Source organism: Catenulispora pinistramenti (assembly GCF_018274385.1).
In the GTDB taxonomy this organism is placed as follows: Bacteria; Actinomycetota; Actinomycetes; order Streptomycetales; family Catenulisporaceae; genus Catenulispora; species Catenulispora pinistramenti.
The window spans coordinates 1-50,207 of the sequence record NZ_JAAFYZ010000059.1; the positions used below are offsets into that span (position 1 = coordinate 1).

General features: G+C 69.3%; 33 protein-coding genes and 2 pseudogenes. 15 read left to right on the forward strand and 20 right to left on the reverse strand.

What is annotated here, in order from left to right:
* Window positions 1–392: 392 nt before the first annotated feature.
* Entirely contained in the window at window positions 393–1,481 is a 1,089-nt protein-coding gene (locus tag KGQ19_RS18790; protein ID WP_212010493.1) for a LacI family DNA-binding transcriptional regulator, read from the reverse strand.
* Between the two features lie 199 nt (window positions 1,482–1,680).
* Between KGQ19_RS18790 and KGQ19_RS18795 the strand changes: the two genes are divergently transcribed.
* Genes KGQ19_RS18795 through KGQ19_RS18815 form a run of 5 tightly spaced genes read left to right on the forward strand, consistent with a single transcriptional unit; the run spans window position 1,681 to window position 7,216 of the window.
* The gene (locus KGQ19_RS18795) at window positions 1,681–2,943 is read left to right on the forward strand and encodes an ABC transporter substrate-binding protein (RefSeq protein ID WP_212010494.1); all 1,263 of its coding nucleotides are present in this window, start codon (window positions 1,681–1,683) and stop codon (window positions 2,941–2,943) included.
* Window positions 2,944–2,986: 43 nt separating this feature from the next.
* Window positions 2,987–3,931 carry a carbohydrate ABC transporter permease gene (locus KGQ19_RS18800; protein ID WP_212010495.1) on the forward strand — a complete coding sequence of 315 codons (945 nt, stop codon included), beginning with the start codon at window positions 2,987–2,989 and terminating at the stop codon, window positions 3,929–3,931.
* Complete coding sequence (locus KGQ19_RS18805) at window positions 3,921–4,805, forward strand: carbohydrate ABC transporter permease (protein ID WP_212010496.1); 885 nt, start codon at window positions 3,921–3,923, stop codon at window positions 4,803–4,805. Before KGQ19_RS18800 ends, KGQ19_RS18805 begins: the two co-directional genes overlap by 11 nt.
* Window positions 4,806–4,817: 12 nt before the next feature.
* Complete coding sequence (gene arfA, locus KGQ19_RS18810; RefSeq protein ID WP_212010497.1) at window positions 4,818–6,329, forward strand: arabinosylfuranosidase ArfA; 1,512 nt, start codon at window positions 4,818–4,820, stop codon at window positions 6,327–6,329.
* 23 nt (window positions 6,330–6,352) lie between these two features.
* Window positions 6,353–7,216, forward strand: a complete 864-nt coding sequence (locus tag KGQ19_RS18815) for an arabinofuranosidase catalytic domain-containing protein (protein ID WP_212010498.1) — start codon at window positions 6,353–6,355, stop codon at window positions 7,214–7,216.
* On the opposite strand, the gene KGQ19_RS18820 is transcribed toward KGQ19_RS18815, so the two are convergent.
* Window positions 7,186–7,782: a GrpB family protein gene (locus KGQ19_RS18820; protein WP_368862122.1), complete on the reverse strand. Its 597-nt coding sequence runs from the start codon at window positions 7,780–7,782 to the stop codon at window positions 7,186–7,188. The two genes, KGQ19_RS18815 and KGQ19_RS18820, sit on opposite strands and share 31 nt — an antisense overlap.
* Window positions 7,783–7,941: 159 nt before the next feature.
* On the opposite strand from KGQ19_RS18820, the gene KGQ19_RS18825 reads away from it, so the two are divergent.
* On the forward strand, window positions 7,942–8,583 hold the full coding sequence (locus tag KGQ19_RS18825) for a hypothetical protein (RefSeq protein ID WP_212010500.1): 642 nt from the start codon (window positions 7,942–7,944) through the stop codon (window positions 8,581–8,583).
* A gap of 55 nt (window positions 8,584–8,638) precedes the next feature.
* Here the strand turns inward: KGQ19_RS18825 and meaB are convergent, their stop codons facing one another.
* Genes meaB through KGQ19_RS18840 form a run of 3 tightly spaced genes read right to left on the reverse strand, consistent with a single transcriptional unit; the run spans window position 8,639 to window position 13,847 of the window.
* Window positions 8,639–9,628: a methylmalonyl Co-A mutase-associated GTPase MeaB gene (meaB, locus tag KGQ19_RS18830; protein WP_212010501.1), complete on the reverse strand. Its 990-nt coding sequence runs from the start codon at window positions 9,626–9,628 to the stop codon at window positions 8,639–8,641.
* Window positions 9,625–11,874: a methylmalonyl-CoA mutase gene (gene scpA / locus KGQ19_RS18835; RefSeq protein WP_212010502.1), complete on the reverse strand. Its 2,250-nt coding sequence runs from the start codon at window positions 11,872–11,874 to the stop codon at window positions 9,625–9,627. Before scpA ends, meaB begins: the two co-directional genes overlap by 4 nt.
* Window positions 11,874–13,847 carry a methylmalonyl-CoA mutase subunit beta gene (locus tag KGQ19_RS18840; RefSeq protein WP_212010503.1) on the reverse strand — a complete coding sequence of 658 codons (1,974 nt, stop codon included), beginning with the start codon at window positions 13,845–13,847 and terminating at the stop codon, window positions 11,874–11,876. Before KGQ19_RS18840 ends, scpA begins: the two co-directional genes overlap by 1 nt.
* A 257-nt stretch (window positions 13,848–14,104) precedes the next feature.
* Here KGQ19_RS18840 and KGQ19_RS18845 point away from each other — a divergent pair, with 257 nt between their 5' ends.
* Window positions 14,105–15,607: a glycosyl hydrolase family 79 C-terminal domain-containing protein gene (locus tag KGQ19_RS18845; protein ID WP_212010504.1), complete on the forward strand. Its 1,503-nt coding sequence runs from the start codon at window positions 14,105–14,107 to the stop codon at window positions 15,605–15,607.
* A 23-nt stretch (window positions 15,608–15,630) separates the two neighbouring features.
* Here the strand turns inward: KGQ19_RS18845 and KGQ19_RS18850 are convergent, their stop codons facing one another.
* Window positions 15,631–16,128 carry a hypothetical protein gene (locus tag KGQ19_RS18850; RefSeq protein WP_212010505.1) on the reverse strand — a complete coding sequence of 166 codons (498 nt, stop codon included), beginning with the start codon at window positions 16,126–16,128 and terminating at the stop codon, window positions 15,631–15,633.
* The gene (locus KGQ19_RS18855) at window positions 16,125–16,721 is read right to left on the reverse strand and encodes a SigE family RNA polymerase sigma factor (protein WP_212010506.1); all 597 of its coding nucleotides are present in this window, start codon (window positions 16,719–16,721) and stop codon (window positions 16,125–16,127) included. The genes KGQ19_RS18850 and KGQ19_RS18855 overlap by 4 nt, the downstream gene beginning before the upstream one ends.
* A gap of 3 nt (window positions 16,722–16,724) precedes the next feature.
* Between KGQ19_RS18855 and KGQ19_RS18860 the strand changes: the two genes are divergently transcribed.
* Together KGQ19_RS18860 and KGQ19_RS18865 are read left to right on the forward strand one after the other, a co-directional pair.
* Window positions 16,725–17,261: a hypothetical protein gene (locus KGQ19_RS18860; protein WP_212010507.1), complete on the forward strand. Its 537-nt coding sequence runs from the start codon at window positions 16,725–16,727 to the stop codon at window positions 17,259–17,261.
* 130 nt (window positions 17,262–17,391) lie between these two features.
* Window positions 17,392–18,132, forward strand: a complete 741-nt coding sequence (locus KGQ19_RS18865) for an RICIN domain-containing protein (RefSeq protein WP_212010508.1) — start codon at window positions 17,392–17,394, stop codon at window positions 18,130–18,132.
* Window positions 18,133–18,762: 630 nt separating this feature from the next.
* Here the strand turns inward: KGQ19_RS18865 and KGQ19_RS18870 are convergent.
* Complete coding sequence (locus tag KGQ19_RS18870; RefSeq protein WP_212010509.1) at window positions 18,763–20,517, reverse strand: discoidin domain-containing protein; 1,755 nt, start codon at window positions 20,515–20,517, stop codon at window positions 18,763–18,765.
* Between the two features lie 13 nt (window positions 20,518–20,530).
* On the reverse strand, window positions 20,531–23,524 hold the full coding sequence (locus KGQ19_RS18875) for a galactose-binding domain-containing protein (protein WP_212010510.1): 2,994 nt from the start codon (window positions 23,522–23,524) through the stop codon (window positions 20,531–20,533).
* Between the two features lie 244 nt (window positions 23,525–23,768).
* Between KGQ19_RS18875 and KGQ19_RS18880 the strand changes: the two genes are divergently transcribed.
* The 4 genes from KGQ19_RS18880 (at window position 23,769) to KGQ19_RS18895 (ending at window position 28,305) form a co-directional block, all read left to right on the forward strand.
* A complete protein-coding gene (locus tag KGQ19_RS18880; RefSeq protein WP_212010511.1) occupies window positions 23,769–26,033 on the forward strand; it encodes a discoidin domain-containing protein in 2,265 nt (754 codons plus the stop codon).
* Window positions 26,034–26,109: 76 nt separating this feature from the next.
* The gene (locus KGQ19_RS51935; RefSeq protein ID WP_307856452.1) at window positions 26,110–27,102 is read left to right on the forward strand and encodes a Gfo/Idh/MocA family protein; all 993 of its coding nucleotides are present in this window, start codon (window positions 26,110–26,112) and stop codon (window positions 27,100–27,102) included.
* Window positions 27,099–27,722, forward strand: coding sequence for a DUF1684 domain-containing protein (locus tag KGQ19_RS18890; protein WP_212010512.1), 624 nt, complete (start codon window positions 27,099–27,101; stop codon window positions 27,720–27,722). Before KGQ19_RS51935 ends, KGQ19_RS18890 begins: the two co-directional genes overlap by 4 nt.
* Window positions 27,723–27,936: 214 nt before the next feature.
* Window positions 27,937–28,305: a hypothetical protein gene (locus KGQ19_RS18895; RefSeq protein WP_212010513.1), complete on the forward strand. Its 369-nt coding sequence runs from the start codon at window positions 27,937–27,939 to the stop codon at window positions 28,303–28,305.
* An 87-nt stretch (window positions 28,306–28,392) separates the two neighbouring features.
* Here KGQ19_RS18895 and KGQ19_RS18900 read toward each other — a convergent pair whose 3' ends face one another.
* The 4 genes from KGQ19_RS18900 to KGQ19_RS18915 all read right to left on the reverse strand — a co-directional run bounded on the left by KGQ19_RS18900 (window position 28,393) and on the right by KGQ19_RS18915 (window position 38,804).
* Window positions 28,393–32,028: a TIM-barrel domain-containing protein gene (locus KGQ19_RS18900; RefSeq protein ID WP_212010514.1), complete on the reverse strand. Its 3,636-nt coding sequence runs from the start codon at window positions 32,026–32,028 to the stop codon at window positions 28,393–28,395.
* Complete coding sequence (locus KGQ19_RS18905) at window positions 32,025–35,261, reverse strand: ricin-type beta-trefoil lectin domain protein (RefSeq protein WP_212010515.1); 3,237 nt, start codon at window positions 35,259–35,261, stop codon at window positions 32,025–32,027. Before KGQ19_RS18905 ends, KGQ19_RS18900 begins: the two co-directional genes overlap by 4 nt.
* A 207-nt stretch (window positions 35,262–35,468) precedes the next feature.
* Complete coding sequence (locus KGQ19_RS18910; RefSeq protein ID WP_212010516.1) at window positions 35,469–35,801, reverse strand: hypothetical protein; 333 nt, start codon at window positions 35,799–35,801, stop codon at window positions 35,469–35,471.
* 1,734 nt (window positions 35,802–37,535) lie between these two features.
* The gene (locus tag KGQ19_RS18915; RefSeq protein WP_212010517.1) at window positions 37,536–38,804 is read right to left on the reverse strand and encodes an ROK family transcriptional regulator; all 1,269 of its coding nucleotides are present in this window, start codon (window positions 38,802–38,804) and stop codon (window positions 37,536–37,538) included.
* Between the two features lie 346 nt (window positions 38,805–39,150).
* Here KGQ19_RS18915 and KGQ19_RS49720 point away from each other — a divergent pair, with 346 nt between their 5' ends.
* Both KGQ19_RS49720 and KGQ19_RS18925 read left to right on the forward strand, forming a co-directional pair.
* The gene (locus tag KGQ19_RS49720; protein ID WP_307856453.1) at window positions 39,151–42,612 is read left to right on the forward strand and encodes a beta-sandwich domain-containing protein; all 3,462 of its coding nucleotides are present in this window, start codon (window positions 39,151–39,153) and stop codon (window positions 42,610–42,612) included.
* 10 nt (window positions 42,613–42,622) lie between these two features.
* A complete protein-coding gene (locus KGQ19_RS18925) occupies window positions 42,623–44,278 on the forward strand; it encodes a GDSL-type esterase/lipase family protein (RefSeq protein ID WP_212010518.1) in 1,656 nt (551 codons plus the stop codon).
* On the opposite strand, the gene KGQ19_RS18930 is transcribed toward KGQ19_RS18925, so the two are convergent.
* The 7 genes and pseudogenes from KGQ19_RS18930 to KGQ19_RS18955 form a co-directional block, all read right to left on the reverse strand.
* The gene (locus tag KGQ19_RS18930; RefSeq protein WP_212010519.1) at window positions 44,265–44,816 is read right to left on the reverse strand and encodes a GNAT family N-acetyltransferase; all 552 of its coding nucleotides are present in this window, start codon (window positions 44,814–44,816) and stop codon (window positions 44,265–44,267) included. The genes KGQ19_RS18925 and KGQ19_RS18930 overlap by 14 nt on opposite strands.
* Window positions 44,817–44,997: 181 nt before the next feature.
* A complete protein-coding gene (gene gad, locus KGQ19_RS18935) occupies window positions 44,998–46,371 on the reverse strand; it encodes a glutamate decarboxylase (RefSeq protein ID WP_413563194.1) in 1,374 nt (457 codons plus the stop codon).
* A gap of 84 nt (window positions 46,372–46,455) precedes the next feature.
* Window positions 46,456–47,913: a benzaldehyde dehydrogenase gene (locus tag KGQ19_RS18940; RefSeq protein WP_212010521.1), complete on the reverse strand. Its 1,458-nt coding sequence runs from the start codon at window positions 47,911–47,913 to the stop codon at window positions 46,456–46,458.
* A 102-nt stretch (window positions 47,914–48,015) separates the two neighbouring features.
* Window positions 48,016–48,195: pseudogene (locus tag KGQ19_RS18945) on the reverse strand (response regulator transcription factor); the annotation flags it as partial.
* On the reverse strand, window positions 48,153–48,431 hold the full coding sequence (locus tag KGQ19_RS49725; protein WP_230418923.1) for a hypothetical protein: 279 nt from the start codon (window positions 48,429–48,431) through the stop codon (window positions 48,153–48,155). The pseudogene KGQ19_RS18945 and the gene KGQ19_RS49725, both read right to left, overlap by 43 nt.
* 232 nt (window positions 48,432–48,663) lie before the next feature.
* Window positions 48,664–49,251 (reverse strand): LOG family protein, encoded by a 588-nt coding sequence (locus tag KGQ19_RS18950; protein WP_212010523.1) that lies wholly within the window; start codon window positions 49,249–49,251, stop codon window positions 48,664–48,666.
* Between the two features lie 117 nt (window positions 49,252–49,368).
* Window positions 49,369–50,207 (reverse strand): annotated as a pseudogene (locus tag KGQ19_RS18955) (hypothetical protein); the annotation flags it as partial.

The following is a 50,207-nucleotide window of genomic DNA, read 5'->3' on the forward strand; positions in this document are numbered from 1 at the left end:
GTTTCCCTGAGGTTGCCGAGGCCCGCCGGAGGCCCCTGCCGTTGACTTCAGGCGCCCACCACACGCGACGATTGCCGCCAGCCCAACGCGTGCGCAGTGACTCGGACCCGCGCGAAACCACCACCACAACCGCCGCCCGCCAACGCAAACCGCGTGGCACAGCGAACTGCGTCTCGATCCGTGATTAGTCAATACTAGGTAGTTCCGTAAAGAAATGCCTTTAACCAACACACCAACTGCAAGCCACAAGCCAAAACCCTGCCACTCGTACCCGCCACTGGCGCCTGCCACCTAGACCCGCTCACCCATCCGCCGAATCTGATACACCCACCCCGTCCAGGGCAGACGTTGCCGCCCGATACGACGCCAGTGAACCGTCATCCCCAAGTAAATCAGCGCCCTGTGCCAGCCATGCCAGCCATGCCAGCCGCGCCATCCGCGCCATCCCTACCAGCCCTACCAGCCGTACTCTCCCGCACCTTCAACGCATACGGCGCCTCCACGTCCTCCGACTCAGCGCTCTTCGCCCCACGCCCGCCCCGAATCGGATCCACCCTCTTGTCCGCCAGATTCACAGCCGCTTCGGCGATCGCCTCCTTGTCCGGGGCGATGGTCGTCAGCGTCGGCGAGCTGTAGCCGCCCTCGGCGATGTCGTCGAACCCTGCGATCGCCACGTTCCCCGGGATGGAGATCCCGCGATCGGTGGCGGTGCGCATGGCGCCGATGGCGAGCAGGTCGTTGCAGCAGAAGACCGCGTCCGGCGGTTCGGGGAGGTCGAGTAGGCGGGCCATCGCCGCGGCCCCGTCGGCCCGTTGGTAGTTCTCGACCGGTAGGACCATCGCCGGGTCGTGCGGCAGGCCGGCGGCGTCCAGGGCCTGGCGGTGGCCGGCGATGCGCAGGGCTCCGGTGCCGCCGTTCTTGCCGGGTTGGTCGCCGATGACGGCGATGCGGCGGCGGCCGATGCTGATCAGGTGCTCCACGACGGTGCGGGCGGCGGCGACGTTGTCGATCGCGACGTGGTCGGCCGGGCCGGGGATGTCGCGCTCGCCGAGCAGTACCAGCGGGGTTGCGGGGTCAGCGCGTTCCAGGTCGGAGGGCTCCATTGCCAGTGGGCTCAGGATTGCCGCGTCTATCCGCTGCGGCCCCATCGAGGTGATGACCGCCTGCTCGCGCTCGCGGGAGCCCTGGGTCTGCTCGACCAGCACGGTCCACTGGCGGCGGTGCGCGGCGGTGATGACCAGCCCGGTGAGCTCGGCGAAGTATGGATTGTCCAGCTCCGGGACGGCCAGCACGATGAAGCCGGTCCGGCCCTTGCGCAGGTTCCGTGCGCCCAGGTTGGGGCGGTAGCCGGTCTCGGCGATCGCGCGCTCCACCCGTTCGCGGGTGGCCGGCGTGATGAAGGCGTAGCCGTTCACCACGTTCGAGACCGTCTTGATCGAGACGCCGGCCCGTTCGGCCACGTCCTTCAGTGTTGGGGGCACCTGTCGGGACCGCCCTTCCCGTGAGTTCCGTTCGGGTCATGCTACGCCTTTACAACGTTGTAGACAACGATGTAGAACTGACCACACCCCGGATTTCCGCCGCGTGACCGGAGTCACACGGCCGGGTGGTATCGGCGTATCACCGACAAGCCGTAGACAAGATCCATATCAGGGCATTCGACACAGACATCGAGGAGCCATGAAATCGCATGTGAAAGTCGCCGCCGCGGCCGTCGCCGCCGCCGGTCTGCTCGCGGCCGCGGGCTGTAGCAGCAGCTCCAGCGGCTCCGGGTCGAGTGGCGGTGTGGTGAAGCTGTCCATGCTGACCGGGTTCACCGGTCCGGACGGACCCTCCTACCAGGCGCTGGTCTCGGAGTTCAACGCCTCCCACCCGAACATCAAGGTCACCATGGACATCCAGCCGTGGGACGCGATCGGGCAGAAGCTGCCCGCCGAGTGGGCCACCGGGCAGGGCCCGGATCTGGCCACGCCGAACTTCGACCCCGGCGTGATCTTCAACTACATCAAGACCAACTCGGTGCTCCCGCTGGATCCCTCGATCGGCACCGGTGACACGCAGATCAACTCCTCCGCATTCCCGTCCTCGGTGACCAAGGCGTTCACCGTCAACGGGAAGCTGTACGCGGTCCCGGCGAACCTCGCCACGGTCGCGCTCTACTACAACAAGACGATGTTCACCGCGGCCGGGATCACCGATCCGCCGAAGACCTCGGACGAGTTCGTCGCGGACGTCAAGAAGCTGACGCTGGGCGGGGCGAACCCGACCCAGTACGGCATCTCGCTGGCCGACCACCAGACCATCGAGATGTGGCCGATCCTGCAGTGGATGAACGGCGGCGACATCGTCGGCCCGGACGGCTGCGCGACGGTCAACTCCGCGGCCAGCGTGCAGGCCCTGTCGACCTGGGCCAACCTGGTGCAGAACCAGCACGTCAGCCCGGTCGGCCAGACCGGCGCCGACGCCGACACGCTGTTCTCGGCGAAGAAGGCGGCGATGGAGCTGAACGGCCCCTGGGCCGCCGACGGCTTCCGCAAGGCCGGGATCGACCTGGGCATCGCCCCGGTGCCGGTGGGTTCGGCGGGCCCGGTGACCCTGGCCTCGACCGTGCCGCTGATGATCGCCAAGAACACCAAGCACAAGGACCAGGCGCTGGAGTTCCTGAGCTGGTGGACCGGCAAGACCGCGCAGGCCTCGTTCTCGAAGAGCTCCGGCTACCCGCCGGCGCGCAGCGACGTCACCGTCTCGGACCCGAACACCGCGGTGTTCGCCCAGGCGCTGCCGACCGCCCGGCTCTACCTGGCCGGGCTGCCCACCTCCTCGCAGATCGACACCGACGTCTACACGCCGCTGCTGGGCCAGCTGACCCGGGGCGCGGACCCGCAGAAGTCCGCCGACTCCGCGGCCAAGGCGATCGACCAGCTCACCGGCTGCAAGAGCTGACGGCGGCCGGCGCGGCGGAGACGGACGAAGAAGAGGGCGATCGATGGCACATCTGGCAGACCAAGCGACCGACGCGCCGGCCCGGTCCCGGGGACCGGACCGGCGGAGTCGGGGCCGGGGCTGGCGGTCCCGGTTCAACCCCGCGTACCTGTTCGTCGCGCCGGCGTTCCTGCTGGCCGCCGTCTTCATCCTGTGGCCGATCGTCCAGTCCGGCTGGATGAGCCTGCACGACTGGACGATCGGCGACGACTCGCACAAGTGGCTGGGCTTCGGCAACTACACCGAGCTCTGGCACGACTCGCGGTTCTGGAACGCGCTGAAGGTGACGATCGTCTACGCGGTCTTCGTCGTCATCGGCCAGGTGGCGATCGGGCTGGCGCTGGCCCAGTGGCTGCGCCGCACCACCTGGTACACGATGCTGCTGCGCTCGGCGTTCTTCTTCCCGACCATCGCCTCGCTGGCGGTCACCGGGATCGTCTGGAAGTTCCTGCTGGACCCGCAGGTCGGGCTGGTGGACGGCTGGCTCGGCAAGATCGGGGTCCACTCCCAGAACTGGCTGCAGGACACGCATCTGGCGCTGCCGGCGCTGATCGCGGTCGGGATCTGGAAGAACTTCGGCTTCTCGATGATCGTGCTGCTGGCCGGGGTGCAGGGAGTGCGCCAGGACCTGATCGAGGCCGCGACGCTGGACGGCGCCGGCGCGATCGCCCGGTTCCGGCACGTGACGCTGCCCGCGCTGCGCCCGGCGATCCTGTTCACCGTGGTGATCGGCACCGTCAACGCCCTGCAACTGTTCGACCTGACCTACGTGATGACCGACGGCGGCCCGCTGTTCCACACCGAGTCGATCGTCATGTACCTCTACCAACGCGGATTCGTCGACTTCCGGCTCGGCTACGCCAGCGCGATCGCCTGGGTGCTGTTCCTGATCATCATCGCCGTCTCCGTCGTGCAACTGCGAATGCTGAGGTTCCGCGATGACGACTGACGCGTCCCTCTCCTCGCTGCCCCCAGCGCCGTCCTGGGCCGGCCCGATGCTGCGCGGACTGCGCCGGGTGGGCCGGGTCCTGGCCTGGACCGTGCTCACCATCGCGGCGCTGGCCACCGTCGTGCCGTTCCTGTGGATGCTGGGCGTGGCCTTCCGCACCCCGGCGGACCTGTACTCCGATCCGTCGCGGCTGTGGCCGGACCACTGGTCGGTCTCCGGCTTCCACGCCGTGTTCACCCAGCTGCCGTTCTTCCGGCTGGCGGTCAACACCGTCGTGTTCGCCGGCGGCACCACGGTGCTGCTGCTGCTCATCGACTCGCTGTGCGCCTACGCGCTGGCCCGGCTGAAGTTCCGCGGGCAGAACTTCGTCTTCTGGACCATCCTGCTCACGCTGATGGTGCCGTTCCAGGTGATGCTGATCCCGCTGTTCCTCACCGTGTTCCACCTCGGCTGGCTGAACACCTTCCAGGGCCTGATCGTCCCGCGGTCGGTGAGCGCGCTGGGCATCTTCATGCTCCGGCAGTTCTTCGTCAAGATCCCCAAGGAGCTGGACGAGGCCGCCCGGGTCGATGGCGCCGGTCCCCTGCGGATCTACTGGCAGATCATCCTCCCGCTGGCCCGGCCCGCCCTGGCCTCGCTGTTCGTCATCCAGTTCATGGCGTTGTGGAACGACTTCCTGTGGCCGCTGGTCATCTCCAGCAGCACCGACATGCGGACCCTGCCCTCGGCCCTGACGCTGTTCTCCAGCACCTCCGGCGTGGACCACGCCGCACTCATGGCCGGCGCCGCCATCTCGCTGGCGCCCCTGGCCATCGCCTTCCTGCTCGCCCAGCGGTTCTTCACCGAGGGCATCGCCGCAACAGGTATCAAGTAAAAGGAACCTCCCTTGCTCACAGCACATGCCACCCTCGACCCGGCCTTCCGGATCGCCCCGGTAGACCGCCGCCTGTTCGGCTCCTTCGTGGAACACATGGGCCGCTGCGTCTACGGCGGTATCTACGAACCCGGACACACCGAGTCCGACACGGACGGCAACCGGCTGGACGTCGCCGAGCTCACCCGCGACCTCGGGGTCGGCGTGATCCGCTACCCCGGCGGCAACTTCGTGTCCGGATACCGCTGGGAGGACGGCGTCGGCCCGGTCGCCGAGCGGCCCCGGCGCCTGGACCTGGCGTGGCGCTCCATCGAGAGCAACGAGTTCGGCCTGAACGAGTTCATGGCCTGGACCAGACTGGCCCAGGTGGAGCCGATGATGGCGGTCAACCTCGGCACCCGCGGCATCCAAGAGGCCTGCGATCTGCTGGAGTACGCCAACCACCCGGGCGGCACCTACTACTCCGACCTGCGCCGCGCGCACGGCGTGGAGCAGCCGCACGACATCAAGCTGTGGTGCCTGGGCAACGAGATGGACGGCCCCTGGCAGACCGGCCACAAGACCGCCGAGGAGTACGGCCGGCTGGCCGCCGAGACCGCCAAGGCGATGCGCCAGGTCGACCCCGGCATCGAACTGGTGGCCTGCGGCAGCTCCAACGCCGAGATGCCGACCTTCGGCACGTGGGAGACCACGGTGCTGGAGCACACCTTCGAGCACGTCGACTACATCTCCCTGCACGCCTACTACGAGCAGCACGGCGAAGACCGCGCCAGCTTCCTGGGCGCGGCGGCGGGCATGGACCGCTTCATCGAGGGCGTGGTGGCCACCGCGGACCACGTCGCCGCCCGCAAGCAGTCCCGCAAGCGGCTCAACCTCTCCTTCGACGAGTGGAACCTGTGGCAGCAGAGCCGCTTCGCCGGCCACACCAACCTGGACTGGGAGCAGGCGCCGCGGCTGATCGAGGACACCTACACCGTGCAGGACGCGGTGGTCTTCGGCAGCCTGCTGATGTCCCTGCTCCGGCACGCCGACCGGGTCTCCATCGCCTGCCTGGCCCAACTGGTCAACGTGATCGGCCCGATCCGCGCCGAACCGGACCGCCCGGCCTGGGCCCAGACCATCTTCCACCCCTTCGCGCTCACCGCCCGGCACGCCGTCGGCGACGTGCTGCGGGTCCAGACCGCCACCGACCGCTACGACACCGCCGAGCACGGCGACGTCCCGCTGGTCGACGTGGTGGCCACGCACGACGAGGAGACCGGCCAGGTCACGGTGTTCGCGATGAACCGGCACACCGAGGAACAGGCGAAGCTCGACATCGACCTGCGGGCCTTCGGCGACCTGGTGGTGGCCGAACACCTGCACCTGGGCGGCACCGACCTGGACGCCGCCAACTCGATCGAGACCCCGGAGCGGATCGCACCGACCGGCGTGGCCGGCGCGACCACCGAGGGCCGACGGCTCAGCGCCGCGCTACCGCCGGTGTCCTGGAACATGATCCGGCTGGTTCCGGCCGGCCGGTGAGCGGGTGCGGTGACCCCACGCCAATGCGGGGTCACCGCACCTACGCTGCCGGTCACCGTCGGAGGCCCCAAGGCGTACGGCATAGCCACGTTCCCCCGCACCGGCTACCGGCTACCGGTTACCGGCTCGCCAAGGGGACCGGCGTGGCGACCGGCGCCCAGCCGGAGTCGATCTACGAGGTGGCCAGCGGCAGCAACGCGACCAACGGCTGCTGCTCGGACTTCGGCAACGTCGAGAACGCCTCGAAGGACACCGGCGCCGGGCACATGGACGCGCCGATCATCTCCTCGGCCTGCACCGCCTCGCCGTGCTCCGGGCCCGGCCCGTGGATCCAGGCCGACATGGAGAACGGCGTCTTCATGGGCAACGGGACCGGCAACCTGTCCAACACCAGCCTGCACACTCCGTTCGTCACCGCGGTGCTCCGCAACGACGGGCAGGCGAACTTCGCCTTGGACGGCGGTGATGCGACGCAGCCAACTGTGCCAGCGCTCTACAACGGCGCCCTGCCAGCCGGCTACGCGCCGATGGCGAAGGAAGGCGGCATCGCTCTGGGAACCGGCGGCGACAACAGCAACGCCGCGCCCGGGACCCGCTGCCTGGACATCATCAACGACGCCACCGCGGCCGGTTCCAAGGTGCAGCTGTGGAACTGCAACGGCATCGGCGGCCAACAGTGGGTCCAGCAGGCCGACGGCACGCTCCTGAACCCGCAGTCCGGGCTCTGCCTCACCGACCCGGCCGCCGACACCGCCAACGGCACCCAGCTCGACATCGAACCCTGCGCCGACGCCGCCGACCAGGTGTTCACCTACCAGAGCACATCCGCCCTGACCCCCGGCACGGAAGTCTCCTTCTACGTCATGCCGGCGGCGCGGAACATCTGATCGTAGATATCCCGGAGCACGTCCTGCTTGCGGCGGTTGTAGTCCATCACATGGCCGCCACCGGGAACCGCCTGTCGTTTCGCCTGCTCATACCGGTCACGGTCGTCCGGATGAGACCGCAGCCAGTCGCGGAACATGAGATGCCGGATTGTTTCCGGGCAGTCCGGGCCGAACACATGCAGATTCACCTTCGGATCCGGCAGCGACAGACATCGATGCTGATGGAAGGACGGTTCTCGAATGACGAGGACGTAGCCGAGCCGTTCCAGGGGCGGCACATAGCGGTCCTCGTCCGTCGGGTCGGCCACCGTCAAGTCGATGTCGATGACGTCCTTGGCGGCCAGTTCGGGTACTGAGGTGGATCCGACATGGTCGACGACGAGGGCCGCCGCACCGAGTACCTCGCGGATATCATGGGCGAGCGCCTCGAAACGGCTGGGCCATTCGTGGTTGTAAGGCACGATCTCGACCGCGGCCTGCTGCGGTGGGCCCGAAACCCACGGATCCTCGTCCGGATCCGGCTCATGATGGCGGGTGATCTCCTCATGTGTTGGCACCCGCCACATTCTACTAACGCGGTCGGCGGCAAAGATCGATTGCTCGCTCGCCGGCTCTCGCGTGTCCTTCATGACTAGAGTCGATCATCGCGGCGGGGCGCGCTTAACCGTGGCACCGTCGAGCGCCCACTCCGCTTCCCCGGTCAGTACCACGAAAAGGACATTCCATTGGTCGGGATCAATGACATATTGGCCGAGCAGCAAAAGCTCCTGGAGGTGATCGAAGCCCAGGACGCGAAGATCAATCCAGCGCTGGAACGGCTCTCGGCCAATGGTTCGCGCGAGCAGTCGGCGCTGTTCGCCGCGGCGTGCGCCGAACGGGCCGTCGGAATCCTGTTCTGGGTGGCCGCGAACGAGGGCAGGCAGGCGGACCTCGACTTCTACCGGAAGGCCCTGGAGCAGGTCTGGGGACAGCCGGTCGAGGGCGACCGCGACCGCGTCTCGCCTGACGACGTCTACGCCCGCCACGACCTCGCCCGGGGACCGGAATCCGACGGCGGCCGCGCGGGCGGACTCGCCCAGACCGCCGCCCTCGCGCTGCGCTCGGTCCTGGCCTACGGCCAGACCGGCGACTTCGCGCACATCCGCCAGGTCGCGGCCCAGCTGAGGAACGACGCTTCCGGTCTGGCCCACCGCACCTCGACCGACGGCCTCGCCACGGTCGAGATCGACCGCCAGGTCAGTGAGATCGAGACGATCCTGCGCGACGGGGCCACCACTGATCTCGCCGCCCGCCTTCGGGAACAGGCGCAAGCCGTCGGTCGGGAATGGCTCGACCTCGCGGTCCGGTATTACCGGACCGGCCATTGAAAAGTGGTGGTTCCCCACATCGGGCAGCTACCGCACTCCCGTTATCACGGTTCACCTATCCCGCCTGGAACAAATCCAGAATCTCCTCGGCAGCACTGGTAGCGGTGATCCGCCCCGACCGCACCTGCTCCTCAAGCCCCGGCGTCAGTGCCCGGACGCCCTCGTGCCCGCGAAGCCGCGCCAGCAGCCGGTCCTCGACCAGGTTCCACACCCAGGCGACCTGCTGCTCCCGGCGGCGGGCCGCCAGGCTGTCGGTGGCCTCCAGTGCCTTGCGATGGGCGCGGACCTGGTTCCAGATCTCGTCCAGCCCCGTGTCCTCGCGCGCGCTGCACGTCAGCACCGGCGGCGTCCATGGCGCGTCCGGGGTGCGGAGCAGTCGCAGCGCGCCGGAGAGTTCCCGCGCGGCGGCTCGCGCGTCGCGCTCGTGCGGGCCGTCGGCCTTGTTGACGGCGATGACGTCGGCGAGTTCCAGCACGCCCTTCTTGATCCCCTGCAACTGGTCCCCGGTTCGGGCCAGGGCCAGCAGCAGGAAGGTGTCGACCATGCCGGCGACCGCGGTCTCGGACTGCCCGACCCCGACCGTCTCGACCAGTACCACGTCGTAGCCGGCGGCCTCCATCACCACCATGCTCTCGCGGGTGGCCTTGGCGACCCCGCCGAGCGTGCCGGAAGTCGGGGACGGCCGCACGAAGGCGGCGGGATCGACGGCCAGCCGCTCCATCCGCGTCTTGTCGCCCAGGATCGAGCCGCCGGTGCGGGTCGAGGACGGGTCGACCGCGAGCACCGCGACCCGGTGGCCGAGGCCGGTCAGCATCGTGCCGAGCGCGTCGATGAACGTCGACTTGCCCACGCCGGGCACGCCGGTGACGCCGACCCGTACCGCGCCGCCGGAGTACGGCAGCAGCGCCGTCAGCACCTGCTGCGCGGTCACCCGGTGATCAGCCCGGGTGGACTCCACCAGCGTGATGGTCCGCGCGATCGCCGGACGAGATCCCGAGCGGACCCCGTCCACGAAGTACTGCGGGTCCTGGGGAGCCGGGCTCACAGCTGGTGCCCCAGCGACTCACCCAGCTTCCGCACCAAGTCCTTCGCGGCGTCCGGGATCACCGTCCCGGGCGGGAACACCGCCGCCGCCCCGGCCGCGTACAGCTCCTCGAAGTCCTGCGGCGGGATCACGCCGCCGACCACGATCACGATGTCCTCGCGCCCGGCCGCCGCCAGCTCCGCGCGCAGCGCCGGTACCAGCGTCAGGTGGCCGGCGGCCAGCGAGGAGACGCCGACGATGTGCACGTCGGCCTCCACCGCCTGCCGCGCGACCTCCGCCGGGGTCTGGAACAGCGGGCCGACGTCCACGTCGAAACCGAGGTCGGCGAACGCGGTGGCGATCACCTTCTGCCCCCGGTCGTGCCCGTCCTGCCCCATCTTCGCCACCAGGATGCGCGGCCGGCGCCCCTCGGCCTCGGCGAACGCGTCGACCAGCGCGCGGGTCTCGGCGACCGGCCCGCCGGCGCCCGACCCCGCCTCGGCCTCGTCGCGGTAGACGCCGGAGATGGTGCGGATCTGGCCGGCGTGGCGGCCGTAGACCTGTTCCAGCGCCTCGGAGATCTCCCCGACGGTGGCCTTGGCGCGCGCCGCGTTCACCGCCAGCGCCAGCAGGTTGCCGTCCAGCGACCCGTCCCGCGAGGCGCCGGCGCGCGCCGAGGCGGTCAGCGCGCGCAGCGCCTCCTGGCACGCGTCCTCGTCCCGCTCGGCCCGCAGCCGCCGCAGCTTCTCCACCTGCTGCGCGCGCACCTGCTCGTTGTCGATCTTCAGGACGTCGATGTCCTCGCCGCCGGAGACCCGGTACTTGTTGACGCCGATCACCGGCTGCCGCCCGGAGTCGATCCGCGCCTGGGTCCGCGCCGCGGCCTCCTCGACGCGCAGCTTCGGGATCCCGGCGTCGATGGCCGCGGTCATCCCGCCGGCCGCCTCGACCTCCTGGATGTGCTGCCAGGCGCGCCGGGCCAGGTCGTACGTCAGGCGCTCGACATAAGCGCTGCCGCCCCAAGGGTCGATGACGCGCGTGGTCCCCGACTCCTGCTGGAGCAGCAGCTGGGTGTTGCGGGCGATGCGTGCGGAGAAGTCCGTCGGCAGCGCCAGCGCCTCGTCCAACGCGTTCGTGTGCAGCGACTGCGTGTGCCCCTGTGTGGCGGCCATCGCCTCGATACACGTGCGCGTCACGTTGTTGAACACGTCTTGTGCGGTCAGCGACCACCCGGAGGTCTGGCAGTGCGCCCGCAACGACAGCGACTTCGCACTCTTCGGCTCGAACTCCCGCACCAGCTTGGCCCACAGCAGCCGCCCGGCCCGCAGCTTGGCGACCTCCATGAAGAAGTTCATGCCGATCGCCCAGAAGAACGACAGCCGCGGCGCGAACGCGTCGACGTCCAGGCCCGCGTCCAGACCGGCCCGCAGGTACTCGACGCCGTCAGCGAGCGTGTAGGCGAGTTCGAGGTCTGCGGTGGCCCCGGCTTCCTGGATGTGGTAGCCGGAGATGGAGATCGAGTTGTAGCGCGGCATGCGCTGGGAGGTGTAGGCGAAGATGTCGGAGATGATCCGCATCGACGGCTGCGGCGGGTAGATGTAGGTGTTGCGGACCATGAACTCTTTGAGGATGTCGTTCTGGATGGTCCCGGCCAGCTGCTCCGGCGCGACGCCCTGCTCCTCGGCGGCCACGATGTAGAGCGCGAGCACCGGCAGCACCGCGCCGTTCATCGTCATCGACACCGACATCTTGTCCAGCGGGATCCCGTCGAACAGCTGCCGCATGTCGTAGATCGAGTCGATCGCCACGCCGGCCATGCCGACGTCGCCGGTCACCCGCGGGTGGTCGCTGTCGTAGCCGCGGTGGGTGGCCAGGTCGAAGGCCACTGACAGGCCCTTCTGCCCGGCGGCGAGGTTCCGCCGGTAGAAGGCGTTGGACTCCTGCGCGGTGGAGAAGCCGGCGTACTGGCGCACGGTCCACGGCTGGTTCACGTACATCGTCGGGTACGGGCCGCGCAGGTATGGCGCGATCCCCGGGTAGGTGCCCAGGAAGTCCAGGCCCTCCAGGTCCTCGGCCGTGTACAGCGGCTTGACCGTGATGCCTTCGGGAGTCTCCCACAGGGCGTCCTCGACGTCCTTGCCGGTCTGCTCCCGCCACGCGTCGCGCCACTGATCGGTACCGGCCGCGCCGGCAGCGCCGGTCCTCGCGTCGGCGACGGCCTCCGCCGAGCCGGCATCCAGCTCCACCTCGGAGAAGTCGGGAATCATCAGAACTCTCCGATCGCCGCATAGGCGGTATTCAGCGCGGACAGTACATCGCAGCCCACGTAGACGAACTCCTCGACACCGGCCTCGCGGTACTCCTCAGCCCGCTCCCCCGGACGTCCGGCGAGCCAGATCCGCTGTATCCCGGCCTCACCGAGGATCCGCGCGACTTCTGTGGCGTGTTCGGCATACAGCGCGTCGCTTGAACACAGACACGCGATCTTCGCCTCGCTGTCGGCCAGCGCCGCCCGCAAGGCGTCGGCATCCACACCGGAACCGGACTCGACAGGCACCGGGACGACGACGCCCTCGATCCCGCCGGCCTGGAACAGGTTGGCGGCGAACGACGACCGCGCCGAATACACCGCCTCGGAACCGAGCGCGACCAACGCGATCCGCGGCCGCGACCCGTCCCTGACGAGCAGTTCCTCCGCACGGTCCCGCAACGCCTCGAACGCCTCGGCCCTGCGCACCCGGGGCAAACCGCCGCCGCGCCGCCCGGGCCGCCGCACGCTGGTCAGCGCCTTCTCGCCGAGGTTCGGGAACTCGCTGACCCCCAGGATCGGCTCGCGGCGGCGCGCGATGGCCGCCGTCCGGCGCTCCCAGGCCGCGCCGATCCGCTCGGCGACCAGCCCGCCGACCAGCGCCGAACGCATCCCGCCGGCCCGCTCGATCTCCTGGAACCAGGCCCAGGCGGCGCGCGCCAGGTCGTCCGTGAGCCGTTCGACGTACCAGGACCCGCCCGCCGGATCCACGACCCGGCCCAGGTGCGACTCGTCCAGCAGGATCGACTGGGTGTTGCGGGCGACCCGGCGGGTGAAGTCGTCGGGGAGGCCGACGACGTCGTCGAACGGCAGCACCGTGACGGACTCCGCGCCGCCGACCCCGGCCGCCATGCAGGCCACGGTGGTGCGCAGGATGTTCACCCAGGGGTCGCGCTCGGTCATCATCACCGAGGAGGTGACGGCGTGCAGCCGGTTCGACGCGGCGGCCTCCGGCGCCCCGGACGCCTCCAGCACCCGGGCCCACAGCCGGCGGGCCACGCGCAGCTTCGCGATGGTCAGGAACTGATCGGCGGTCGCGGCGTACCGGAACTCCAGTTGCCCGGCGGCATCCGCGACCGGCAGTCCGGCGTCAGTGAGCTGCCGCAGGTAGGCGACCGCAGTAGCCAGAGCGGAGCCGAGTTCCTGCGCCGGAGAAGCCCCGGCGTCGTGGTAGGCGAGCGCGTCGACTGTCAGGGCCCGTACTCCCGGGTACCGCTGAGCGCAGGTCCCGGCGAGCTCGGCGGCCTCGGCGAGCAGGCTCTCGGTCCGCTCGTCCGCGCCGGTTCGGGCGAGCAGCCCGAGCGGGTCGGCGCCGAGGTTGCCGGTGGCCTGGCCGTCGGGCACGCCGCGCTCGTCGTAGAGCTTGAACAGACGTTGTGCGGCCGCGCCGAAATCGGGCCCGGCATCGAGCACCACAGCGGCCAGATCGAGGTAGACGCCGTCGAGTACCTTCGGCAGCGCGTCGATCGGCAGGCCCTGGTCGCCGATTTCGAGCCACAGCGAGGTGACGCCGTTCTCCAGGTCGGCGAGTACGGCCTGGTTCGCCGCGTCCGGGCGCGGATCGCCGTGGTACTGCCGGATGTCCCAGCCGTCGAGGACGGCGCCGTGCGGGCGGTTTCCGCGGACATACGGTGCGGTGCCCGGGAATCCCGGGTCAGGGGCCTGATCGTCGGCCGTGTAGAGCGGCTGGGCGGACAGGCCGTCCTCCAGCGCCGTGCTCAGTGCCTTCTCAGCATCCTGACCTTCCAGCCCCGGCTTCCCCGACTTCGCCAGCACTCCGGCGACCAGTCGCCGCCACTGCTCGCGGCTCGGGGCCGGGAACAGCGAGGCCAGGGCGAGATCGCCGTCTTGGACGCCGAGGTCTTCGTCTTCACCGTGGGAGCCGGTCCCGGTACGGGCTGTGGTCTCCCCGGCGGCAGCCGGCGGTGTCATCTCCAAGGCCTCCTCGCGGGGTGTCTTCGCTCGCGACATTGCCCGACGCCGCGCTACCGCGTCAACTCCGCGTAGTGCCCCTGTGACGTGGCGAAGGACACAGTTGGACAGCGGGGCGGGAGAACTGGACGCCGGGGGTGGGAGAACCCCGGCAGTAGCGCCAGAGTGTTCATATATGTGAACGCCAGTCATCCCTGTGAAGTTTTTACCCGCCAACTACTTGTGCCGGCCGTATGCGCGTACGACATTGCCGTGTCATGAGAATCAGTACGCATAGGCGCACCACGGCCCTCGGCACCGCTGTAGTCGCCGCTGCTCTGATCGGCGGGGCTCTGATCGGCGCTGGGACGGCACAGGCGTCCGGTACCTCGGCCGACCCGGCTTCGGAAGCCGCCGCGTCGGGTTCGGAAGCCGCCGCGTCGGCAGCGGCGGGCCTGGCCATCACCGTCCACCCCGACCAGACCGGCCACCGGCTGAGCCCGGGGTTCGTCGGCTTCTCCTTCGGCGCCGCGACCGTCGCCGCCGACAACTACTCCAGCACCGACCTGGCCGGGTATCTCAGCACCCTCGGCCCCGGCGGGACCCTCCGGGTCGGCGGCAACTCCGGCGACACCACGTTCTGGACCTCGACCGGCGAGACCGCGCCGAGCTGGGCCACCTCCGGCACCATCACCCCGGCCAAGCTCCAGCCGCTGGCCGCGATCGCGAAGGCGACGGGCTGGAAGGTGATCCTCGCGGTGAACCTCAAGCACCGCGATCCGGCCCGGGCCGCCGACGAGGCCCGGTACGCGCGGCAGATCTTCGGCCGGTCGCTGCTGGCCGTCGAGGTCGGCAACGAGCCCAACTTCTACGAGACCGACCCGGCCGCCTACTACGCCGACTTCGAGACCTACGCCTCGGCGATCCGCGCGGCGGTCCCGGGCATCGCGCTGACCGGGCCGGACGCCGAGACCAACCACAGCTCCTGGCTCGGCGGGTTCGCCGCGGCCGACGCCGCGCACCCGGACGTCTCGCTGGTCACCGACCACACCTACCCGACCAGCGCGTGCGGCGGTTCGGTCGCGACCATCGCGCAGCTGCTCGGCACGGCGTCCGCGCAGTACGAGAACGCCAACGCGCAGGCGGCTTTGAGCGCGGCCCGCCAGCTCCACGTGCCGGCCGCGATGACCGAGACCAACTCGACCGTGTGCGCCGGGACGGCCGGGGTCAGCGACACGTTCGCGTCCGCGTTGTGGGCTCTGGACTACAACCTCCTGCTCGCGCAGGACGGCGTCGCCAGCGCCGAGTTCATGGACGGCACCAACGCGGCCGGCTGCGACCCTTACACCCCGCTGTGCCCGACGTCCGGCGATCTGACGGCGCGGCCGCTGTACTACGGGATGCTCGCGACCGAGCTCGTCGGCGGCGGCGACTTCGTGGCGCTGGACGATCCGGACTCCGCCGACGTGCGGGCCTACGCCGTCCGCGACGGCGGTCACCTGACGGTCGTGCTCGACGACGTCCAGGACCCGGCCAGTCATCCGGCGACGACCGTCGACCTGGCCTTGGGCCTGAACGGGTTGCAGCACGGCAGCCTCACCGCGCTGACCACGACGTCACCGGACGGTTTGGCGGCCACCTCCGGGATCACGCTCGGGGGCGGGCAGGTCGGGGCGCACGGAGCGTTCCCGGCGCCGCGGCAGACGCCGGTGGCGGTGCGGCATGGCAGCGCGAGCGTGACGGTGCGGGCGGGGAGTGCTGTGATCATCCGATTCAGCTGACGAGGCCCACCAAGCTGCCGGGCTCAGTGTGCGGAGGGTGCGGTGGGTACGGAATGTGCGGCCGAGCTGGGAGTCTGGGGCGGTCCGGTAAGGCTTCCGCTCGGCGTCGGTCCGGTGCTCTGTCCGGTGCTCTGTCCGGTGCTCTGTCCCGTCGCCTGTCCGGCCGGCGACGAAGCCGACGCCGACGCGCTGGCATCGTGGTGGCCGTCGCCGTCGGTCGTCCCGGGCGTCGAGGACGGGCCCGGCGCGATCACGCTCGTCGTGGCCTTCGGTGGCGCCAACGGACCCGGGTGCTCGGGCGCGGGCCCGGGATGACCGGCCAGCACGACAACGGCGGTGGCCACGGCGCCGACCGCGACCCCGCCGAGGGCCAGCGCCGACATCCGCAGCGGCAGCCGCCGTCCGCGGGCCGGCGGCCGGATCGCGGCCACCCGCCGGGCCAGTTCCGCCGAGGGCTGGATCTCCTCGGCCCGGGTGGCGAAGTGGGAACGCAGTGCCTCTTGCTGCCCTTCGTCGCTCATCGTGGCGCCTCACTTGTCGAGGTCAGTCGGCCGTGGAGCGCCTTGAGCGCCCGGGACGCGTGGGTCTTCACCGAGCCGGTCGAGATGCCCAGGGTGTGGGCGATCTCGCGCTCGTCCAGATCGCACCAGTACCGCAGCACCACGACCGCCCGCTGCCGGGCCGGGAGCGCGGCCAGGCCGGCGGCCAGGTCGCCGGACGCGTCGGCGTCCCCGGGCGGGGTGAGCGCGTCGCGGCCGGAACCGAGCAGGTCCAGGTCGGTGGCGTCGCCGATCGGGGTGTCCCGGCCGCGTCTGAGCTTGCGCGAGCGGTCGATCGCCAGGTTCACCAGCACTTTGCGGGAGTAGGCCTCGGGATTGTCGTGCCCGACCCGCCGCCAGTGCCGCGCCGTCCGCTCCAGCGACACCTGCACCAGGTCCTCCGCGATGTGCCGGTCATCGACGAGGAACACGGCCGTGCGCAGCAGCCTGTGCATGCTCGCGCGCGCGAAGGCCTCGAAGTCCGGCTCCGCCCGTTTCCCCAACGCCGCGCTCCCGTCAGCCACGCACAGCCCCGACGCGGCCGGCCCGGCGGCCGCGGGGACTGGACGGTACACCAGTTGATCCGTCAGTGCGACGCCGATGCCGAGGGCTGCGACACCGGCGCGGCCGACGCCGAGGCCGAGGGTTCCGGCGCGGCCGACGCCGACGCCGAGGGTTCCGACGCGGCCGACGCCGACGCCGAGGGTTCCGACGCGGCCGACGCCGACGCCGAGGGTTCCGACGCGGCCGAGCCCGAGGCCGACACTGAGGGCACCGGAGCGGCCGACGCCGACGCCGAGGGCTGCGGACCGCCGGGCACCGAAGGCGCCGCCGAAGGCCCGGTCGACGCCGACGTCGCCGGACTACTGCCAGTGCCACTACCGCCGGCCGACGCCGCCTGCGAGACCCCGACGCTGATCCCGGTCACGGCGAGCACGCCCAGCCCCACCCCGATCCCCGTCGTCCGCAAGCTCCGCTTCCTGGGATTCGCCATGTCACACCCTCCTGCCGGCGGGCCCGTCGCCCTGCCACGCCCTCATCAACGACGCCTGCGCACGGCCGCGTTGACACGGGCCCCGACTTTCTTGCGTGTCCGGCTTGCGTGCCCGGGCTGAAACGGTTCGTCAGCTGATGCCAGGCTTCCAGTTCTCCCCAGGCACTTCATGAACCGTCCGTGCCCTCCCGATCCCCCGAGCGCCAGGGGCACTGTGGCAGAACCCAGCCCGGAGACCGAAGGGACACAACATGTCTGACTCCCGTACCACCCGGCACCGCGTGGCGGCCCTGCTCGGCGCCTCGGCGCTGGCGCTGCTCGCGGCGCCGCAGGCCGGGGCGGCGACCGCCGGCCACGCGGCGGCGGACCACGCGGCCGCCGGGACCGTGACGGCGACCGCCGGGACCGTCACCGCATCGGCTGTCGACTCGGCCAACGTCTCCACCACGATCCACGACAACTGGACCGGCCAGTGCATGGACCTGCCCGGGTACGGCAGCGTGGGCGTCAACACCCCGGTGTCGCAGTACCCGTGCGACACCAGCGAGAGCGGCGACAACCAGGACTTCCACCTGAACCCGACCCGCGTGGTCAGCGGCGTCCAGCTCTACGAGGTCGTGAACGACAAGTCCGGCCTGTGCCTGGACCTCCCCGGCTACGGCTCGGACCCGGCCGGCACCCACCTGTACGTCTACACCTGCGACTCCAACCCGGCCAACGACAACCAGGAATGGTCGGTCTGGAACATGACCGCCCCCGGCGGCACGGCCCTGAGCTCGGTCTTCGAGAACTTCAAGGCCAGCGGCTCGACGGTCATCTCCCCGACCAGCGGCGGCCAGTGCCTCGACGTCAGCGGCTTCGCCGACGGCTCGGACGCGGTCGCCGGCGCCGACTGGGCCATGAACGCACCCCTGACCATCTGCTCGTGGGCCAACTTCGGCCTGGACGATCACCTGTGGGCGTTCCTGGACCAGTGGACCGCCACACCGTGACGCGCCGGTGGGCCGTGCGGGCCGTGCGGGCCGTGCGGCGGTTACGTTCGAGCGCGGAGGGTAACTGAGAACCCTTGCGAGCGTAGCGATCGCTCCGGAACGGAGGCCCAGCCATGGTTGCGACAATTGTTGTGGTGCTGGTGGTCATCTTCGTGTTGCGAAGCTTGGCGAAGGCCAATAGATCGGGCACCTCCAGATCGGGCAGCTGGACAGCCAAGACTTTCCAAACGCCGCCCAGCACCACGACCAAGCCAGTCTCCTATACGCCTGCTCCTCCGACGTATCCGACGTATCCGACACCTCCGACGACCTCGCAGGGATCGGACGGATACATCCCCCAGGGAATCGACTACGCCGATTCGGGATCGTCGCACCACCACGGCGAGCCCTCGCACCACGACACAAACTCGTCGCACCACGGTTCAAGCTCGTCGCACCATGACACGAGCTCGTCGCACCACAACTGGGGCTCGTCCCACCACGACACAAGCTCATCGCACCACGATTCGAGCTCATCGCACCACGATACGAGCTCGTCATCCCACGACGGAGGCTCGTTCTTCTGATCCCGGAAGCGGCGGGACCCGGACCTGAACCCGAGCCCCGCCGCCTCATCGCACCAGCGTCAGCTCACCATCCCACCGCGATCTCCAGCCACTGCGGATTGGCGTGCGAGATGTACGATGACTGCCCGTCCACGTCGTCATACGGGAACCCGTACGCCAGCCCGTTGATCGCGTTCTCGTGCCAGAACTGCGCGTAGTAGTTCGCCGGCGCCGCCTGGTAGTACTGGCTCGGGTCCTGCTGCTGCGCCGCCGGCAGTGTGGCGACGTGCCGGTTCAGCGCGGCGCACATCGTCGGGTTGCTCGCCATCGAGCCCGCGCAGCCGAAGATGTTCTGCGTGGTCTCGTTCACGCCCGCCGACGCGGCGTACGCCGTGAAGTAGTTCGCGTTCGCGCCGCCGGCCTGGAAGCTGGGGTCGCTGCCGGGGGCGATGATGCGGTACGGCGCCTGGGTCTGCGCCAGCACCTTGAACTCCGGCGGCACCGAGTCGATGAACCGCTGAAAGGTCACCGACCGGTCCTCGGCGAATACCGACTGCGTCTCCCCGACCTGCACGTCGTACCCGTCGTGGGTGTGCAGCCGCATCGCCAGCTTCAGCCCGAAGGCGTCGACCCGGGTGGTGTTGCCGTTGAACTGGTCGGGGCCGACCGTGAACTCGATGAAGTCGTAGTACGGGCTGGTCGGCGAGCCGAGGTAGAAGTACATCCGCCCCGAGCTGTTGACCGGCATGTCGAAGTACGGCTGGTCGGCGATCGAGTGCGTCTGCCCGTCGAAGCTCCAGTAGACCTGGCTGTCCGGGTACTTGCCGTTGGTCCGGTTCAGGATCTTCAGCATCAGCACGTTCTGCGCCGGCGGGATCGTGGTGGTGTCGCCCCAGAACGGGTCGGTCGTCGGCGTGCTGGTCAGCACCGCGAACTCCCACAGCGAGTAGCCGTAGGCCGTCGCGCGCTGCGTCCCGTACATCCGCACGTACCGCCCGGTCCCGCTGACCGTCAGGTTCTCCACGCCACCGGCCCCGGTGGTCGTGGAGTAGACCGTCGTCCACGCGGTGCCGTCCTCCGAGGTCTGGATCTGGTACGCCTTCCCGTATGCGGCCTCCCAGTTCAGCGTCACCCCGCAGATGGCCTGCGACGTCCCCAGATCCACCTGGAGCCACTGCGGATCAGAGAACTGCGAAGACCAGCGCGTCCCGGTGTTCCCGTCCACGGCGGCCGAGGCCGGGAAGTCCGCGTTCTCCTCCGACGAAGCCGTGGCCGGCCGGTTCAGAGCGGCGTTGTCGGCACACGAGCCGTTGCTCGATCCCGGCGGGCCGTAAACGGCGAGCTCGAACAGCGAGTAGCCATAGGCGGTGTTCCGCGCCGTCCCGTCCATCCGGATGTACCGACCGCTGCCGGTGACATTCAGCGTCTCGGTGCCGCCGGGGCCGGTGGTCGTCGAATAGATCGACGTCCACGTGGTCCCGTCCGGCGAGGTCTGGATCTCATACGCCTTGGCCGAGGCCGTCTCCCACGTCAGCACGACCTGGCAGATGCTCTGAGTGCTCCCCAGATCCACCTGGAGCCACTGCGGATCAGAGAACTGCGACGACCAGCGCGTCCCGGTGTTCCCGTCCACGGCGGCCGAGGCCGGAAACGCGTCGCTCTCCACCGACGAAGCCGTGGCCGTCTTGTTCAGCGCCAGGTTCGTCGTCGTATCGCAGGACGCGGCGCGGGCCTTGGTCCCGGTGGCCGCGTTGAAGCCGAGCACACTGGCCAGCAACGCGATGACCAGTGCCACGATGAGCTGTGGCCGCCGACGTAGCGGCCGCCTTCTGTCATACATGATCGTCCTCCGGTCAGGCATAGATCCCGAATTCGTAGAGCGAGTAGCCGTAGGCCGTTCCCCGTTGTGTGCCGTACATCCGCACATAGCGGCCGGTCCCGGAGACGTCGAAATCGTCGACTCCGCCGGTACCGGTCGTGGTGCTGTAGACCGTGGTCCAGTTCGTGCCGTCGTTCGACACCTGGATCTGGTAGGCCTGCCCGTAAGCGGACTCCCAGCCCAGTTGGACGTGCTTGATCGCAGTGGGCTGACCCAGGTCCACCTGGATCCACTGCGGATCGCTCCAGTCGCTGGCCCAGCGCGTGGACCAGTTCCCATCGGTGGCATTGGCCGCGACGTAGGTCTGGCCGTTGCCGGCGGCTTGGAACGACGATGCGGTAGTCGGCTTGCCCAGCGCCACGTTCGTGCCGGCGACCGGCGGCGCGACCACCCGGAACGACGCGGACTGGATGCCGACGCCGCCGTGCTGGTCGTAGACGTACACGTACACCTTCCACACGCCGAGGGTCTTCGGCGCGGTGATGGTGAACGCCCCCGGTCCGGTCTGGGTGTAGCTGGACGGCGACTGCAACGCGGTCGCGCCGTTGACGTACTTGCCGGACAACGCCACGTTGTAGCTCAGCGTGTCGCCGGTCGGGTTGTTCGCCGCGACGTTCACCGTGAACTGGCCGCCGGAGGGGACGCTCGCGGTATTGCTGAGCGTCATCGACGTGATCTCAGGGGGCGTATTCGTCTGCGCCTGCCCGGTGAACGCCTGCTTCACCGAGTAGTACGACAGCCGCTTCCAACCCCCGGTGAGCAGGTTGAACCAGACGCCGCCGAAGTCGTTCTCGACACCGTAGTTGAACAGCGTCCCGCCCAGCGAGACGCCGGGGTGGCCGGCGATGCAGTTCCAGGCGGTGGTGTAGCCGTCGCGCTGCTGCTGATCGGTGGGCTCGGCCGGAACGTCGTTGGCGTCGTTCGGCACCTCCCACTCTCCGGGGTCACCGCTCTCGGTGACGATGTAAGGCTTCGTATAGCCGCCGTTGACCCAGTCGGTATTCACGTTGCAGACCGCGCCGTAGGAGTTCACGGCGAGCAGGTCCAGACTCGGCGTGTACTGCTTGTAGTACGGCCATGCGCCGGTCCACGCGTCCGTGGAGGTGACCGGATGGTCGGGGTCGATGGAGTGGATGGCCTCGGTAATCTGCTCCACGTACTGCGCGTAGGCGTCGCGCTCCTGCTCCACGGTCGCGCCGTTGGGGTAGGTGTAGTTCCCCGCGGTGTTGATGACCTCGTTGCCGACGTCCCACATCAGGGTTCCGGGGTCGTTCTTGTACTGGTTGACGTACTGCTCGATGGTATTCAGGGTGCTGGTTTTGTAGGCGGTGTCGTTGAGATAGTCCGCCCCCTGATTCAGCCAGAACCCGTTGATGACCTTGATGCCGCGCGCCGCTGCCGCGTCGAGCAACGGTTGCGACGTGCCGTCGGTGCCCCAGGTGCGGATGGTGTTGACGCCCATCGATGCGGCGTCGGCGAGGTAGCCGTCTCCCGCGGCGTTGCCGGGACCCCAGGTCACACCCTTGACCTGGTACGGGGCGCCGTTCACGGTCAGCTGCCAGTTCCCCTGGCCGCCGGTGACCTTGACGACGTTCGCCCCGCTGGCCGCCGGCGGCGGCGTGAGCGGGGTCGGGGCCGGGCCGGTCGTGGTGTAGACGGAGACCGGTCCGACGCTCAGGGTGCCGCCGGAGGCGGTGGCGGCGTTCGGCGAGGTGCAGCCGCAGTCGGCGTTCGGCCAGGAGCCGCCGATCGCCAGGTCCAGGATCAGGAAGAAGCCGTGGTCCACGGCCGCCTGCCAGGTGGTGACGCCGACCTGGCTCTCGCTGACGGTCCAGGTGACCTGGCCGTCGACCGAGAAGCGGATCTGCTCGTCGGCCTGCGTGCGGTCGATGACCTCGGTGTAGGTGTGGTAGTCGGTCAGGCAGCCGGTGCAGGTTCGCAGCCCGCTGCCCCGGCCGCTGGACTCGTTGCACGGGCCGTTCGGCGCGGTCCCGCAGTGCAGGCCGGAGGAGCTGGTCTGGTGACCGTTGACGTTCTCCATGATGTCGGTCTCGCCGATGGCCGGCCAGGTGCCGCCGGTGCGCGAACCGCTGCCCAGCGCCCAGAACGCGGGCCAGTAACCGGCCGGGTTCGCGACGTCCGGCTGCTTGATGTTCGCGGTGACCTCCAGCATGCCGCCGGCCGGCGCGGCGAAGTCAGAGCGCTGCGTCTCGATGCGCCCGGACGTCCAGTTCCCGGAGCCGTCTTCGAGGGCTGTGATGTTGAGATGACCGCCGCCGTCCACGGAAACGTTTGCGGTCGAGGACGACGCGGATTCCACCTCGCCGGTGCCCCAATCCGCCGGTCCGCCCGGGGAGTTGTGGCCGGTGTCCTCGATCCAGTTGGCCGAGGACGGAGCGGTACCGGCCGCGCCGGCGAAGTTGTCCTGCCAAAGCAGGTTCCAAGCAGGCGGCGGCGGTGTACTGCCGTTGCTGCCGTAGACGCTGAATTCCCATAGGGAGTAGCCGTAGCCGGTGTTGCGGGCGGTGCCGTACATGCGGATGTAACGTCCGCTGCCGGTGACGTTCAGGGTTTCGGTGCCGCCGGGCCCTGAGGCCGTGGAGTAGATGGGGGTCCAGGTGGTGCCGTCGGTGGAGGTCTGGATCTGGTAGGCCTTGCCGGAGGCGGTCTCCCAGTTCAACACCACCTCGCAAATGCTCTGCGTGGAACCCAGATCCACCTCCAACCACTGCGGATCAGAGAACTGCGAAGACCAACGCGTCCCGGTGTTCCCGTCCACCGCCGCGGACGCCGGATAACCGGCACCCTCCAAAGACGAAGCGGTGGCCGTCTTGTTCAAAGCCAGGTTGGTGCCGGTGTCGCAGCTGGCCGCCGACGCGCGGCGCGCGCCCAGCGACGGCACCGAAACGACGGCCAACAGCATGGCCAGGATGAGCAGTAAAGCGGACGATCTTCGTGCGGGATTCATGACCCTCCTACGCGGATGGCGGACGGTGGGATGACCGTGCGGGGAGGGCGCCCCTTCGGTCCTGAATCGTCAGCCCTCTGATGGAGGGTGTCAAGAGGGAACCGGTTCCGGAACTGGTTTCGGTAGCGGTTCCGAAACCAGTTCCGGAACCGGATCCGTATTGACAGTCCGTAACACGTGCGCCACGTTTAAGGCCCGAGGGCGCTCTCTTCGGTCCGCAATCCCCACACGCCTTGGAGAGCACATGAGTAATGCTTCGGCCCGGCCACGGGCCGCTTTGTTCGTCGTTCTCACACTGATGCTGGCCGTCTTGTCCGTGCCGTCATGGGGAGCGAAGGCCGCGTCCGCGGCCAGCTGCGACACCGGAACGAATCTGGCTTTGAACAAGACGGCCACCGCGTCATCGCTGGAGGGTGCCGGTTATCCGGCGTCCGCGGCGGTGGACGGGAACACCGGGACGCGTTGGTCTTCGCAGTTCTCTGATCCGCAGTGGTTGGAGGTGGATCTGGGTTCCACGCAGAGCATTTGCGAGGTGGTGTTGAACTGGGAGACCGCCTCCGGCAAGGCCTACCAGATCCAGACCTCCACCGACGGCACCACCTGGACCCCCATCTACTCCACGGCCTCAGGGCCCGGCGGCACCGAAACCCTGAACGTCACCGGCAGCGGACGTTACATCCGCATGTACGGCACCGCCCGCAACACCGGCTACGGCTACTCCCTATGGGAATTCAGCGTCTACGGCAGCAACGGCGGTGGAGGCGGCACTCCCCCGCCGCCGACCGGCGGATCGCTCGGCTCGAACGTGGTCGTGTTCAGCCCGTCGATGACACAGTCCTCGATCCAGGCGACCCTGAACTCGATCTCGGACCAGCAGGTGCCCAGCGAGTTCGGCACCGGCCGCTACGAGTTGCTGTTCGAGCCCGGGACGTACGGCTCGGCGGCCACCCCGCTGATCTTCACGGTCGGGTACTACGAGGCCGTCGCCGGACTCGGCCGGAACCCCGGTGACGTCACCATCAACGGCACCGTCGACTCCTATAACCAGTGCTCCGGCGGCACCTGCAACGCGACCACCAACTTCTGGCGCTCGCTGACCAACCTGACGATCAACGTCATGGGGATGTCCGGCTGCCAGAACGGCGACGACTTCTGGGCGGTCTCGCAGGCCGCGCCGATGCGCCGGGTGCACGTCAACGGCAACCTGAGCCTGATGGACTACTGCGTCGGCGGCCCCGGCTACTCCAGCGGCGGCTTCATCGCCGACTCGCAGTTCACCGGCGGCACGGTCACCAACGGCTCGCAGCAGCAGTACATCACCCGGGACTCCGCGCTGGACGGCTGGAGCAACGGGGTGTGGAACCAGGTGTTCTGCGGCGACCCCGGCGCGCCGGCCCAGAGCTTCGCGTCGAACTCCGGCCTGTCCGGCGGTCCGCCCCCGTACACGACGCTGGCGACCTGCCCGGTCACGCGGGAGGCGCCGTATCTGTATCAGGACTCTGGCGGGAACTACAACGTGTTCGTGCCGTCCCTGGCCACCAACTCCAGCGGTCCCACCTGGACCGGCGGCCAGACCCCGGGGACGTCGCTGTCGCTGAACACGTTCTTCGTGGTGCAGCCGTCGGCGACGGTGGACCAGATCAACGCGGCGCTGGCCGCGGGTGACAACCTGCTGTTCGCCCCGGGTGTCTACAACATCCCGTCGACGATCGACGTCACCAGGCCGGACACCCAGATCGTCGGCCTGGGCTTCGCCACCCTGGTCCCGACCGGCGGCAACACCACGCTCAGCGTCGCCGACGTCAGCGGCGTGACCGTCAGCGGCCTGATCTTCGACGCCGGCGCGACCACCTCGCCCTCGCTGCTCCAGGTCGGCACCGCGGGCTCCACCACGAACCACAGCTCCGACCCGGTGTCGCTGGACGACGTGTTCTTCCGCGTCGGCGGCGCGACCGCGGGTTCGGCGACCACGCCGCTGGTCGACGACAGCAACGACTCGCTGCTGGACGACGTGTGGATCTGGCGCGCGGACCACGGCGCGGGTGCCGGGACGTGGAGCGGGGACCAGAGTCCGACCGGGCTGGTGGTGAACGGTGCCCGCGTGACGTCCTACGGGCTGGCGGTCGAGCACTTCCAGCAGAACGAGGTGGACTGGAACGGCCAGAGCGGAACGGTGGTCTTCTTCCAGAACGAGAACCCGTACGAGGTCCCCAACCAGGCCGCGTGGATGGCTTCGGCGTCGCAGAAGGGGTATCCGGCGCTGTTCGTGCCCAATTCGGTCACTTCCTTCCAGGGCTACGGCTTGGGCAGCTACAGCTACTTCGACCAGGGCGCGGACATCCACAACGCGATGGCGTTCCAGGTGCCGCAGACCTCCGGGGTGCAGCTGCACGACCTGCTGACGGTGTTCCTGAACGGCTCGGGCGGGATCGACTCGGTGGTCAACGGGACCGGGAAGGCGGTGAGCTCGGCGTTCGGTGGGCCCTCTGACGTGGTCAGCTATCCCTGAGTAGGACACAGCCGGGCCGGCTTCCGGGATTCGATCTCTCCGGGAGCCGGCCCGGGCCGCCGCGTATCCTGGCGCGGTGACGCACACCAAGATCCGTTGGGGCATCCTCGCGACCGGCTCCATCGCGGCCACCTTCACCAAGGACCTGCTGACGCTCGATGACGCCGAGGTGGTGGCGGTCGGGTCGCGCACGCTGGACTCGGCGAAGGAGTTCGCCGACCGGCACGGGATCCCGCGGGCCTACGGCACGTGGGCTGAGCTGGCCGCCGATCCCGAGGTCGACATCGTCTACGTCGCCACCCCGCATTCGGCCCATCACGAGGCCTCCGCGCTGTGTCTGGACGCGGGCAAGGCGGTGCTGTGTGAGAAGCCGCTCACGTTGGACGCCGCGCAGGCCGAGGACCTGTGCCGGCGCGCGGAGGCCGCGGGCGTCTTCTTCATGGAGGCGATGTGGACCCGCTGCGTGCCGGCCGTGCTGCGGATGGTCGAGATGGTGCGGGCCGGCGCTATCGGCGAGCCGCGGCTGGTCACGGCCGACTTCTCCGTCGTCTTCGAAGGCGGCCCCGAGCACCGGATGCGCGACCCCGCCCTCGGCGGCGGCGCACTGCTGGACCTCGGCGTCTACCCGCTCGCCATCTCGCAGCTGGTCTTCGGCACGCCGAGCGTCGTGCAGGCGGTCGCCACCCTGACCCCGGAGGGCGTCGACGACACGACCGCCGTCACGCTCGTCCACCCCGGCGGCGGCGTCTCGGCCCTGACCTGCTCGCTGTCGGCGGACGGCACCTGGAGCGCGACCGTGGCCGGGACCGAGGGCCGGATCGAGTTCGGTCGCGGGTACACCTCCCCTTCCGGCTTCTCGCTGTTCCGCCAGGGCGAGCTCCTCGAACGGGTCGAGGCGCCGTTCCTGGCCGGGGGCATGGTCCACGAGGCGATCGAGGCGCAGCGGTGCCTACGGGAAGGGCTGCGCGAAAGCCCGCTGGCCCCGTGGTCGGAGACGCTTGCCGTGATGCGGACGATGGACACGGTGCGGGGCCAGGTCGGCGTGGTCTACCCGGAAGGCCGGGGATGAGCGTCGCGGAGCTGGAACTGGCTGACTGGCGCCGGCAGGTCAGCGAGCTGTACGCGGCCATCCGCAACGCCGAGACCCCCGAGGCGGGCCATGCGACGTGGCGCGCCGGCCGCGACACGTTGTTCCGCACGCACCCGCAAAGCCCGCTGCCGCCAGGCGATCCGCTCCGGGCCACCGGCCTGCCGTACTGGCCCTACGACCCGAGCCTGCGGTTCGCACTGCCGCTGCTTCCGGCCGCCGACCGCGAACTGATGGCCGTGCCCACCGGCGGCGACGAGGTCACGGACCTGGTCCGGATCGGGCGTGTGGAGTTGCCCGAGCCGTTCGGGGGCGGGCTCGATGTGTGGTGGCTGGCGCAGTACGGCGGCGGGCTGTTCGTGCCGCTGCGCGACGGCACCGCGGGCGTAAGCGGCATGGACGGCGGCAGCTACGGCGGCGGGCGCTATCTGCTGGACACGGCCAAGGGCGCCGACCTCGGCGGCTCGGACACGACGCTGACCATCGATCTCAACTTCCTGTATCACCCCTCCTGCCGCTACAGCCCCGAGTGGGTCTGCCCGCTCGCGCCGCGGGGGAACACGATCGCGGCGGCGGTTCGCGCTGGTGAGCGGATGCCGTGAGGTTCGCGGCCCGCGGGGCGTGATCTCGTATTTGTTGCCCGCGACGGCGATACGGCGGGCCGAATCCGCACAGGTCAGGGGCCTGAGGCGGGTTGGCCGCGCGGCGCGCCAGCCCGCGCTACGCCACTCTGGATGATCTTGCGTGTCGCTCCCGGTTCCGGGCTCGGCCGTCCGAAAGACTATGCGCAAGATCAATTCGCAGAAGGGCAGTTCGATGAGACTCCGCAGTGCACTCGCCGTCGCCGCGGCCGCCGGCCTGGGCATCCTGGCCGGCGCGCCCTCGGCCATGGCCGACAGCCACCGGCACCACACCCAGGGCACGTTCAGCTACGTGTGGACCGACCGCCACGGGGAGCGGCACGGCGCCGAGCTGGTGGACCCCCAGGCTCGGGACTGCATCGACCTTCCGCAGGTCACCGGGGACAACGTGTGGCGGCAGCCTGCTGACTCGCCGAGGAATCGGACCGACTCGACCGCTGTCGTCTTCAGTGATGAGGGCTGCGACGGTGCTCACTTCGCCATGCGGCCGCTGACCGGCTACGGCAGCGAGCGGCTGAAGGTGCGCTCAGTGCTCTTCTCCTGACTGGCCTCGCCCTGAAGTCGCGCGGCCCCGCAGAAGTCCTGCGGAGCCGCGCGATTCACCACATCAAGGTCAAGGTCAGGGTCAGGGTCAGGGCAACACCCACTCCTGATTCGCCCCGGCGTTGCAGTCGTAGATGACCAGCTGCGTACCGGAGCCGCCGGAGGCGTTGTCGTCCAGGCACTTGCCGGACTGCGGATTGACCAGTTCGCCGTTCGGCTGCGGTGACCAGTTCTGCGCCCCGGAGTTGTTGCACGTGTACAGCTGAACCGGAGTCGAGTTCCCCGTGTTGCCGCCCTGCACGTCCAGGCACTTGCCCAGCGTCTGGAGCGTGCCGTTGCTCTCGACCGTCCACTGCTGGGCGTTCGTCTGGTCGCACGTGTAGACCTGCACCGGGTTGGCATCCGTGGTGACGGCGTTCCGGTCGTCCAAGCACAAGCCCTGATACCCGGTCACCTGTCCTGTCGGCGGGCTCCCGGAAGCGATCGCGACTGTATTCGTGCTCGAAGTCCCGGCACCGGTCGTCACCGAGATCGTGGCGGTGGTTCCGGGCGTGACGGCCCACTCGTTGTTCGAGCCGGACGGCTGCGGGACCGTGAACGTGATGGCGCTGTCGCTCCAGCTGTTCACGGTGAAGCCGGCCAGGTCGCCCGGGGCACCCCAGTTGGTGCCGTTGTCGCTGAACGTCAGGTAGCCGCTGCCCTGCGAAGCGCCGAAGCCGCTGCCGGTGACCGTGACCTGCTGCCCGGCCGCGGCGGTGGCCGGGGAGCTGGAGGTGATGGTCGGGGTGCTCGGCTCCGAGCGCTGCACGGGAGTGCCGCCGGTCTGGGTGACCGTGAGGCTGGACGAGGTCGCCACCGCGCCGAGCGGCACCTGCAAGGTGTTGGTGGCGCTGTCGTAGCTCCACTGCGACGACGACAGCGTCTGCCCGTTGATCTGCACCGAGCCCGGCTGCGACTCGTCGACCAGGGCGAGCGTGTAGTTCCGGCTGCTCGGCGCCCCTGAGTAGGAGCCGGTGGCCGGCGAGATCGTCAGCGTGGAGCTCGCGCCGGAGGCGTTCTCGGTGTAGGCGATGGGGGTCTGCGTCGACTGCCCCGACTGGTAGCCGAGGCCGGTCCCGGCGTCGTCGTACAGCGAGGAGGAGCCGTTCGCCCCGGCGTGCACCTGCAAGGTGATCGGTGCGGAGCCGGCGCTGGTCGCCTGTCCGTTCGAGGGCTGCAACGCGATGATGCCGCCCTCCTTGACGAACACCGGCATCCGGCTGGTCGGCGTGTCAATGCTCTGTGTCCCCGGCCCGGTGAACGTGGCGCCGGTGAAGTAGTCCTGCCAGGTGCCCGGCGGGAACCAGACCTGCGCCGCGACGTCGGCGCCGGGCTGGGTGACCGGTGCGACGAGCACGTTGGTTCCGAGCGTGTACTCGGTCGGGTTGGTGTAGGCGGCGGACTGGCCGGGATAGTTCAGATACAGCGCCTGCGTCATCGGGATGCCGGTGCTGCTCGACTGCGCGGCCAGCGTGTACAGGTACGGCACCAGTTCCTCGCGCAGTTGCATGAAGTTGTCGCCGACCGCCTGCGTCGCGGCGTCGTACTCCCACGGGAGCCGTGCGTTCTGGCCCCGGTCCACGCCGTTCGAGTGCTCCCGCATGATCGGCTGGAACGTGCCCAGTTGCAGCCATCGCAGATACAGATCGTCCGGAACGTTGGCGCTGCCGGTGTTGTCCCCCAGGAAGCTCCCGATGTCGTCGCTGACGTAGGGCTCGCCGATGCTCCCCTCGTCCTGCGACAGCTGCGCCTCGCTGGCCAGCTCGTTCCACGTGCCCTGGGTGTCGCCGGTGAAGGCGATCGCCGAGCGGTGGTCGGCCCAGGGGCCGGCGGCGTAGGCGCCGGCCTGCGAGTTCTGGTTCGAGGCTCCGACCCGTGCCAGGTCGAAGCCGCGGTCGCCGTTGTTCACCATCTGCCGCGCGGTCAGGTAGTTGATCCAGGCGTCGGGGGTGACGCCGGGCTGGGAGAACACGCCGCTGTTGTCGCAGCACCAGTCGAGCCAGGTCATCCCGACAGCGTTCTGAGTCGGGTCGGCGGTGGCGAAGTACGACTCGGCCTGGGCCACGTTGCCCCAGTCCCAGATCGCGCAGGGCCCGCCGTTGGAACAGCTGGACTGGACCGAGAGCGTGTTGCCGGCGATGTCCTGGGCCTGGGAGTAGAGCGGGTCGTTCGTCGCGATCGCGGAGTGCACGTTGAGCGCGACGTCGATGCCCTGCGCCTTGGCCCAGTCGGTGAAGGCGGTCGGGTCGGGGAACAGCGAGGAGTTCCACTCCCAGCCGTTCCAGGTGTTCGGGCTCTTCCAGTCGGTGTCGACCGACAGGTCGTCCAGCGAGACGCCGTTGGCCTGGAACTGCGGCAAGATCGTGCTCTGATAATCAGAGGTCGAATAACCGTAGTAGCGGGAGAACCAGTTCCCGAACACCGACTCGTCGGGCAGCGTCGAAGGCCCGGTCAGCTTGGCCAGGTCACCCAGCGCGCCGGTGAAGTTCTGCCCGTAGCCGAACAGGTAGCCGTCCTGGACGTCTCCGGTCGGGCGGTTCGCCACCCAGCCGTCCGAGGTCCAGACCGAGGTCTGGGAGTCGTCCAGCAGGTACCAGCCGGACTGGTCGAGCAGGCCGGAGGCCTCCTTCGGGATGTTCGCGGTGCAGGCGTCGCCGCTCTGTCCGCTGGCGCAGGTCGGGCCGCCGGAGTAGGAGCCGTTGGCCGAGTCGTAGGAGCGGATGTAGCCGCCGAGCGGGTTGGCCGGGGCGAACGGGGCCGCGGTCGCGCCGGGTGCGGTCACCGAGATGTCGTCGACGTTCACGTTGCAGCTGTCGCCGCTGTCGCAGTTCATCGCGACGGTGTCGGTGCCGCCGGCCGGCGTCACCGGGACCGTGACCGTCGACCAGTCGTCCCAGCTCGCCGTGGCCGGGAAGCTGACCTGGGTGGTGACGCCGTTGACGACCAGGTCCTCGGTCCGGGTCTCGGTGTTGCCGTCACCGCCCTTGTTGTTGGCGTACCGGATGGTGACGTTCGCCGCGCCGGCCGTGGTGCCCAGTACCCGCCACGACGCGTTCGCCCCAGTGGCGGTCAGGCCCGCGACGAACCCCGGCGGGCTCTGATAGCCGTTGTGGTTGTTGGCGATCGACGCGCCGCCGCTCAGCGCGGCGGCGCCGGCCTGGCAGGACTGGCCGAACGTGCACTCCCCGCCCCACGTCGGCGTGACGTTCGCGGACGCCCCCGGAGGCAGCGCACCGAGCAACCGCATCTTCGTGTTGACCGCCGAGAAGGGGCCGGAGCCGACCTGGTACGTCAGCGTCATCGCGCTGGTGGTGATGGTCAGCTGGCCGTTGGCCACGTTGCTGGTGAAGGACGGGACCGTGAAGTCGCGATCCATGATGTCGAACGTCGGATCGTCCAGGAAGCTGCCGGTCGGCGAGTATTCCATCCGGACCACGCCGGGCGTCAGTACTTCGAAGCGCGCGTCGCCCTCGACCACAGTGGCCTGCGACGCGGCCTTGCCGTTCGCCATGTTGATCGGGTTGGACAGGTTGACCGGGGACGAATCCGAGGTCGCCGTCTGCGCGGCGGCCGGGATGACCGCGGCGATCAAAGCCGCGGAGATCAGTCCGCTGATAAGCGGCAGGCGGCGCTTCACGGCGCGCTTCGCGACGTGCTTCGTGACGTGCTTCGTGATCCGCTTCATGACAGCGTCCACTTCTGGTTCGCGGCGTCGGTGCAGCTATAGATCTGCAACTGCGTACCCGATCCGCCGGAGCCGGTGTCGTCGAGGCACTTGCCGGAGTTGGGGTTGAGCAGTTCGCCGTTGCTCTGCGGCTGCCAGACCTGCGCGACGGTGTTGTTGCAGGTGTAGAGCTGGACGAGGGTGCCGTTCGCGGTACCGGCGGCGTTCACGTCCAGGCACTTGCCCAGAGCCTGCAAGGTGCCATTCGATGCGACGGTCCACTGCTGGGCGTTGGTGCCGTTGCAGGTGTAGACCTGCACCGGAGTGCCGTCGGCACTGCTGGCGCTACGGACGTCGACACACAGACCCTGGTAGCCGGTGATCGGACCGGTTCCGGTACCCGTCGAGGAGCCCGCCGGGGAGATCCACTCCTGATTCGGCGCGCCGGAGCAGTCCCAGATCTGGACCTTCGTACCGGACAGACCGGAGCCGGTGTCGTCCAGGCAGCGACCGGACTGCGGGTTACGCAGCGTGCCGTTGGACTGCGGCTGCCACTGCTGCGCACCGGTGTTGTTGCAGGTGTACAGATCGACCGCGGTCCCGTTCGCGGTGCCACCGGCAGCGACGTCCAGGCACTTGCCCAGCGAACGGACCGTCCCGTCGGATTCCTCAGTCCACTGCTGGGAGTTGGTGCCGTTGCAGGTGTAGACCTCGACCGCCGTGCCGTCGGCGTTGTTGGCCGCGGTCACGTCCAAACAAAGGCCCTGATAGCCGACCAGCGGCGTCGTCGGGACCCCGGCCGTCGAGGGTGCGACGGTCCACAGGAACGTGGTGGTCGCCTGCGCGCCGTCGGCGTCCTTGGCGGTCACGCTAACGGTGCTCGTGCCGGCGGTCGTCGGCGTGCCGGTGATCTGGCCGGCGGCGGAGATCGACAGGCCGGCGGGCAGGCCGGTCGCGGTGAACACAGGGGTCTGACCCGCGGTCGAGTCGCCGGCGGTCACCTGCACCGAGGTCGCGGCACCGGCCAGGCCTTCCTGCGGGCCCGGGCTGGTGACGCTGACCGGCTGGCCGAGCTGGTTCGCGGCCACGGAGAGCGTGCCGGACAACCCGAGCGCCGAGGCGGAGTCGGCGTCGCCGACCGCGATGCCGTAACTGCCGGTGCTCGTGGCCCAGTTGTTTGTATTGGTGCTCCAGTAGCGCAGGTTCTGCTCGGCGACCGGGAAGGACACCGTCTGGCTCTGGCCGGGCTGAAGGTCGACCCGCGCGAAGCCCTCAAGCTGGCGCGGCGGCTGGCCCGAGGCGGCCGGGTCGGTGACGTACAACTGCGCGACATCGGCGCCTTCGCGGCTGCCGGTGTTGGTCACGGTGGCGGTGACCGTCGCCGCGCCGCCCTGCGGCAGGGAACTGATGTGCAGGTTCGAGTAGGAGAAGCTGGTGTAGGACAGGCCGTAGCCGAACGGGAACAACGGTGTCAGGCCCTTGCTGTCATACCAGCGATAGCCGACGTCCACCCCCTCGGAGTACTGCACCTGCCCGTTGACGCCGGGCCACTGCGCACTGGTGCTCGCCGGGACCTGGGACAGCGAGGTCGGGAACGTCACCGGCAGGTGGCCGGAGGGGTTGGTGGTGCCGAACAGGACGTTCGCGATCGCCGTGCCGTCACTCTGCCCCGGGTACCAGGCTTCGAGCACACCCTTGACCGAGGACAGCCACGGCATCGTGACCGCCGAGCCGGTGTTCAGGACCACGATGGTGTTCGGGTTCGCGGCGGCCACCGCGGAGATCAGCGCGTTGTCCGAGGAGGACAGATCGATGCCGGACAGGTCGCTGCCCTCGGACTCGGCGTTGCTGACGAAGACCACTGCGACGCTGGAGTTTGCGGCCAGCGAGGCGGCCGAGCCGCTGTTGGTGCCGTCGTCGTAGGCCACGGTCGTACCGGCGGGCGCCGCACTGGTGATGCCCTGCAACGGGGTCACCGTGCCGCTGGAGTTGACGCTCGCGCTACCGCCGCCGGCGCTCTGCACGCTGGTCGAGGCGTCGGCGCCGATGACGGCGATCGAGCTGTTGCCCGAGCCGAGCGGCAGGACGTTACCGGAATTCTTCAGCAACACAGTGCCCTGCTCCGCCAGGTGCTCCCCGGTCGCCTGGTCGGCGGCGTTGGTCGCGGTAGCGGCCGGTGAGCCCACGGGCGGCCTGTCGAACAGCCCGAAGGCGAACTCCTGGGTGAGGATCCGGGAGACCGAGGTGTCGATCGCCGCCTGCGACACCTGGCCGGCGTTGACGGCCGATATCAGGGAGCTGCCGAAGTTGGTGTTGTCACCCGGCATGTCCTGGTCCAGGCCGGCGTTCACGGCCGGTGCGCCGGAGTGCGTGGCGCCCCAGTCGGAGGTGACGAAGCCGGAGAAGCCGAACTGCTGGCGTAGCGCGGCGTTCAGGATATCAGGATCCTGACAGGCATAGGTGCCGTTGATGGTGCTGTAGGAGCACATCACCGACGACGCGGCGCCCTGCTGCACCGAAGCCTGGAAGGCGGGCAGGTAGATCTCCTGCAACGTCTGGTCCGAGGCGATCACGTTGTCCGACGGGGTGTTGCGGTTCGTCTCCTGGTTGTACGCGGCCAGGTGCTTCACCTGCGCCATCGTCCCGGTGGACTGCACGCCCCGGATGTCGGCCGCGCCCATCTGACCATTGAGGTAGGGGTCTTCGCCGACCGACTCGAAGGCCCGGCCCCAACGCGGGTCGCGGACGATGTTGATGGTCGGACCCAGATCGACGGTCGTGCCCTTGGCCGCCTGTTCGGCACCGATCACCTGGCCGAAGCTCTGCTCGGCGGAGGTGTCGAAGGTCGCTGCGACATCGACCGGCGCGGGCAGCTGCGTGACGTTGTTCATGCCGTCACCGGGACCGGCCGGGCCGTCCTCCAGGTTCATCGCCGGGATGCACAGCGAGCCGATGGCCGGGGTGAACCCGACGTAGCTGGAGCCGCCGATCCCGGTCATCAGCTGGACCTTCTGGGCCAGCGTCATATGCGAGAGCACCTGGCTCACCCGTTGCGGGACCGGTGCGCTGGAACCCACCCAGGGACAGGCGGTGGACGCGGCCGGGGCGGCCTGCGCGGCCTGGGCACCCGGCGTGGCGGCGTACGTCGCGATCACCGACGCGGACAGCGCGGCGAGCGCCACGCCCACTCGGGCCCGGGCCAGCCGGGATCTCGGCGTGGGGCTGAGCCTGGCGGCGGATCTGGTGCCTCGCATGGTGCCTCCGGGGGCATACGGAAACGGTGGCCGGTGCGGGAGGTGACGCCGCGCGGGGTCGAGCCGCGGCCGGGGACGGCGGGAGGGGCCACCGTCGGCAGGGGTTTGTTGTAGCCACCAACAACCGGTGCGTAACGCGGATGAAACACCTGCGGCGTGCGACTGTCAATACCTCACGAAACCTGCGGACCAGCCCAATTGCGGCCCTCACCAGCGCTTATGTGGAGAAGGCCCCTGAGATTGAAACGGTCCTATTTGAGACCGGCGATGAAGGATTTCCTCGACGGTCTCCTCCACGCTCAGCTCCGAAGTGTCCAGCCACAGCCCGATCCGGGGCGTCCGCTCGCGCAGGTGGGCGTCAAGCTCCGACACCCCTTCATCGCCCGGCTTATAGGCGACCTTCCCTCGCGCCGCCCGCCGCGCCTCATCGCGCTCCCGCACCACATCAGCGCGCGGCACGAGAACGACCACGTGGCACGGCCGGGTACGAATCGCCGCGACCATCTCCGCCAAGTAGGGGCCGAGGATCACGTCCTGCAAGACAACGGTAAAGCCCGGGTAGTTTCGCGACGTGCCGGTCGCCGAATGGGATCGGTTCCCGGCTGGTGCTGCGGGATTCTGGAACTGGAACTGGAACTGGAACTGGAAGTGGAAGTGGAAGTGGAAGTGGAAGTGGGCGGGGGTGGAGTTTGCAGGGGGGTGAAGTTTGCGGGCCGGGTTGCGGTTGAGGTGTGGGTTTCAAAGCTTTTTACGGCCTTCGGTAATAGTTGTGCCGGTTCGGGGTTCGGGTCGGCGGGTGTGTTTGTCGGCTGCCGGTTTACGCGTTCACAACCCCGCCCCACCTCAGGCCTCTTCAACTCCAGCAAGTCAGAACAAGGACACAGGCCAGATCAACAGCACAGGCAAGATCAAGAGCCACAAGCAAGGTCAAGGTCAAGGGCTGTGATGAAGGGCCGGGCCTCCGGCGGGCCTCGGCAACCTCAGGGAAACTAGCGCGGTTCCCTAGGGTGGCCGGGTCAGTCTCAGCGGCTGCGGCCTGTGAGGTGGTGCGGTCCGTTCCCCACGGTCGCGTCGTCAGCCCGGGGGGTACAGCACCGGTGTCCGGGGGTAAAGTCCGCGCGCGGCGGTCGAGCATTTGACCTGCGGTTTCGTTCAGCGCGAACTTGACCCCCGGCCACCGGCACTGTAGGCGAAGCCCTGCCGACGCGACCGAGGGGAACGAACCGAAAACCAGCCAGAGAAGTGCAAAACGGGGGGTGCGGGTACCGGCAACTCGGCGAGCTCGGCCGCCGGTGAGGGTGCTGGCAACGCGGCAGTCCCGAGGTGCGCATTCTGGGCTGGCCGGTGCGGGCGCAGGTGTGGGCGCGGGCTCGCCTAGCCGCCAAGATCGCTGCCGCCGGATGACAGACAGACCTGACCACCAAGATGGCTGCCGCCGGATGACAGATCGGTCTGGGCGCCAAGACATGCCGCGCCTACCGCACCGGGCATGTTCTCGACCAACTGACCACCGGCCCGCCGCCACACCCTCACCGGCAGCCGCATCACCGACCCGCGTTGTCGTTCCCTGCGATTGCTATTCTTCCGGCTGGTTTTCGGTTCGTTCCCCTCGGTCGCGTCGGCAGGGCTTCGCCTACAGTGCCGGTGGCCGGGGGTCAAGTTCGCGCCATACGAAACCGCCGCCCACCTGCAGGTCCGCAGCGCGCGGACTTTACCCCCGGACACCGGTGCTGTACCCCCCGGGCTGACGACGCGACCGAGGGGAACGAACCGCACCACCCCACAAACCGCAGCCGCTGAGACTGACTCGGCCACCCTAGGGAACCGCGCTAGTTTCCCTGAGGTTGCCGAGGCCCGCCGGAGGCCCGGCCCTTCACCATCGCCTTTGACTTTGATCTTGCTCTGGCCCTTTGCCCTTGCTCTGACTTGCTGGAGTTGAAGAGGCCTGAGGTGGGGCGGGGTCGTGAACGCGAAAACCGGCAGCCGACAAACACACCCACCGACCCGAACCCCGAACCGGCACAACTATGACCGAAGGCCGTAAAAATAGCCTTTCAACCCACAACCCAACCGCAACCCGGCCCTCTACCGCATCCAGCCAGCAATCTGGCGAAACCGCCACGCCGACGACCTCCGCCTAAGCCAAATCATCACCAGGGCAAACGTTGACTGATGCGGCACTGACTCCGGGCCGCGCTCCGGCTTGAGACCATGCTCAGCCTCGCCGCCCGCTCCAGCCCGCGCTCCGCCTCATGCCCCCGGCTCAGTTTCCCCTCAAGCCGACAGCTCCCCCGACTCCCCACCGCTCATCATCGCCAGCGTCTGCGGCGCGCGCGCCAGCACCCGTGCCGCGGCGCCGCGTACCTCGGCGCTGGAGCCGAGGCGGCCGGGGACCACTGTGACCTGGCGTGCGGCCGAGGGCAGGGCGTAGCGGGCGATGCCGTGGCGGATCGGGGTGAACAGGGCTTCGCCGAGGGCTGCCAGGTCGCCGCCGACCACAATCAGGCGGGGGTTCATCAGGGTGATGACTGAGGCCAGGGCGCGGCCCACCGCCTCGCCGGTGTCCTCGATGACGCGGGCGGTGCCCGGGGTGCCCGCGGCCAGGAGGTCGGGGAGGTCGGCCGGGGTTACCGGCTCGCCCCAGCTTTCCTGGAGCAGTCGGGCCACGGCGACGGGGCTGGCGATGGTTTCCAGGCAGCCGCGGTTGCCGCAGCGGCAGACCAGGCCGTCGGGGGTGGCCGGGAGGTGGCCGATCTCGCCGGCCAGGCCGCCGGCGCCGAGTTGGAGGCGGCCGGCGGCGATGACGCCGGCGCCGATGCCGGCGGACAGGCGGATGTAGACCATGTCCTGGCTGTCGCGGCCGGCGCCGTACATGTGCTCGGCCAGGGCGCCGGCGTTGGCGTCGTTGGTGAGCTCGATGGTCAGGCCGGTGCGGCGCTCCAGTTCCGGGCCGGGGCGGATGCCGGTCCAGCCGGGCATGATGCCCTCGGCGGACAGCGCGCCGTCGGCGTCGACCGGGGCCGCGATGCCGACGCCCAGGCCCAGGACGCGTTCGCGCGCGACGCCGTTCTCGGCGATGGCGCGCGCGACCAGGTCCGCGGCGAGGTCCAGGGTCTCGTGCGGCGCGCGGTCGACCTCCTTGGCCTCGACGGTCTCCCACAACGGCGTGCCGTGCACGTCGCACAAGGCGACCCGGACGTGTGCGTGCCCGATGTCCACGCCGATCGCGTAGACGACCGACCGGTTCAGCGCCAACGGCAGCGCGGGCCGGCCCATCGAGCGGTTCTCCGCCTCGGCCGAACCGTTCTCCTCCAGCACCAGCCCGGCCGCGATCAGGTCCGCGACCAGAACGGACACCGTCGCCCGGGACAGCCCGGTGAGCCGGACCAGCTCCGGCCGGCTGGTCGTGCTGCTGGCGAGCAGGACCTGCAGGACGCGTAAGCGGCCCTCTTCTCGCAGATTAGGCGGCGCGGCGACGATGCCCTCCTCAAATCGATCCGGATGGCACTCATGGTACGACCGCGCCGGTGGCAGCGAATACATCCGATGACTGAGCAAGGCGCCTGCCGGAAGCCGATCGGCGGCGGGGCATCCGGGTGCGACGGGTGACTTTTGCGTAACACTAAAACAACATCAGGGTACTCATGGCAAAGTTCTCAAGAGTAAAGACTGACTATAGATCTACGGCGGCGGTTCGCGGCCATCAGCCCTCTGCCAAGCCGCTCACCTTCGGAAATACTTGGATCAGCCCCCGAAATTTCCAGCATCATGATCTGTAAGAAGTTGCGCAACTCCCCCGATCCCTGGACGCAGCTCTCAGGTTGCGCTACAACACCTCCGATGTCTTCGACGTGACGGCGTCTTCACGCGCCGCATCCAGGGAGCGCTTGTGTCCAGTCGAAATCTCCGTCCCCGCTTGTCAGCGGCCGCGGCCGCCGTGTTGATCGCCACCCCGCTCGGCATCGCCGGCGGCCTGGCCCCACCCGCGTCCGCGGCCAGCGCCACCACCGCGTGGCAGAACGGCGCGTTCCAGCTCGACACCGGCGGGGTCGTCTCCCGCTCCGACGTCGTGCTCGGCCAGCCCAACACCGCCACCACGCAGTCCCTGCCGCTGGGCAACGGATCGCTCGGGGTCGCCGAATGGGCGGCCAACGGGTTCACCGCGCAGCTCAACCGCAGCGACACGATGCCGGACCGGTTGTCGCCGGGCCAGGTGAACATCCCCGGGCTCACCGCGATGACCTCCGCGTCGAACTTCACCGGTTCGCTCGACCTCTACAACGGAGTGCTCGACGAGTCCGGCGGCGGGATGACGCTGAAAGCATGGGTGCCGGCCGGAAAGGATGAGCTGGTCGTCGACGTCACCGGTGCCAACCCCGGCACCCGGCAGACCGCGATGCTGAGCCTGTGGAGCGGCCGGACGCCGTCCACCGCGGCCTCCGGCGCGGTCGGCAGCCTGGCGCAGACGTGGGTCGACAACTCGCAGACCGGCAACTCCGGACAGACCTTCGGGGCGATGGCCGCGGTCACCGCCGGCGGGCAGGACGTCTCCGCCTCGGTGGTGGACTCCACGCAGGTCCAGGTGGGCTTCAACCCCAACGCCGACGGGTCGTTCCGGGTCATCGTCGCCTCGCCGCAATGGACCGGCGGCGATCCGACCTCGACCGCGAACAGCGTCATCGGCGGCGACGCCACGGCCGGCACGTCCTCGCTGCTCGGCACGCAGTCGGCGTGGTGGAACAACTTCTGGGCGAACAGCGGCCTGATCGAGATGACCTCGGCCGACGGAACCGCGCAGTACATGGAGAATCTGCGCACCCTCTACCTCTACTTCGAAGCGGCGACCATGCACGCCGGCACCTATCCCGGCAGCCAGGCCGGCGTCGCGGACCTGTTCAACTTCTCGCAGGACAAACAGGACTGGTACCCGGCCGGGTACTGGCTGTGGAACCTGCGCGGGCAGATCGCCGCGAACATCTCCTCCGGCGACTTCGCGCTGAACACGCCGATTTTCGACATGTATCTCAATGATCTGCCGAACATCGAGTCCTGGACCAGCGCGCAGATGGGCGGCAAGCCCGGCGCGTGCGTGCCGGAGACCATGCGGTTCAACGGCAACGGCTTCTACAACGGCGGCAACAACACGCAGAATGCCTCCTGCGCGCAGGCTTCCAGCCCCAGCTACAACGCGCTCACGCTGACCAGCGGCGCGGAGATCGCGCTGTGGGTCTGGCAGCAGTACCAGGCCACCGGGGACGTCGGCTTCCTCCAGAAGTACTACCCGATCCTGCAGCAGACCTCGACCTTCCTTCTGAACTACCAGAGCGTGGGCTCGGACAACTTCCTGCACGCCACCGCGAACGCGCACGAGACCCAGTGGGCGGTCACAGATCCGACCACTGACATAGCCGCCAGCCAAGCGCTGTTCACCGCGACCATGAACGCCGCGACCAAGCTCAACACCGACTCCGGACTCGCCTCGCAGCTGCGCACGGCGCTCGGCCAGATCGAGCCCTACGCCCGCACCGACGCCGGCAAGACCCAGCTGCTGAACCCGCAGCCGACCTCGGCGTCCGCCGCCGCATCCGTCGATGCGCAGGGCACTGACATCATCGCCGACTCCTACCAGCCCTCGGCCAAACCGCAGAACGGCGAGAACATCGGCCTGGAGCCGGTCTGGCCCTACGGTCTGATCGGTGACGACACCGTCGTCAACGGCGACGATCTGACCGCGCTGGCCAAGCGCACCTACACCGACCGGGTCAACAAGACCAACCCGGACTGGAACTTCGACGCGGTCCAGGCCGCGCGGCTGGGCCTGGGCAGCGAGGTCGCGGCCGACCTGAACAGCGTCACCCAGGGCTACCAGGCCTATATCAGCGGCCTGGCGAACCTGTTCAACGGCAACACCGGCGACGAGCCCTACATCGAGCAGTCCTCGACGGTGGCCACCGCGGTCGACGAGGCGCTGGTCCAGGACTACGACGGCACCCTGCGCCTCGCCCCGGCCTGGCCGTCCGGCTGGGACGCCTCCGGCACGGTGTCCGTGCGGGGCAACACGAAGGTCGACGTCCAGGTCGAGGGCGGCACCCTGGCCACGGCCGCGATCCAGGCCGGCAGCACGCAGACCATGACCGTCCGCAACCCGTGGCCCGGCAAGCAGGCCGAAGTGGTGAACGGTTCGACCGGGGCGGTCGTGGTGGCCGCCACCACGAACGGGACGCTGAGCGTGCCGGTGACCGCCGGTTCGACCTACCTGGTCGAGCAGCCCTCCGCGCCGACCACCTCGCTGCCCTTCGCTCAGGTCACCGGCACGAAGGCGACCGCGGCGAAGCACCTCGGCAAGGTTCAGATCGGCCTGGACCCGGCGGTCTCGTTCCCGAACCTGGCCGCGTCGTTCAACAACGTCGGCATCACCGCGGACACCAACACCGCGCCGGGCAACTTCGACGGCAACGGCGCCAGCCTCTCCGAGACCGCGCTGACCAACGCCGGCGCCGGTCCCGGAGCGTCGGTCACGTCCTCCGGGGTCACCTTCACCTTCCCCAACGCGGCTGCCGGCAGCAATGACAACACCGTCGCCGAGGGTCAGACCATTGACACCTCCGGCTCCGGCACCCTCGGGTTCCTGGTCTCCGCCGACTACGGCCCGGCCACCGGATCCGGCGTCATCACCTACACCGATGGCAGTACCCAGAGTTACAGCCTCACCGTCCCCGACTGGTTCTCCACGACGCCACCGGCCGGCGGCGCGCTGGCGATCAGTTCGGCGTACCAGAACCGACAGGGCAACACCACCTACAGCGGATCCGGGAACATCTTCTCGGTGCCGGTGACGCTGACCGCGGGCAAGTCGGTCGCGTCGGTGACGCTGCCCGGCGGTGGCGGGCTGGCCGTCGGCACCCCGTCGATCCACGTCTTCGCGCTGGCCGCCTCCGGCTCGGGCACCACGTCCGGCTCGCTGATCAGCCTTCGGGCGCATGCCAACGGCGACATCGTCACCGCCGACAACGCCGGAGCCGATCCGCTGATCGCCAACCGGACCTCCGTCGGCACCTGGGAACAGTTCGACCTCATCGACAACCCCGACGGGAGTGTCAGCCTTCGAGCTCACGCCAACGGGGACATCGTCACCGCGGACAACGCCGGAGCCGATCCGCTGATCGCCAACCGGACGGCGATCGGGCCCTGGGAATCCTTCGACCTGATCACCAACTCCGACGGCAGCGTCAGCTTCCGGGCCCATGCCAACGGCGACATCGTCACCGCCGACAACGCCGGCGCCGCACCGCTGATCGCGAACCGCACCGCGATCGGGCCGTGGGAATCGTTCGATCTCATCCACGACTGAGGACGCCTTCATGAGAACCCGTATCGGCTGGGCCGTCGCCGCCTTCCTGACCGCGCTGGCGACGGCCGTGGCGCCGGCGGCGTCCGGCTCCGCGGCCGCGCACGCCCAGCTCACCCATCCGACCACCGCGACCGCGGCGACCGCAGCGGCGGCGGCCGCCACCGGGCCGTGGACCGGCACGTGGGCGGTGTCCCCACAGAGCGGCGGCGCCGCCTTCAACCAGCAGACGCTGCGCCAGATCGTGCACACCAGCATCGGCGGGACCTCGGCCCGGGTGCAGATCTCCAACGCCTTCGGCTCGCAGCCGCTGGCGATCGCCGACGTCCACATCGCGCAGCGGTCCTCCGGCGCGGGCATTGTCGCCGGGACCGACCAGATCGTCACGTTCGGCGGCCAGAGCTCGACGACCATCGCGGCCGGCGCGCTGGCCGTCAGCGACCCGATCGCGTTCGCGGTGCCGGCCCTGTCCGATGTCGCGGTCAGCATCTATCTGCCGCAGGGCACCGGCGCCTCGACCTACCACCAGCAGGGTTCTGCGACCAACTACATCGCGTCCGGCGATGTGAGCGGCAGCCAGACTCTGACGAATCCGCAGACCACCGGCAGCTACTTCTTCCTGACCAACCTCGACGTGCAGAACGCGGCGTCTCAGGGTGCTGTGGTCACCCTCGGCGCCTCGATCACCGACGGCTACGCGTCCTCGTTCGACGCCGACCGGCGCTGGCCGAACGATCTGGCCGTGCGGCTGGCGCAGACCGGCCACGTGGTCGGCGTGCTGAATCAGGGGATCAGCGGCAACCGGCTGCTGGTCGACGGGGCCGGGCCCAGCGCGTTGCACCGCTTCGCGCAGGACGTGCTGGCCCAGCCCGGCGTCCGGTGGGTGATCTTCGCCGTCGACCCGATCAACGACCTGGGCTCGACCAGCCCGCCGCCCAGTTCCGATGAGCTCATCGCGGGCTTGCAGCAGCTGATCGCGGCGGCGCACCAGAACGGCGTGCGGTTCCTGTGCTCGACGTTGACCCCGTATCAGGGTGCCGGCTACTGGACCCAGCAGGGCGAGACGGCGCGCGAGGCCTTCAACGCCTACGTGCGCAGCGCGGGCAACGGCTGCGACGCCGTGGTCGACCAGGACGCCGCGACCCATGACCCGGCCAACCCGACGATGTACCTGCCGGCCTACGACAGTGGCGACCACCTGCACCCGAACGACGCCGGGCTGCGGGCGATCGCGAACGCGGTGAACCTGGCGCTGTTCGGCGCCCCGGCCTCGACGCCGGTCGTGAGCCTGCGGGCGCACGCCAACGGCGACATCGTGACCGCCGACAACGCCGGAGCCGCACCGCTCATCGCCAACCGCACGGCGATCGGACCGTGGGAGACGTTCGATCTGCTCAGCAACGCCGACGGCAGCGTGAGCCTGCGGGCGCACGCGAACGGCGACATCGTCAGCGCGGACAACGCGGGGTCCTCGCCGCTGATCGCGAACCGGACGGCGATCGGGCCGTGGGAATCGTTCGACCTGCTGAACAACGCGGATGGGAGTGTCAGCTTTCGAGCTCACGCCAACGGGAACATCGTGACCGCCGACAACGCCGGATCGTCACCGCTGATCGCCGACCGGACGGCGATCGGCGGCTGGGAGTCCTTCGACCTCATCCCGGACTGACAGTACCCTGACGGCCCTGACGACCCCGGCGTTCGATGGCCCGCTCGAAGAAGATCCAGTACTGCTGGAGATGCGGAGGGATCTCGCTGCCCGGGTAAGGGCTCCGCTCCGCGAAGCCGCGCGAGCGGTACAGCCGCTGGGCGTCCGCCATGAACCGGGCCGTGTCGAGCCGGACGGCGGACGCCCCCAGGCCCTCGGCCTCGGCGAGCAGGCGGTCGAGCAGCCGCGAGCCGACCCGCAGGCCGCGGCTCTCGGGCACCACGTACATCCGCTTCACCTCGACCACGCCGGGCTCGGTCATCCGCAGGCCCGCCACCCCGACCAGCCCGCCGTCCGGATCCTGCGCCACGAACAGGGCTTTGGACGGATCGCTGTACTCGCTCAGCGAGTCCCGCACCCCGGAGACGTCGGTCGGCGAGTCCTGGATGCCGAACGTCTCGTGGAGCTCGCGCAACGCGGTGGTCAGGTAGTCCACCAGGAGCTTGGCGATCTCGTCGGCCTCGGTGGCGAGATCGGCGCGGCGGATGAGGATGGACATGGTTGACAGGTACCTCCGGCGAAGCGAACGCCCCCGAGACGGATACACCTCGGGGGCGTTCACACTATGTCAGTCGCGAACCGCCAGTCCTGAACCGCCAGTCCTGAACCGCCAGTCACGAACCGCCAGTCCTGAACCGCCAGTCGTGAGCGGCCAGTCGTGAACCGCCAGTCGTGAGCGGTCAGTTGTGGGCGAACCCGGACTCGGCGTCGTGCGCCGGCGGCGTGGTGTTCAGCCGGTGGACCGCCTTGCCGAGCGCCAGCAGCAGCGCCTCGCCCAGGTCCTGGCTGAAGCCCTCGCGGATGACGATGCGCAGCACCGCGAGGTCCTCGGCGTTCGGCGGCATCGTGTAGGCCGGCACCTGCCAGCCGTCGCGGCGCAGCTCGTCGGAGACGTGGAACACCGTGAACTTGTCGGTTTCCTTGAGCTTGAACGACACCACCGGGATGTCGGTGCCGTCGCTGATCACCTCGAAGGCGTCGATCTTCCCGATGCCGCTGGAGATGAACAGCGCGGTGTCCCGCAACCCCTCCATGACCTTGGTGTAGCCCTCGCGGCCCAGGCGCACGAAGTTGTAGTACTGGCCCACGATCTGGTTGCCGGGGCGGGAGAAGTTCAGGGTGAAGGTCGGCATGTCACCGCCGAGGTAGTTGACGTGGAAGATCAGTTCCTCGGGCAGGTCGTCGGCGGAGCGCCAGACCACGAAGCCGATGCCGGGGTAGGTCAGGCCGTACTTGTGGCCGGAGACGTTGATCGACTTCACCTGCGGCAGCCGGAAGTCCCACTCCAGATCGGGCTGCAGGAAGGGGGCGACGAAACCGCCGGAGGCGGCGTCCACGTGGATCGCGATGTCCGTGCCGTGCTCGGTGTTGTAGGCCACGACCAGGTCGTGGATCTCCTTGACCGGCTCGAACTCGCCGGTGTGGGTGGTGCCCATGATCGGGACCACGCCGATCGTGTTCTCGTCGACATAGGTCATGGTCTCGGCGGCGTCGACCGTGAACCGGTCGCGGGCCACCGGCACGTAGCGCGGCTCGACGTCCCAGTACCGGCAGAACTTCTCCCACACCACCTGGACGTTGGAGCCCATCACCAGGTTCGGGCGGTCGGTGGTCTGCCCGGCGGCCTCCCGGCGCTGGCGCCACTTCCACTTCATGGCCAGGCCGCCGAGCATCACCGCCTCGGAGGAGCCGATCGTGGACACGCCGATCGCGTCGCCGGAGGAGGGGGCGTGGAAGAGGTTCGCGACGATGTTGACGCAGCGGCGCTCGATCTCCGCGGTCTGCGGGTACTCGTCCTTGTCGATCATGTTCTTGTCGAACGTCTCGGCCATGAGCTTCTCGGCCTCGGGGTCCATCCACGTCGTCACGAAGGTGGCCATGTTCAGCCGCGAACTGCCGTCCAGCAACAGCTCGTCGTGGATCATGCGGTAGACGGCCTGGGGCGCCGTCTCCCCGTCGGGCATCCGGTTCTTCGGAACGTTCGTGCACCCCAGGCGCTTGGTGTAGGCCGGATCTATCGTCGCGTCGCTGTCGTCGTGACGGTGTACCACGATCACTCCCTCGTGTCGGCTGGTTGACGTCAGAGGCGCAGTATGCCACCTGCGCATAAACGGTCCACGACGGCCGTTGCGGTTCCGTCAGAACGGATATTCGACCTGGGTCCCGCGCGCCGTGATCCACCGCGTCTCGGTGAACGCCTCGATATTCGCGACGCCGCCGAAACGCGCGCCGGTTCCGGAGGCCCCGACCCCGCCGAATGGCGCCACCGCTTCGTCGTTGACGGTCTGGTCGTTGACGTGTACCAGGCCGGTGGGGATGCGCTCGGCCAGTTCCAGGCCGCGCATGACGTCGGCGGTGAGGATGCCGACGGCCAGGCCGTAGGGGCTCGCCGTGGCCAGCGCCACCGCTTCTTCGAGGTCGTCGAAGGCCCGGACCGGGGCGACCGGGCCGAACACCTCCTCGGTGTAGGCCGGGGTGGTGTCGGTGATATCCCCCAATACGGTCGGGCGGTAGAAGAGGCTTTCGTACGTGCCACCGGCCGCCAGCCGGGCGCCGCCGTCCATGCTCGCCCGCACCAGAGCGTGGATCTTGTCCCGCTGCCCGGCGTCGATGATCGGGCCGAGCGCCACTTCTTCCTTCGCCGGATCGCCGACCGGCAGGTTGTTCGCTTTGTCCGCAAGGCGCGCTATGTACTCATCGGCGATGGAGCGGTGGACCAGATGACGTCCGGTGGTCATGCAGATCTGGCCTTGGTGGAAGAACGAGCCCCACGCCGCGGTGGAGACCGCGCGGTCCAGGTCCGTGTCGGGCAGCACGATGAGCGCGGAGTTGCCGCCCAGCTCCAGATGCGCACGCTTGAGGTGTTCGGCTGCCGCGGCACCGACTTTGCGTCCGGCCGCGGTGGAACCGGTGAAGGAGATCACGCGCACGTGGGGATCCGTGACCAGCGCGGCCCCGGTGTCGGCGCCGCCGGGCACCAGGCTGAGGACACCCTCGGGCAGCCCGGCCTCCTCGAAGACCCGCTGAACGACCACGCCACCGCACACCGCGGTGCGCACATCGGGCTTGAGGACGACGGCGTTGCCGAGCGCGAGCGCCGGCGCCACCGAGCGGATGGCCAGGATCAGCGGCACGTTGAAGGGCACGATGACACCCACCACGCCGGCCGGCACCCGCCGCGCCATGCTCAGGCGCGGCTCGGCGGACGGCAGCACTTCGCCGAGCGGACGGGAGGCGAGCGCCGCGGCCTCGTAGCACTCCTGCGCCGCGGTGCCGGTCTCGAAGGCGGCCTTGCCGGGGATGCTTCCGGCCTCGCGGATCAGCCAGCCGTGGATCTCCTCGGCGTGCCGCGTGAACAGGTCTCCGGCGCGGCGCAGCACGGCGGCGCGCTCGGTGTAGGGGGTACGGGCCCAGGCGGCCTGGGCGCGGGCGGCGCCTTCGGCGGCCGCGGTGACGTCGTCAGCGGTGGCGAGGCCGATCCGCTCCAGTTCGGCGCCGGTGGCGGGTTCGACCACCGGGGTGGTGCCGCCGGACATCGTGGTCCAGCCGCCGATGAACGCCTTGCCGGACCAGATGGCGGGGTCGAGAAGGGACATGGGCACGCTCCTGTGGGTCGCCGGGTTGGAGGGTTGTCGGTTGGAGGGTTGTCGGTTGGAGGGTTGTCGGTTGGAGGATCGCCGGGTTGGAGGGTCACTGGGTCATTCGGACGGAGGCCGGTTGGCCGGGACGATCAGGCCGCACTCGTAGGCGTAGATGACCGCCTGGACCCGGTCGCGCAGGCCGAGTTTCAGCAGCAGATGCCCCACGTGGGTCTTCACCGTGGCTTCGGAGACGGTCAGCACGGCGGCGATGTCCGCGTTGGACAGACCGCGGCCGATGCCAGGTGTCGGATCAGCGCGACCTGGATCGTCGGCCCGGCCGGATGGGCGTAGTCGAGCGGGACGGTGAGGTTCGCACATTGATATCCGGGTGCGTAGTCGCACTGCTGCCAGGCCAGTGGCGGCGGTGTGCCCGCGGCCGTGGCCGCTTTCGCGACGGTCGCCGCGGGCAGGGCTGCCGAGGCCGCGATGGCTCCGGCGAACACGATCCTGGCAAGACGGCGGCTGTTGGGCATCGGTGACTCCCTGACGTCGGGGAACAGCTCTGATCGGCCGCCTCAAGCCAAGGCGCGGCAGGCCGGAACCCCATCGCCGCGCCGACTGATCTGTTCGCTCCACCCCGCGCAGGAGCCACGCCCGAATCTCCGCCGCCGCTCCTGGTCCTCAGGGAGGAGACAGCTCAGTCGGTGAGCCAGCTGAGTCGGTGTGGCAACTCAGTCGGTGACCCAGCTCAGTCGATGCGGCAGCTCAGTCGGTGGCCTCCGTCGGATTCTCCCGCCAGGCGTAGTCCGGCGGCTGATACCCGGCGAAGCGATCGAGCAGCGTCTCAAGGTCCTTCTCGATCAGCAGCATGTCCCGATGCGGCTGGTGCAAGAACCCCTCCCGCGTCATATGGTCCAGAAAACCGACCAGCGGCGTGAAGTACTCTGCGACGTTCAGCAGCCCGACCGGCTTGGCGTGCAGCCCGAGCTGACCCCAGGTCCAGATCTCGAACAGCTCCTCCAACGTCCCGGAGCCGCCGGGCAGCGCGATGAACGCATCGGCCCGCTCAGCCATCATCGCCTTGCGCTCGTGCAGGTCCTCGGCCACGTGCAGCTCGCTCAGCCCCGGATGCGCGACGTCCCAATCCACCAGCGCACGCGGGATGACCCCCACGACCTGTCCCCCGGCCGCCAACGCACCGTCGGCGAGGCTCCCCATCGTCCCGACCCGCGCCCCGCCGTAGACCACGGTGATGCCGCGCCGGGCCAGGACCGTACCGACCTGCCTGGCCTGGTCGAGATACTGCTCGCCGCGTCCGTGCGATGAGCCGGAGAAAACGCAGATGCGCTGCACCAAATCCTCCCGATGTAGGTCGGCTGCTCTTGCCACCTCGTCATCGTCTCAGGAGGAACCGATCTCGAACGCTGGGCCCGGGGCCGGGGCCGTCGCCGGCCGCGTCGCCGGCCGACCTCAGCCGGTCAGTGTCGCGACCGCCGCCATCCACTGGTGATCGCAGGACCCCGATGCCTGGACGCTGCCCGATCCCACGCTCTCGTAGGCAGTCGCCAGCTGGTCCGCCGGTGCCACGACCAGCGTGGGCAGCGCGGTGAATCCCGAACCCCAAGTCGCGTTCTCGCCGCCCTGCACCCCCGCGACCCCGAAGACGATCCCGGCGCCGGAGGCAGAACCCGAGGCGAAGGGCCCAGAGGCCGCAGTCGCCGAGGAATGCCCGCCGATGCCGGTCACGCCCGAGAAGTCGTCGACCGCGACGTGATGCTCCGACGTGGCCGGGAACGTGAGCGTCACCGAGCCGCCGCCACCGAGTGCCCTGGCCCCGACCGCAGCGAGAATCAGGGTCCGATCACCGGCCCCGTCACTCTGGTCCGCGACCACCGAGTAGCTGTTGCCCGCGCTGTCGGAGGCACCCACGCCCCCCGAGTGCGTGTTGGTGAGCATGACCGACACCACCAACGTGTCGCCGCCGGCCGAGGAGCCCGACGTCTGCAAAGTCACCGACGTCGAAGACGACGTCTTCGCCGCATTCGACGCCAGCCGCCCGACATAAGCCGGAGCTTTCGCAGCCTGCTGCGACGGCGGAGCACTGGGGCCGCCGGTCCCGACGGCACTGGGACCGCCGGCACTGGAAGGTGCCGAACCCGACGGCCGACCCGCCTTGCTCGCACTGGAGGAGCCGCCCGGCTGGCCCGCCGCGCTGCTCTGACCACCGGCCGAGCCGACCGAACCGAGCAGGCCCGGAGCCGTCGCGCTCCCGCCCGCCGCGCCCCCGCCGCCCTGCTCCGAGTAAGCCG

Bases quoted from the DNA above. Each gene is read 5' to 3' on its own strand.
- KGQ19_RS18905 (WP_212010515.1), bottom strand. From the start codon at position 35,261: ATGCGAGGCACCAGATCCGCCGCCAGGCTCAGCCCCACGCCGAGATCC.
- scpA (WP_212010502.1), bottom strand. From the start codon at position 11,874: ATGATTCCCGACTTCTCCGAGGTGGAGCTGGATGCCGGCTCGGCGGAG.
- KGQ19_RS18805 (WP_212010496.1), top strand. From the start codon at position 3,921: ATGACGACTGACGCGTCCCTCTCCTCGCTGCCCCCAGCGCCGTCCTGG.
- KGQ19_RS18840 (WP_212010503.1), bottom strand. From the start codon at position 13,847: ATGACACCGCCGGCTGCCGCCGGGGAGACCACAGCCCGTACCGGGACC.
- KGQ19_RS18820 (WP_368862122.1), bottom strand. From the start codon at position 7,782: ATGTGGCGGGTGCCAACACATGAGGAGATCACCCGCCATCATGAGCCG.
- KGQ19_RS18895 (WP_212010513.1), top strand. From the start codon at position 27,937: ATGAGACTCCGCAGTGCACTCGCCGTCGCCGCGGCCGCCGGCCTGGGC.
- KGQ19_RS18880 (WP_212010511.1), top strand. From the start codon at position 23,769: ATGAGTAATGCTTCGGCCCGGCCACGGGCCGCTTTGTTCGTCGTTCTC.
- KGQ19_RS18890 (WP_212010512.1), top strand. From the start codon at position 27,099: ATGAGCGTCGCGGAGCTGGAACTGGCTGACTGGCGCCGGCAGGTCAGC.
- KGQ19_RS18800 (WP_212010495.1), top strand. From the start codon at position 2,987: ATGGCACATCTGGCAGACCAAGCGACCGACGCGCCGGCCCGGTCCCGG.
- KGQ19_RS18815 (WP_212010498.1), top strand. From the start codon at position 6,353: ATGCGGGGTCACCGCACCTACGCTGCCGGTCACCGTCGGAGGCCCCAA.
- KGQ19_RS18850 (WP_212010505.1), bottom strand. From the start codon at position 16,128: ATGAGCGACGAAGGGCAGCAAGAGGCACTGCGTTCCCACTTCGCCACC.
- KGQ19_RS18795 (WP_212010494.1), top strand. From the start codon at position 1,681: ATGAAATCGCATGTGAAAGTCGCCGCCGCGGCCGTCGCCGCCGCCGGT.
- KGQ19_RS18870 (WP_212010509.1), bottom strand. From the start codon at position 20,517: ATGTATGACAGAAGGCGGCCGCTACGTCGGCGGCCACAGCTCATCGTG.
- KGQ19_RS18925 (WP_212010518.1), top strand. From the start codon at position 42,623: ATGAGAACCCGTATCGGCTGGGCCGTCGCCGCCTTCCTGACCGCGCTG.
- KGQ19_RS18900 (WP_212010514.1), bottom strand. From the start codon at position 32,028: ATGAAGCGGATCACGAAGCACGTCACGAAGCACGTCGCGAAGCGCGCC.
- KGQ19_RS18875 (WP_212010510.1), bottom strand. From the start codon at position 23,524: ATGAATCCCGCACGAAGATCGTCCGCTTTACTGCTCATCCTGGCCATG.
- KGQ19_RS49725 (WP_230418923.1), bottom strand. From the start codon at position 48,431: ATGCCCAACAGCCGCCGTCTTGCCAGGATCGTGTTCGCCGGAGCCATC.
- KGQ19_RS18845 (WP_212010504.1), top strand. From the start codon at position 14,105: ATGAGAATCAGTACGCATAGGCGCACCACGGCCCTCGGCACCGCTGTA.
- KGQ19_RS18915 (WP_212010517.1), bottom strand. From the start codon at position 38,804: ATGTATTCGCTGCCACCGGCGCGGTCGTACCATGAGTGCCATCCGGAT.
- KGQ19_RS18930 (WP_212010519.1), bottom strand. From the start codon at position 44,816: ATGTCCATCCTCATCCGCCGCGCCGATCTCGCCACCGAGGCCGACGAG.
- KGQ19_RS18940 (WP_212010521.1), bottom strand. From the start codon at position 47,913: ATGTCCCTTCTCGACCCCGCCATCTGGTCCGGCAAGGCGTTCATCGGC.
- KGQ19_RS18865 (WP_212010508.1), top strand. From the start codon at position 17,392: ATGTCTGACTCCCGTACCACCCGGCACCGCGTGGCGGCCCTGCTCGGC.